Origin of the sequence: Agrobacterium bohemicum, from assembly GCF_001562555.1 — a bacterium.
Lineage (GTDB): Bacteria > Pseudomonadota > Alphaproteobacteria > Rhizobiales > Rhizobiaceae > Agrobacterium > Agrobacterium bohemicum.
The window spans coordinates 1-57,134 of the sequence record NZ_KQ961037.1 but is presented as its reverse complement, the minus strand read 5'-3'; the positions used below and the strand labels follow the sequence as shown (position 1 = coordinate 57,134).

Here is a 57,134-nt window from a genome sequence, read left to right as displayed (position 1 = left end):
TGCCATCGGCATCAGCCCGAAGTTCCGTCTGGGATAATGCGTCACGGGCGCTATCGACCTGCGCCTGCGCAGACTGGACAGTGCCTTGCCCGGTGAGAAGCGTTTCCTGCGCCTGATCCAGGTCAGCTCTCGTTGTGACACCGGTCGTGAACAAACTCTGCTGACGATCATATGCCTGCTGTGCTTGGGTCTGCTGCGCCTGTGCCGATTGGAGAGTGGCCTGCGCCACCTGTAGATCGGCTTCCTGCTCTTGCGCATCGATCCGGGCCAGAGTCTGACCCGCTTTCACATGCTGGCCCACATCAGCAAGGCGTTCGATGATCTGCCCACTCACGCGGAATGATAGGTCGGATTGTATGCGGGCGTTGATTTCGCCTGTGGTCGATACCGCAGCCGCAATGGGGGTAGACCTGACTTGCACCGTTTCAACTTCTCGAGGAGCTTTCTCCTGCGCTTCTTCCTTGGGTGCACAAGCGTAAAGCCCGCTCATGAGTGATGACGCAAAGGCGTATGTCACTAACCGATTCATGTCTTGCCCCTTGAACTTATATAAAACGGTGATAAATTTGACTTACCTGAAAGTCAATGAAATTCTTTAGATTGCGTGTCGGTGGACGAGCGAATAAGGGTCACAAATGGCAAGACTTACGAGAGCAGAACAAAAAGCACTTCGACCTACCCAGATATTAGAGGCAGCGTTTGAGGAATTTGTTCTACACGGCTTCACCGCAGCGCGCGTTGAAGACATCGCAGATCGTGTTGGAGTGACAAAGGGCACGGTCTATGTCTATTTTTCGACCAAGGAAGAACTGTTCGCTGCGATGATTCAGCACGCAGCCTCGCCGCTGGAGCGTTTTCTGAAAGAATGCAAGAATATTCAGGGAAACTGCGTCGAGCGGCTCCGATCGTTGATACTTCTCGCATATAATGAGATGTCCGGTGACAAGCGGTTACGCGAGCTTTTGCGCTTTGTGGTATCAGAGGGAACACGATTTCCGGATGTGGTTGATAAGCACTATAGCGATTTTATCGAACCTCTCATCATCCATACGCAAGACATCCTTGATGAAGGCATCAAGGCCGGAGAGTTTGCAACGGGACCTAGAGCCAGCGCCCGGGTGATTATCGGCCCTATAGTGGCGATGATCGTTGAAATGATCATACATGGCGATCGTCGGGATCTAAATGTCGACACCTATGTCGCTGCACATGTCGATCTCGTTATCTCATCTTTGGTCGGACGTGGCTGAATGAAAGTCAACGGCGCTCTGACATTCAGAAATGACCGTACATGCAGTGAGGCAGGAGCGCCCTGAGCCACGTCGCAGCGTCCAATCAGATTGGACAAATCATCACTGTTATCGACGAGATTGCATTCCACAACCTTCTTGCCCTTATGCTGGTGTCGAAGCCACGCGTGCCCGTGAAGCGGGTGAGGCACATTTATTAGTTTTAAATGGACATTGTGTGCCGCCCAATAGGAATGCAGGCCCGACCGGCGTTGCTAAGACGGATCGACATTCAGGATTCGTACATAACGTAATCGATGATTCATAGGCGACTATGTTTTGGCGTGAGGTCTGAGAGGTGCTCGGTTTGTCTTAACAGTTTCGGGCTTTTTGCTCAGTGGATTTCCGCCTCGATTATGTTGCCACCATCATCGGTGCCAGCGCGTTGAAGCTGGCCTTATCCGGCGTCTGTCGGTCGAGGGATGAATGCGGGCGTTGGGTATTGTGGAAAGCGGGTAAGCCATCCCACGTAGCGCAGCGTTGAAAGATCGGTCATTTTCGGCATGAATCATGCGGAGAATACTATGAGTGACAATGTGAATTATGGTCGTAGCTTTGATGTTTTAACAGCGGCACCCGTACGGACGGTATCGGATGAGCGCTTACGTTTGAGCAGAATTCAAACATTGCGCTGCAAGCGCGTCATGTTCGCTTTGCCACAGTGGATACTGAGGAGCACCGCTCATTGCTGCCGAACCAGGATCGATTCAATCCAAGAGCGCTTGGGTCAGCGGGTGGGTGGGATCGGCGAGCCCATCAATGACGTTAAAATGGTGCCGATCCGGCTCTATCACCACTTCAGTTTCCGCTCCGAGCCCGATCCAGATATTGGCCAGAAGCGCGTTTTGCCGCAGGAATTCGGAGGTTTCCCGCTCCCCTGCCCAGCAAACAAGGCGTGTGTTGGCCAAAGGTTCGAGAAGCGCAGGGCTCTCGCTGGCAGCCTCTGCCGCATCGATGGCAAGCGTTTCGTTGCGCTTCGTCCGGATCATGGGTCGCAGATCATGGATACCAGAGATCGACACGGTTTTTTCAATGCGGTTAGAAATGGCAGGCGCCAAAGGGGTCGTGGCGCTGATCATCCGTGTAACCAGATGCCCGCCAGCCGAATGGCCGATAAGACGGATAGGTCCCTCAACGCGTTCGGCTGCGGCTGAAACGGCTTTGCCGATAGCGCGGGTGATCTCGGCAATCCTTGCCTGCGGCGCTAACGTATAGCTCGGCACGGCAAAAGCGTAGTTATGTCCGAGAGGACCGGCGGACAGATGAGACCAGAAACTCTTGTCAAGGTTCATCCAGAAGCCGCCATGCACGAAAACGACAAGCCCCTGCGGTTTTGCGTTGGGTAGAAACAGATCGAAGCGTTCTCGCTCGGCATCACCATAGGCAAGATCGAGATGGGCGCGGCCTGCTGCGGCCAAATGCTCACGTGCCTGCCGCGCCGGCTCGACCCACACGCCTGGCCAGTTCTCGGACTTCGGTATGTTGGCCCCGTTGTCGTAAACCCAGGTCCAGTCCTTCACTTTGTATCGCATTGCGTTGTCTGCTTCAGGTTTCAAAAATTCCGGTCTCGCTCGCCACGCGACGGTAGGCTGCACCTGCGGTAAAGCCGCCATCGATGACGAAATCCTCGCCGGTAATGAAGCTGGATGCGTCGGAGGCGAGGAAGAGCACGAGTTCGGCAATCTCTTCCGGTTTTCCGCTGCGCTTCATCGGCGTCATCTCGATCATCGGTTTCAAATGCGGGCTGCTGGCGTTGAGGCCGGTGACCACGAGGCCCGGGCAGACGGCATTGACGCGGATGTTTTTCGAAACCAGCTCCATGGCCGCACTGCGGGTCAGGCCGCGCAGGCCCCACTTGCTGGCAGTGTAAGCCGGGTCGTAATGGCCGGAAAAGCCGCTATTGGAAGAAATGTTGATGATGGAGCCGCCACCGCTTTCGGCCATGCGGTCAGTCACGGCCTGTATGCCGAGGAATGCGCCTGTCAGATTGACCTTCAGCACGCGTTCCCATGCTTCGAGACCCGTCGTCGCAACTGTCGAGCGATTGATGATCCCGGCATTGTTGACGAGAATATCGATGCGGCCTTTCCATTCGGTGGCAAGAGCAACAACGCCAGCCCAGCTTGCTGGGTCTGTCACATCAAGATGGACGAAGCGTGCTTCGAACCCGTCATCCTGCAAGGCCTGCGCCAAGGTGCGGCCTTCGTCGGCCAGAACATCGGCGATGATGACGGCAGCACCCTTGGAGGCGAACAGCCGTGCTTCTGCTTCGCCCTGTCCGCGTGCACCGCCGGTCACGATGGCTAGACGGCCTTTGAGATTGCTCATGGTTAGTCCCTCGCTGCTATGGTCGTCTGGCGCTGCTCGCCCAGACCTTCGATTCCGAGCGTCATGACCTGACCCGTCTGAAGGAAGACGGGTGTTGGCTTGATGCCCATGCCGACGCCCGGCGGAGTGCCGGTGGCGATGACATCACCCGGCATCAGCGTCATGAACTGGCTGATATAGCTGACGAGATGGGCGACACCGAAGATCATGGTGGAGGTGTTGCCGGTCTGGCGGCGCTGGCCGTCCACATCGAGCCAAAGCGACAGGTTTTGTGGATCGGCAACCTCATCACGGGTGACCAGCCATGGGCCGATGGGGCCAAACGTATCGTGGCTTTTGCCCTTGGTCCATTGCCCGCCGCGCTCCGACTGGAAGGCGCGCTCGGACACATCATTGACCACGCAATAACCGGCGACATGGGATAGCGCATCGGCTTCGCTGACATATTTGGCGCGTTTGCCGATGACCACGCCAAGCTCGACCTCCCAGTCTGTCTTGGCGGAGGTGCGGGGAATCTCGACATCGTCATTCGGGCCGACAACCGCTGTCGTTGCCTTCATGAACAGGATCGGCTCGGGTGGCGGCTCCTTGCCGGTCTCCTTGGCGTGATCGGCATAGTTCAGGCCGACGCAGATGAACTTGCCGACATTGCCGACGCAGGCACCCACGCGGTCAGCCGATACGAGCGGCAGGCTTGCGGGATCGATGCTGCGGATGCGGTTTAGAGCCTCATCGCCCAGCATTTCGCCTGCAATGTCGGAGACGATGCCGCAAAGATCGCGCAATGTGCCGTCATCAGCCAGAAGTGCTGGCTTTTCAGCGCCGAGTGCGCCTAGTCTCAACAGTTTCATTCTGCTCTCCTGAAGCCAACCAGAACGCTGTCGTCAACGTCGGGCAGGTTGACCACGATGTTGTCGGGCGTGCGCGTCGTCAGCCAGACCAGTTCCTCTGTGGTGGACATGTTGACTTCGATATGCGGCCAGTTGGGCGGCACGAAGATGAAGTCGCCTTCTTCCATGTCAAGAAACTCCTGCCAGTTCTCGCCGAAATAAATGCGGGCCTTGCCCTTCAGCACGTATCCGCCGGTCTCGGCCTCTCCGTGGTGGTGGGGAAAGGAACGATAGCCGGGATCGTTCGAGACCTTGCCGAACCAGATTTTAGTGGCAGGCGTGTGCTGTGGGCTGACGCCGGATATGCGCACGCAACCGCCGGACTGGCCGGTGCCGGTATCTTCCCGTCCCTTGCGGGTAACCACGGGCATGACTTTGCTGGTCATCGAATTCTCCTCCTCTTTGAACTTGAAATCAGTCCGGCACAACGGCAAGCGACTGGATCTCGATCTTGGCGCGATCTTCCATCAGCGCCACGACCTGCACGGCGGCCATGGGCGGAAAGTGACGACCGATGATCTCACGGTAGACGGCACCGATGTCCCGCATGCGGGATTTGTAGGCTTCGCGATCGGTGAAATACCATGTCATCTGGATGAGATGCTCAGGCTTGGCATTGGCCGCTTCCAGCACGCTGACGATGTTCAAAAGTGTCTGGCGAACCTGATCGACAAAATCGTCGGAATGGAATTGGTAATGCGCATCCCAGCCGATCTGGCCGCCGACCTGAACGATGCGGCCACGGGCGCTGATACCGTTCGAATAGCCGATGGGCTTTGCCCAACCATCGGGTTGGATGATTTCATGCATCATGTCTTGGCTCCAGATAACGTGTCAGGCCTGCGCGAATGTCGTCGGGCCAGGGATGAGATTTATGGTCGGTCAGTGAGGTCATCACGATGCGCTGGCGGACCGTCCAGATGATGTCGCCGCGCACGGTGACAATAGTTTCCAGATCGAGCGATGCGCGACCTATGGAGCGCACATGGACGGCGAAATCCAGCACATCGCCGTAGACGGCGGGTTTCTTGAATTCGAGGTTCATGGTCACGGTCGGCAAGCCCAGTTTGCGCTCGAACATGATTTCTTTCCATGTCACGTCGAAGGACGCGAACATGGCTTCGTTGACGTCGACCAGCATGGACAGATAGGCCGGATGGTAGGCGATCCCGGTCAGATCGCAATCGCCAAAACGCATCGGCTTGGAATGGGTAAAGGGCATATGTCTTCTCGCTTCTTTCTCGCTCAACCAACCATGACTTCGCCGCCGGCAACCGCAATGGCCTGCCCGGTGATGGAACCTGCCCCAGGTGAGGCAAGCCAGAGCACGGTATCGGCCACTTCCTGCGGCTGGATGAGGCGGCCTTGCGGGTTCGACTTGGTGAATTCGGCCAAAGCCTCATCACGGCTGCGGCCGGTCTTTTCTATGATGGTTTCCAGCGAGTGCTGGATGATCGGGGTGTCGGTAAAACCGGGGCAGACGGCGTTGACCGTCACACCCTTCTTGGCCAGTTCCAGCGCTAATGCCCGCGTCATGCCGATGACGCCATGCTTGGCGGCGCAGTAGGCAGAGACATAGGCGTAACCCGTCAAGCCCGCCGTGGAGGCGATGTTGATGATGCGGGCACCGGTGCCATGGCTTTTCAGATCGGCAAGCGCTGCCTGTGTTACGTTGAACACGCCGGTGAGATCGACAGAGAGCACATGGCTCCACATGTCGAGAGACGTCTTCTCGAAGGACGCACTCGGCGCTTCCCCAGCATTGTTGACCAGGATGGAAACAGGCCCGAATGTTGTGTGCGCTGTCTCCATGCCCTTGGCAATCGCGTCGGGCTGGGTGACATCGAAACCATCCAGCACCAGACTGTTACCGCCAATGGCAGCGGCCACATCCTCCAGCGGCTGACGACGACGACCGGCGAGTGTGACCTTGGCCCCGGCCTTGGCCAGCGTCATGGCAATGGCCGCGCCGATGCCGCTTCCGGCACCGGTTACCAACGCATGGTGACCTTCAAGGGTTTGCGTTACCATGACGACCTCACTTTGCCGCCGCTGCGCGGTCGAGATTGGCTTCGTATTGTGCTTTGGCAGACATGTACTGCTTTGGCCACGCCACGGATTTCAGGCCAATCTTGGCGGCTTCGTGCAGAGCCCAGGATGGATCGGCAAGATGCGGACGGGCGACCGCACACAGATCGGCACGGCCTGCGGAGATGATGGAGTTGGCGTGGTCCGCCTCCGAGATCGCGCCAACTGCAATGGTTGGAATGCCGATTTCGTTGCGGATCTTGTCCGAGAACGGCGTCTGGAACAGACGGCCATACACAGGCTTTTCTTCCTTGGAAACCTGACCCGACGAGCAGTCGATCAGATCGGCACCTGCATCCTTGAACATCTGCGCATAGATGGCCGCATCCTCGGGCGTGTTTCCGCCCTCAGCCCAATCATGGCAGGACAGGCGAACCGAGATAGGCTTGTTTTCAGGCCATGCTTCACGAACGGCGGCGAACACCTCCAGTGGATAGCGTGTCATGTTTTCGTGGCTGCCACCATATTCGTCCGTCCGCACATTCGTCAGCGGCGACAGGAAGCTGGAAAGCAGATAGCCGTGGGCGCAGTGCAGTTCCAGCCAATCGGCACCGGTTTCAGCCGCGCGCTTTGTGGCAGCTACGAAGTCGGCCTTGACGCGATCCATGTCGGCCCGGTTCATCGCCTTGGGAACGACGCTCTGTTTCAGATAAGGAAGCGGTGAGGCCGAGAACAAGGGCCATGCCCCTTCCTCAAGCGGCTGGTCGATGCCGTCCCAGGCACGTTTTGTCGCACCTTTTCGTCCGGCATGGCCGATCTGGATGCCGACCTTGGCGTTACTGTTGGCATGGGCGAAGTCCACGAACCGCTTCCAGCCCGCAATCTGCTTGTCGTTCCATAGCCCTAGGCAACCCGGTGTGATACGGGCATCGGGTGATACGCAGGTCATCTCGGCGAAAATCAAGCCAGCCCCACCCATGGCGCGCGCGCCCAGATGCACCATGTGGAAATCATCCAGCACACCATCGGTCGCGGAATACATCGCCATGGGCGACACGACGATGCGGTTGGCAAGCGTGGTGCCGCGCAGCGTATAGGGCGTGAACATCGGCGGCAGGCAGCGCTCTTTCTCCTTGACCTCAAGGCCGGATAGCTGGGCAAACCAGTGTTCGTAACCTTCCAGCCAATCCTTGTCGCGCAGCCGCAGATTTTCGTGGCTGATACGCTGCGAGCGGGTCAGCATTGAATACATGAACTGTTCAGGCGGCAGTGTATCGGCATAACGCTGGCCCACCACTTCGAACCACTCCATGGCATTGCGTGCCGCATTCTGGATGCGGGCCACATCGACGCGGCGAATATCCTCATAGACTTTAAGAACATCTGAAATGCTGTCCTTGCCGTGACCAGCCTTGTTGAACTGGTTGGCCAGCTCGATGGCATCATCGATGGCAAGCTTGGTGCCGGAGCCGATGGCGAAATGGGCTGTGTGAGCCGCATCGCCCATCAGCACGACATGGGAATTGCCGTTGAAATGGCTCCACTTGCCGCAGATCAACCGGGTGAAGTTCAGCCAAGCGCTGCCACGCATGTGGCGCGCATTGGTCATCAGTTCCGAACCATCAAGCGTTTCGGCAAACAGGTCCTGGCAGAAATCGATGGATTGCTGCTGATCCATCTCACCCAGGCCATGCGCCTGATAAGCCTCTTCCGTCGTCTCGATGATGAAGGTCGAGGTGTTCTCGTCGAACTTGTAGATATGCGCCTGAAACCAGCCGTGGTCGGTCTTGCGGAAATCGAAGGTGAAGGCATCGAACAGTTTGTTGGTACCGAGCCAGATGTAACGGTTCGGCCGTACCGCCATATCGGGTTCAAAAATCTCTGCATATTTGTTGCGGATTTTAGAGTTCAGTCCGTCCGACACGATCAGAAGATCAGCATCCGGGTATTCCAGATCGCTTTCCACCTCGGTCTCGAACGTCAGTTCGACGCCCAGCGCTTCGCAGCGCGCCTGCAATATATTCAGCAGCTTCTTGCGGCCGATGCCAACAAAGCCGTGGCCTGTCGTGCGCTGACGCGTTCCTTTGAAAAGGACCTCGATATCATCCCAATGGTTGAACGCCTGCTGGATCTCGTCAGCGCTTTCCTTATCCCAAACCTGCATGGAGGCCATGGTCTGGTCGGAAAACACGACGCCCCAACCAAAGGTGTCATAGGGACGATTACGCTCGACCACGGTGACTTGATGCTCGGGATGTAGCTTCTTCATCAACAGGGCGAAGTACAGTCCTGCGGGACCTCCACCAACACAAACGATACGCATGTGACCCTCCACGGTTTTCGACTAATGCGTCGAGGTAGATGATTTATTTGAAGGTTAAAGTATTTGCGTGAGCGAATTTGTCAACCAATAAAACGTCCCCACCCAATTTGTGTGAGTCGACGCACGGGAATGTCTTAGAACCTGGTCCCTTCGATCAATTGACAGCAATCAGGGCGCGTTCCTACAAACGAGCCGGCGCAACTTTGAGCGTCTACGCGGTTTAATTTTCTTGAAAGGAGATTGATGATCGTTGGATCATACGCGGCATCTTGTGGCGTCTAGAAGATTCGTGATGGAGGGACGTGACTGGACACTAAGGCTCGCGCAGCACGCTTCAAGCGCATGATGGAGATATAGGAATGATTGACAGTCCACCGCTCGCGTTCAACAACATAGTGCCAACACCGGAAAGTGGCTTTGCCTGTGGCCGCGTGAAGTCGATGGCAGCCCGATCCGGTTAGAGCTCATCGCGGGCAGCCACCGATGCAACCATGGCCGAAGAGCCGCTGGGCGACCAAAAATCCCGCACAACGATGTCTGGCGACATCGCACACGATACAGAGGCAATTGGCCTTACTACTCGAAGGCGCTGCCGGAAAGATGATTGCTGGCGGACGCCTTCACTGCGCCGATCTCCAACCACAAGGACGAGATCATCGCTTCATCGACATCGGCCATGATATCGCGCAGCCAGCCTTCGTGGGCAGCGGCCATGGCGATGAACAGATCGGTTCCGGCCGGTGTCAGCTTGGCGACAGTCACGCGCCGATCGCCATCCGGCGTAACACGCTGCACAAAACCATCAGTCTCGAGCCGCTCCACCAGGCCGGTGACATTGCCATTGGTGACCATGGTGCGTTTGGAGAGTTCGCCAAGACGCAAACCATCTTTCTCCCGATACAGCTGTGCCATCAGGTCGAATTGCGGCAGCGTGGCGCTGAATTCAGAGCGAAGGCGCCGGCGGATTTCGGTGGTAATCAGCTTGGTGGTGGAAAGCATGCGCAGCCATAGACGGGTTTCCGGCTTGTTGCGACCATGCGGGCCGTGGACGATCATTTCCAGATCGGCGCTTGCGACCGCGTCTGCTTCCATTGCCTATACCCCGAGATATCGATCCTGCAGGTCCGACGTCAGTTCGCCTGGCACCCCAGACCATGCACTGCGGCCATTTTCTATAATGACGCATCGATCCGCAACTGGCAAAAGCTCCGATAACGTCTTGTCCACTACTAGTATAGACAATCCCTCGGCTTTCAGCAGCTTGATTGCCTTCCAGATGTCCTGGCGGATGACAGGTGCCAGTCCTTCGGTCGCCTCGTCGAGAATCAGCAGTCGCGGGTTGGTCATGAGCGCGCGACCGATTGCCAGCATCTGCTGCTCTCCACCGGATAATGATTTGGCCATCTGGGCATGGCGTTCCTGTAGCCGAGGAAAGAGCTCGTTGACACGTTCCAGTGTCCATTTGCCGGGACGGGAAGCAGCGACAAGATTTTCGTAAACCGTCAGGTTCGGGAAACATCGGCGGCCCTCCGGCACGAGGCCAATGCCGAGCTTGGCCACACGATGCGATGGCAGACGGTCAGTCGATTTATTATCGAAAAAGACACGACCAGTCTTGGGCGGCATAAGGTTGCAGATCGACTTGATCGTCGTCGATTTCCCCATACCATTGCGGCCCATTAGAGCGACGACTTCACCCTCGACCATCCGGAACTCGACGCCGAACAGCGCCTGACTGCTGCCGTAATAGGTTGTGATATCCTGAACATCCAGTAGCATCAGGCGTGATCTCCAAGATAGGCAGTGCGCACGGTGGGATCGCGACGGATCTCTTCCACCGTGCCAGTCGCGATGACCCGGCCATAGACCAGCACCGAAATACGGTCAGCGAGTGCGAAGACAGCATCCATGTCATGCTCGACGAGCAGGATCGGGGCTTCTTGTCGCAGCGAATCTAGAAAGCGGGTCAGCGATTTCGAGCCTTCAGGCCCCATACCCGCCATCGGCTCGTCCAGCAGGAAAGCCTTTGAGCCCAGCGCAAGCGCCATGGCGATCTCAAGCTGTCGACGTTCGCCATGGGAGAGTTCCGCAGACGGAATGCGCGCACGTGCCGTTAGTCCGACACGCTCCAGCATAGCCATGGCTGCATCCATCAAAGTCTTGTCTGCCATGACTGGCTTGAAGAAGCGAAAGCTGGAACCCTGCCGGGCCTGCACCGCCAACATGACATTGCGGAGCGCCGAGAACTCCGGAGCAAGTGACGAGACTTGGAAGGTACGCCCGAGCCCAAGACGGGCACGTTCTGCCACACCGAGGCCGCTGATATCCTGACCGGCAAAGCGGATCGAGCCGCTGTCCTGCCTGAGCGTGCCGCAGATCTGGTGGATTAATGTCGATTTTCCCGCGCCATTCGGACCGATCAGCGCGTGAATCTCGCCAGGACGGAGGTCTATCGTGACACTATCGGTCGCTCTCAGCGCGCCGAAACTCTTGACGAGGTTCGAAATTTCGAGGACGGGCTCAACCATGTCTGGCCTTTCCGGCAAGAAGCCCGAGCAGACCCCCACGGGCAAACAGCACGACGCCGAGCAGGATCAGCCCGAGGAAGAACTGCCAGCGTTCTGTGAAGCCGCCCAGCGTATATTCGAGGATAACGTAAAGTGCGGCACCCGCAAGCGGACCGAACAACCGTCCCGTACCGCCGAGAATGATCAGCACGATCAGTTCCCCGGACATATGCCAAGACAACATGGACGGGCTGACGAAGCGGTTGAGATCGGCAAACAATGCGCCTGCCAACCCTGTGATCATTGCGGAGATTGCAAAACCCGTCAGACGGATACGGTATGGATTGATGCCGACTGTTGCGACGCGCACGTCATTCTGCCGCGCGGATTGCAGGGCAGCGCCAAAACGCGAAGCGCGGATCAACGCAAACAGCCCGATCACGACCATAAGTACCACATAACAGATCAGAAAATAATTCAGCGGCCGCATGGTCATGACGCCGGGCAACTGATTGCGAACTGTCATCGACAACCCGTCCTCGCCGCCATAGGCTGGCCAGGAGATCGCGAAATAATACACCATTTGCGCAAACGCGAGCGTGATCATGATGAAATAGACGCCGGATGTGCGCAGGCTGATTGCGCCGATTGCCAGACCGACCAGCCCCGCGACCGCAACCGCCACGATCCAGACGATCCACATCTGGTTGGTGCCCGAAAGGCCGAACAGGAGTGGGTCGCCTGAGAAACTATGGCTTGCGAGGATCCCCGCCGCATAACCACCGATGCCGAAGAAGGCCGCATGGCCGAAAGAGATCAGGCCACCAAGGCCAAGCGCCAGATTGAGACCCGTTGCCGCCAGCGCCAGTATCGCAATACGGGTTGCGAGCGTGATGTAGAAGGGTTGGCCAAACGCATTTGCCGCAAACGGTACGGCGAGCAGCATGGCGGCCAGAATGAGATTGATGAGGTTTTCACGGTTCAAGATCATCATGTTACGCATGCGCCGCCGGAAAGAGGCCGCGTGGCTTCACGGCAAGGATGAACGCCATCACCACGTAGATCAGCATCGACGCGGCTGCGGCGCCGATCATACCCGCCTGAGCAGGTTCTACGAAAAGCGCCATCAGCTTGGGAAGCAGGAAACGGCCCATCGTATCAACCACGCCGACCAGTAGAGCACCCAACAGCGCACCTTTGATTGAGCCGATACCACCGATGACAATAACAACGAAGGCGAGGATCAGGACCGGTTCGCCCATTCCGACTTGCACCGATTGTAGAGCGCCCACCATGGCACCGGCCAGGCCCGCAAGAGCCGCACCAAGAGCGAAAACGACCGTGTAGAGCGTGCGGATATCGACACCAAGCGCACCGATCATCTCACGATCACTCTCTCCGGCGCGGATACGCATGCCAAGACGGGTCCTTGAGATCAGCATATAGAGACCGAAGGCTACAGCCGCACCGGTTGCAATGATCGCAAGGCGATAGAGCGGATATTGCGCGCCCCCGGGGAGGCTGACGGCACCCTGCAGCAGAGGCGGGATATCAAGATAGAGCGGGAAGGAGCCGAATATCCAGCGTGTTCCTTCGGAAAATATCAGGATCAGCGCGAATGTGGCCAGCACCTGATCGAGGTGATCGCTGTCATACAGCCTGCGGATTACGATGAGCTCAATGATTGCGCCCGCGGCCGCAGCGCAGACCAAGCTGGCGATCAGGCCGATCCAGAATGAGCCGGTCCACGCCGCGACAGTGGCGCATGCGAATGCGCCAACCATGTAGAGCGAGCCGTGAGCAAGGTTGATCAGCCCCATGACGCCGAAGATCAGCGTCAGCCCGGCAGCCATGAGAAACAACATGACGCCGAGCTGGAGGCCATTGAGCAACTGCTCGAGAGCAAGTGCGATGGTCATGTACTACCCTTAGATCTTGCAGTCTTTGGCGTAAGCATCGCCATGATCCGTGAAGATTTTCTCGACCGTCTTGTTGGTCAAAACGCCATCGAGTTTCACCACTTCCGTGAGGTAAATGTCCTGGATCGGATGCTGGTTGGTGTTGAACTTGAACTTTCCGCGCGGCGACTGGATGTCTGCCTTCTTGAGTTCGGCACCGAATGCCTTGGCATCCTTGACGCTTGCCTTGGAGGCTGCCGACAGGATGAGTTGGGCCGCATCATAGGCCTGGACGGCATAGATCGACGGAAGACGGTTATATTCCTTCTTGAAATCGGCCACGAACTTCTTGTTAGCCGGGTTGCCCAGATCCTGCACCCATTGCCCGGACGCCTTTGCGCCGAGAGCGGCATCGCCGATTGCCGGCAGGACGTCCTGACTGAAGGAGAAACCCGGCCCCATGACCGGTATCTTGACGCCCGACTGGGCGAACTGCTTCATGAAAGCGATGCCCATGCCGCCCGGCAGGAAGGTGAAGATGCCATCGGCACCGGAAGCGCGCATCTGGGCGATTTCCGCCGCATAGTCTGTCTGGCCGACCTGAGTATAGATTTCGGCTGCCAGTTCGCCCTTGTAATAACGCTTGAAGCCAGTCAGAGCATCCTTGCCGGCCGGATAGTTCGGCGCCAGGATGAACATCTTCTTGTAGCCCTTGTTGGCGTATTCGCCCATGGCCTCATGAAGATTGTCATTTTGATAGGCAGCATTGAAATAAAGCGCATTGCAGTTCTTGCCAGCAAGTGCTGCGGGGGCCGCGTTAGTCGAAACGTAGAACTTGCCTTGCGCAACTGCACCCGGAACGACGGCCATCAGAAGGTTCGACCAGACGATACCGGTCAATACGTCAACATTGTCGCTCTGAATCATCTTGTCGGCAATCTGGACAGCCAGTTCAGGCTTCTGCGCATCGTCCTCTGTGACGACGGTAATCTCCTTATTGCCGGAATTCTTGATCGCCAGCATGAAGCCGTCGCGGGTATCGATTCCGAGGCCGGCACCTCCGCCGGAAAGCGTGGTGATCATGCCGATCTTGAGCGGCTCGGCAATAGCCAGGCCGGATGTGCCGATGCTCAGCGCCATTGTGGCTGCAGCTAGCATTTTCTTCATGTAACGAACTCCCGTTTGTTGTTGTGTCGTTCCCAGATTCCGGCGGCGGACGAGATTTCCACCGAAGGTTTTTTTATCTTCCACATTTGAGTGGAAGTTTCCATTGCACAGGCACGGCAAATTCCAGCCGTTGTGCAGTATGGGTTATGCAGGCAAATTCTGCTTCAGCCTGAAGCGCTGAATCTTGCCGGATTCCGTCTTCGGAAGACTTTCGGTAAAGACAATTGAGCGTGGATATTTGTAAGGGGCGATCACTGCTTTGACGTGATCCTGCAGGGTCTTGACCATCAGTTCGCCACGCTCCGAACCTTTCGTCAGCACCACATGCGCCTCAACGATCGTTCCGCGTGCCTCATCGGATACCCCGATCACGGCGCATTCGAGCACCGCCTCATGTTTAAGCAGCGCTGCTTCCACCTCCGGACCTGCTATGTTGTAGCCAGCCGAGACGATCATGTCATCGGAGCGCGCGGCAAAGTGGAAGTAGCCGTCTTCATCCTGAGTGAAGCTGTCACCGGTCAGGTTCCAGCCGTTGCGGACGTAGTCCTTCTGGCGATCATCGGCGAGATAGCGGCAGCCGATAGGGCCCTTGACCGCCAAGAGCCCCACCTTGCCTCGGGCCACTTCGTTCATATCCTCATCGACAACAATCGCCTCGTAGCCGGTCAGGGGCTTTCCGGTGCAGGAAGGCTTGCTGTCGCCGATGCGGTTGGAGATGAAGATATGTAGCATTTCAGTGGCGCCGATGCCGTCGATGATCGGCTTTCCGGTCTTGCGGACCCATTCCTCGAACACAGGGCCGGGCAATGTTTCGCCGGCAGACACCGCAACGCGCAACGAGGAGAGATCAGCTCCACCATCCATCGCTGCCATCATTGCCCGGTAAGCCGTGGGCGCGGTAAAGCTGATGGTCGCCTTGTAGGTTTCGATGATCTCGATCATCTTCGCCGGGGTTGCGCTTTCTAGCAGCGTAGCCGCTGCACCGAAGCGCAATGGAAAGATCGCCAGCCCTCCAAGGCCGAAGGTAAAAGCAAGCGGCGGAGAACCAACGAAGACGTCGTTGGGCGTCACATCCAATATTTCCTTTGCAAAAGCATCGGCGATGATCAGCAGATCGCGATGGAAATGCATCGTGACTTTTGGAACACCGGTCGATCCGGATGTGAAACCCAGCAGCGCCACATCGTCACGGCCGGTCTTGACCGCCTGATAGCGGACTGATTTTCCGAGCGCCATGCGATCAAGTTCCGCGTCGTGATTGGCCGTACCGTCGAAACCGATCACCAGGGTCGGGTATTTGCTTTCTTTGGCGGCGGTGACCATCTCGTCCATCAGTCGTGTATCGCACAGGCACAGCTGGATTTCGGCTTTTTCGATGGTCTTGATCAGTTCGCCAGCGCGCAGCATCGGCATGGTATTCACCACGATCAGGCCAGCCTTGGTGGCAGCCAGCCAACAGGCAACCATAGCCGGATTGTTGGCAGAGCGGATCAGCACACGATTGCCGGGCTTCAGACCGTAATCATCGGTCAATGCCTGGGCGATCCGGTTGGTCCAGTCGGACAATTCCTTATAGGTGCGGCGCCGACCGTTGCCAATCAAGGCGGTATTGTCTCCAAAGCCACGCTCAACCATACGGTCTGTCAGTTCAACACCAACGTTGAGCCACTCCGGATAATCGAAGCCTTCCAGCTTGATTTCCGGCCATTGGTCAGCCGGCGGCAGATTATCGCGCGCGAATGTATCTTGATGGCCTGTCGGTCCCAGCATTCTTAGTTCCCATTTTTTATCTCGTGGCTTTGTGCCTTTCATGCAGAATTGCACCGCAAAGTTCAGCTTGCAAGAGAGAAATTTGAAGTTTGTAATAATTTTGCAAGAGCCTCTTTTGAGGATGCTTCAAAGCGAGGTCGTCTCGCGGGCAGGTTGTTCGTAGTGGCCTGATAGAAAGCGCAGCTTGAGTGCTATCGCCAAAAGGGTCTCGGTGCTGGGCGACCAATTGTCAGGCGGCGAGCATTGCTCTCACGTGATCGACAAGAACATCGAATGAGTTTTCAAGATTGCTGATCGACATTTCGTAATAGACTAGATGCCATTCAAGAGATCCTAAATGAACGAGCTTTCATCGGCGGCTATCGCTCGCTTGCGGCGTCATTCGGAGTTTCTGGAACTGCCTTAACGCAAATGGTCTGAGGATGACATTAGCTGCGTAGAACAGGCGACTGGCGTGTCCATTTCCCAGTCCTTGAGGGAAAACTATCTCGAAACGGGTGGGTCCGGATTGAAGCAGACTGAGCTTTATTTCACGGCGCACTTCCGTGAAAGCTACGAGGAAGAGGGGGGAACCAGATCATGTTTCAGGGTCCCGAATGGCGCTCAACCTTCACCAAACACTCGTGATTGGCCGAGATAATCTTGTGCGGTTGAATCCTCGATACCTGGTGTTTGAAATCGCGGACGGCAGCAACAGCTTCCTGCTGACGGACGCCGACGGCGCCATCCATTATTAGCCGCTGGCGTTCGATCCCATCAGGCATGGAGACAATGAAGCGAGCGTGGCAACAGAGGCGAACTCGATGTCGGAGTTTATCAGCGACCTTCGGACGCTCGACGAAAGCCTGTAGCGCGTCCATTGAAAGCGGAATCGCGTTGAGGATTCCTTGGCTGCGTCACGTGATGGTGTATCGACGCGATCGGTGGCAACCCGTTTTGGCTTGAGGTAAAAAGTCGGAGTTTTCAGTAAGCCGCATAGAGAGCGAGCCCAGCCTGCCCAGATCGGTCAGGCTGGGCTCGCGACCCGTAGGTCAGAGCACGCTGACGTTCTCAGCCTTCGATTTTCCGGTCTTGCGGTCCTGGCCAACTTCGAAGGTGACCTTGTCACCTTCTCTCAGCGACCCACCTTGTTGCAAAGCAGACACGTGAACGAACACGTCCGTTCCACCATTCTCAGGTGTAATGAAGCCGAATCCCTTGTCATCATTGAAAAATTTAACTGTACCGGTTGGCATAAGAGTTCCTTTTAATGTCATGCAGCCATTTGACCCGCGATAGGCTTTTTACCGCTTGTTTGCCAAACCAGCAACCTCCAACAACACGATAGTTGCATCAAGGTTTTTTGTGGACTGCTGATCGACCACTTGGCCAAGTTGACTGTCCCCTCCAGCGTTTCAATACTCTTCATGACCGCCTCGAAGCCAGGTGGGGTTGCAAAGATCATCATTGCCGACATCCGGTCGTAGTCTACGGTACGTTTCTTGCCTGCTTCTGCGGTTGTCGCCCGTAATGCAAGAAGTTTTGTCCATCTGAACGCGTGATCGAGTGCGGTCTTCTGTCAGGCTTTTGATTGCGGCATTTCGAAAGACCACTTGCAGGTAGAGTGATCTGCGGATCATGTCCAAATATTGACAAGACAAAATCCAGTTTAAATAGCCGAATATCTTGGTGTGCCGTCAGCGACGATTTCCATCTCATGTTTGTTCAGACATATCGTTCGCTCCACCCGTGGCGTCAAAACTCCTCCCAGCTGTCGCCGCTCTTCAATGCCGCGTTGCCATTGAACGCGTGAGCAACTTTGGCTGTCATCTGGCGAGCAGGCGAGGCGACGGGTCGCGAATGAACGTTGGCTGCGGTTGGTAGTCGATGTGTCACGGCTGCAGTCCCGATGTTGAATTGACTTATCAGTTCGAACAGCTGGGCTGCTTCTCTTGAAAGGCTATGGGCCGCAGCACTTGTTTCCTCGACCATCGCAGCATTTTGTTGTGTGCCCTGATCGATTGTGTTCACCGCTGTGTTGATCTCCTTGAGGCCAGTTGCCTGTTCTTTGGAGGCTTCAACAATGGCGCCGACGTTGCCATCTACTCGCACAACCTGGGTTACAATCTGCAGTAGCGCCTTCCCCGTATCACCGACCAATGAGACCCCGCTTTTCACATGCGCGTTCGATGCGTTGATCAGTTCCTTGATCTCTTTTGCAGCCTTGGCCGATCGCTGGGCAAGCTCTCGCACTTCTTGTGCGACGACGGCAAAGCCTTTGCCTGCATCACCTGCGCGAGCAGCTTCGACGCCGGCGTTGAGCGCCAGAAGATTGGTCTGAAAAGCGATCTCATCGATGACGCCGATGATGTTGGCGATCTCGCCTGCCGATTTCTCAATCATGCCCATGGCATCAACCGCTTGGCCAACAATTTTCCCCGAGTGCTCGGCATTTTCTTTGGTTGTGCGAACAAGCTCGCCGGCCTCTTGGGCGCGATGACTGGAGTCCGCCACGGTTGTTGTTATCTCCTCCAGCGCCGCAGCGGTCTCCTCGACGGAAGCGGCCTGTTGTTCAGTACGTTTGGACAGGTCGTTCGAAGCAGACTGAATCTGTTGCGACGAGGCGGCAATGGCGCCCGCGTTCTGGGAGATCGTCTGCAATGTGACCCGAAGCTTGGAAGCTGCCTCGTTGAAGTCCTCTCGCAACTTCTCCAGCGATGGCAGGAAGGGAATCGTAAGGGTCTGCGTTAGGTCGCCTTCCGAGAGAGCCTTGAGGGACCTCGCGAGTTGATCGACGTTGCCTACGCGCGTCGTGACGTCGGTCGCGAACTTGACGACCTTGAACACCTTGTCATTCAAATCGAAGATGGGATTGTACGAAGCTTGGATATACGCCTTTTTGCCACCCTTGCCGATGCGCATAAATTCTTCTGCAATGAACTCGCCACCAGCCAATCTTGTCCAGAAGCGACGATATTCTTCGCTGTTTGTAAAGCTCGGTTCGCAGAACATTGAGTGATGTTTGCCCTGAACCTCTGAGAGTTGATAGCCGAGGGTATTAAGGAAGTTCTCGTTTGCAGTGAGAATGTCGCCCGTTGGTGTGAACTCGATCACAGCCTGAGCACGAGAAATCGCGTCTAGCTTGCCGGCATCTTCGGCACTTTTCAGCTTCTGTTGTGTGATGTCGGTCGCGAATTTTACGACCTTGTAGGGCTTGCCACCGCGAAGTACAGGATTGTACGAGGCCTCGATCCAGACCTCCTTGCCACCTTTTCCAATCCGTTTGTACTGGCGGCGGTCGAACTCTCCACGCGTAAGCTTTGCCCAAAATTCTCTGTAATCGGAAGCCGCGGCCTCAGCAGGATCGACAAATAGACGGTGGTGCTGCCCCGCTATTTCGGACAGCTGATATCCTAGCAAACCACAGAAGTTCTCGTTCGCGGTAATGATCGTACCATCAAGTGTAAACTCGATGGTGGCCTGAGACCTGCTCATCGCTTCGAGAACGGCCTTTGCGTCAGCCCCGGTGCCAAATCCTAGCATGCATTCCTCCAAATTTCTGCTTCAACGGACAAGAGAGGTTGGGACAAGCCACCAGCGCCATCAGTCTTGATAGTACCAATTTTAGGGTAGGGGCGTTGATAGTTAGTAAACAAAACCAAATGACACAGACAATTTGCGTTATGCCCTTTGATGATCACAGGTTGCCGACCGCAAGGCGCCCAAATCTCCACACCTCCTGTTAGCAGCCCAGTGGGTTGCAGCGAAAATCGCCAACGCTTTAATTGTAATTTCCGCAATGGCCACAAAATCTAAGGTTGCCAGTTAACCTTTTGTTAATTGGCAGACCCCAAAACTCAAGTTATCCGGAAACCATGGAATCACGATGCCCGTCAGTCCGATTTCGATTCTCAATCCCAGCGCCCTGGACGCATACACCGATCTGCGGTCTGTCCCCAAGCACAGGCACTTCGGCAGGAATGATATCATCGACCGTCTAAGGTTGGCGGTCCCCTTCGACTACATTTCCATCAGCGGTCTTGATGTGGATCACTACCGGTTCGGACATGGTTTTTCGATCGACACTGACATGCCTCCTGCATTTCTTGAAGCATATGACGCCGACCGCCTTTTTTCAGTCGATCCTTTCATTCTTGTTGCGCAATCATCGACGTCCATCGTGGTTGAAAGAGAGGTCTATGCAGAACACGAGCCGCCGCCGCGGCTAATTTATCTGCAGCGTACGTTCGGGCTTCACAACAGAACCCTGATCCCTGTTATGAGAAATGACGTCATTTACGGTGCAATCTGCCTTGCACGGTCGACGCCGTTTGAGGAGAGTGAATTGAATTTTCTATCGGTCGTTGCGGGATCCATCCACACGGCCGTCACAAAGCCTTTGATGGATCGTTTCGCAGCCGATCAACTTCGTCTCTCAAAAGGCGAGATCGCCTGCCTAGCGCAGGCAAGCCTAGGCCTCACCAGTGAAGCGATCGCCGTGGCGACCGGTTATCAGCCCGATACCGTCAACAGCTACATCAAGTCTGCCGTGAAGAAGCTGGGCGCTATGAACCGCACGCAGGCAATCGCGGAGGCAATCCGTAGACGTCTCATTACCTGATCAGTTTGCCTTGAATCCATGTCCCTTTACAGCAATTTTTGATCGTTTGTGCGCCGCCAGCTATGAGGCGTGATCCTCTGTTTTATTTTTATTTCCGAAAACATGATCCTTTACTTTCATGGCTGGGATGTCGCGCCGAGAATGTGGATCATTTCTAATTATCAGCTTCACGTTTACCTAATATAAGTTCTCGACCCCTATATTAGGGTGTTCGCAGAGATAATTAAAAGAATTGGCATTGAAGCTGATCAGGCTCCGCAAGCGAAGGTGACTAGGCTTCCGCCTCGCTGCCCAAGGGGCATTGGCCGTTCACCCTGTCGACGAGAACAAAGCCTCCTCAACGAGAAATATTTTGCTCGCCCGGTCTGGCAGGTCAGGGCCATCAAGGTACGGGAACTGCATCGAAACGACGAAGCGCATCCGGGCCTCGTGGCGCCTCAATCGAAACGTTCCTATCATCGCTATGACAACGGGAATGATATGTTCCCTGTCTGGACGCAAACCGCATTTTGTGGCGTAGCGCAATCAGGCGTGAAATAGAACAAGTCCATTTCATGCTAATTCACGTAGTAACTAAAATAGGGGATGTAACCTCACAGGAGCTGGTGATGAATTTCTGCAGGCCTTTCCGCGCCGAACTGGTCAATACAAAGGAAATCTGGATTGTGGATGCGGATGGAGCCTTCGTAACCCGATTTCCGCGAACGTCAGACGACATTACGGCCGATTTGAAAAAGGCGGAGATCGTAGCGAAATCCGACAAGGGTGAAGACTTTTGAATACGGCAAGCCATGCGACGGTCCTGTGGGAGCTTAAAATTATAATGTCTGTAATAGTTTGCGTTTGCCGCGTCGCGAGATAAAAATCGAGTGATGGATGATCCATAGTCCGGTCAGGCCAAGGGCAGGGTTCTGGAGGAGTTGTCCCGTTAAAATTCGACGCTAGGCGCATGTAAATGATTGACTCTGCACGAAAGTGTCGAGTCAATCACGCGTTTCTATCCCCTTTCGAGTTTACGATCGATACAGGGTCGCTAACGTTGTTTTTATCCGTTATCGCAAGGCGGAGGTTCGCTTCCGTTCAAGAAATCCCACTGGAACGTATCTCAATTGCAAGCGGGTCCGAATTGTTATCGTATGCCAAGGGCAAACCGGCGAAGCAAAACTGCCGTGCTCAGCTGACTGCTGATCGACCGTTCTGAGGTGCGTCAGCTTTAAAAGGAGACCAGAATGACCAAACGTATCGTTTTCACAGGTGGCACGGGTAAGGCTGGGCGCCATGCCGTTCCAAAGTTGTTGGAAAAGGGCTATTCCGTTCTGAACGTCGATCTGAAGCCCTTGGATCTGCAAGGGGTAAACACGCTGATTGCGGATATCACCGATAGTGGTCAGGTATTCAACGCCCTGACAACGCATTTTGGCTTTGACGGTTTCGAAGAAGGCGCTCCGCCGTCTGCGCCCGATGCCGTCGTGCATTTTGCAGCCATTCCCCGCGTGTTGATTGAGCCTGACAATAAGACCTTCGAAGCGAATGTAGTCGGCACATACAATGTCATCGAAGCAGCTATGAAGCTGGGTGTTCGCAAGGTCATTATCGCCTCGAGCGAGACGACCTACGGTGTCTGTTTTGCAGAGGGGGACAAGGATTTCCACGCATTCCCGTTGGATGAGAACTACGATTCCGACCCGATGGATAGTTATGGCCTATCGAAGCTCGTCAATGAAAAGACGGCGCGCGCTTTTGCCATGCGCTACCAGGCCGACATCTACGCGCTGCGCATAGCCAACGTTATAGAACCACACGAATACTCCAAGTTTCCAGCCTTTCTTGACGATCCAATGTCCCGAAAACGCAATGCATGGAGCTACGTGGACGCGCGCGATCTCGGCAATCTCGTTCACCTCTGCATCGAAAAAGACGGATTGGGATTTCAGGTTTTCAACGCTGTGAATGACACGATCACTGCTGATCTTTCGACCGCCGAATTTCTCGCCAAATACTGCCCTGATACGCCGATCTTGCGGGAAATGGGCAAAGATGAAGCACCGCTTTCCAATCGAAAGGCCCGCGATGTTCTAGGCTTCAAGGAAGAGCATCCATGGAAACAGTATGTCGCAAGATAGCGCATAATCCTTATGCCAACACCAGATGAATGAGACATAGATGGCAGGCTTGGGACCCGAATGTGCCATTATCTCTTTATGTCTTCCAGGCAATCGATGACCACGAAAACATGTGCTGAACGCTTTCAGGCCTGCGGCTCCCGTTCGAGCTGTCCATTCTCGCGTTCTCGGTGACGCAGGCGCGTGTGGCTGTCGGCTGAAATCTTGGGGCTGTCACCTTACGACATTCGACCACTGACAAACGTTAGATGTGACGGCGACCGAGAGTAGACAGCATCGATAACGTCTTTGACTTCGATTAGGCTTTCATCGATGCGGTTCTTGCCGCCTAGCGGGGTGCGGCAAAGGACTACGCGAAGGATGTCCGGTCGAGGACATCTCCGGCGGTGGATCATACGTTGAAGCGCAGGCCGTAAAAGGGCCTGCGCTTCTCTAAACCGTCGTCTAATAAAGTTGGGGTCAAAATATGATCGTTAGACGCCAGCTTTACGCTGCTGCGGCCCGCAGTCCGACGCTCGTTGAACGTCGGGTCACGAACTGCCCCACCATTTGGGCCAGGATTTCAGTTTCATGCACAAGGGTTTGAGATGCGGCGGTTGTCTCCTCGACCATTGCTGCATTCTGCTGAGTGACCTTGTCCATCTCGTCGCCGGCCGTGGAAACCTCCCGCAGACTTACGGCCTGTTCTCTGGCCGCCATCGCAATCTTGTCTATGATAACACTGATGCCGCCGACCTGCTCACAGATGTCCTTGAGTGATGTGCCCGTTTCGTCAACGAGCTTGACGCCTGCTGTCACCTGAGCTGTCGATGTTGAAATCAACCCCTTGATTTCGCGAGCAGCACTTGCAGATCTTTGGGCAAGCTCGCGCACTTCTTGTGCAACGACGGCAAAGCCCTTGCCGGCTTCCCCGGCACGAGCCGCCTCGACACCTGCATTGAGCGCAAGCAAATTCGTCTGGAATGCGATTTCGTCGATGACACCGATGATGTTGCCGATCTTTGTCGATGAATCCTGAATTTCGCTCATCGCGCTGATGGCGCGTTCCACCACCGCTCCGCCGCTTTCCGCGTTTGTCTTGGCGAGCGCGACGGTCTTTTGCGCGTGGCCTGCACCATCGGCAGTACTATTGATCCCGTTGGCCACCTCGCCCAAGGCGGCAACTGTTTCTTCGAGAGAGGCAGCCTGCTGTTCCGTCCGGCGAGCAAGATCGTTGGATGCACTTGATATTTCAGACAACCCCGACCTGATCGTTCCAACGCTGAGTATGACAGCGCCGATCGCTTCTTCCAATGTGGAAACGGCACTATTGAAGTGATCTCTGATACGCTCGTATCGGGAATCGACAGCTCCGATGCGCGCCGTCAGATCACCCTTCGACAGGGCGTCCAGACCGCCGGAAATCTGCCGGAAGGCATACTCCATCGCTTGCGATTCCGTCAAACGCTCGGCTTCACGTTCAAGCCGCAGATTTTCCGCTTGCTGCCTTTCGCGACCTGTCTCGGCCTCGGCGTGGATTCGGGCACGGTCGTTTTCCTGAAACACCTGCAGCGCACCGATCATCTCACCGATTTCGTTGTCGGTTTTCGCCAGCTTCAGATGTGTATCGGGTTCCCCCTTTGCCAGACGCGCCATTGCCTGCGCAACCTGCATCATAGGCCGCGCAACGGAGCGGACCATAAAGAGTGCAATGGCCATAGCCATGACAAGGCTGAACGAACCGGCGCCCCACATCCAGGACCTGCCCTGACTACCCTGGAGTTCCGATTCCGATGCAATTTCGCCTGCGATCTCAACAATGCCGTCGGTGACGCTCTGCGATGTCGACACGACCAGCGACGCCTGCTGATCGAACGACGCCAAATTCGTCTTCATCGAGTCGAAAGTCTGGCCCAGTTGGGAAAGACTGGCAGTCATGTCATTGCCGGTAGTCTTCGCCAGCATTCCACCGAAGACTTCTGCCTTCTTCAGGCCTGCTGTCACTATAGCGGCAGCTTCATCAGAGGGTTGGAGGCGATATCGTTCGACTTGAACCAGAATTTCTTTCAAGACATTGCTGAAGTTGCGTGCAGTGCCGGAAACGATACGCGCCTTAGATCGAGCTTTATCTTTTTCGCTTTTGGAGGCCAGTTCCGTTTCCGCGGATCTACGTAGCACCTCGTCTAGCTTCTGAGAGGCGGTTGAAATCTTAGCGAACAGCGCGAAGTCCTGTGTTGAGGAAAAAGCTGAGCCGTTATCTTTCAAAATGGCGGACTGAATCTCCGCGAAGGTTTTCTCCAAGCTGCTGACGATCGGCTGGATGTCAGGTGTTCCTCCCAGTTTGACAACTTCAGTCAAGCCGGCCTGGGCACGAGCCATCGGTTCTGTTATCTGATCGGCTGATATCTGCCCGCCCTGCACGGAGACTTTCACAAGCGCTAACTCGAGTGCATTGATCCCTTCGCTGAAATTGCCAGCATTCTGCATAAGGACACGGATGGTGTTTAGACTAATCAGCGCATTGTTCGAATTGGTCTCGGCCTGGTTGGCGATATCTTGTGCACTCTTTTCAGTCTGATCAGCCAAGGAAACCATGCTTCCAGTGGCATCACGCAGAGCGATGGCTGTTTTCTGGACAGCATCCTGAGAGGCTCCAAGAGCTCTGACCGCATTTGACATTATAGATATGCCATCTGAGAGCTGCGTGCTTTCTTCTTTTGACAGCGCCAAAGAAGTGAGTGTCGCTTGCGCTGTCTCTAGGGCACTGGCTGCTTGATCAATCCGCTCGGGCTCCTTGCTGACAAGATACTGGATAATGGCACCTTCAGCCTTGTTGGCTCCGATCAGTACCTTTGAAGTATCCACCGTTTGAGACACGGCGCCTGTCAGGTTACCAATACCACGGATCCCGACAACTGCGACCAGCACGACCGATATGAGCAATAAAGCCATCCCGCTCGATGTTCTGAAACCTATGGATTTCACCTTCTGGGATAATTTCATGTTCCAGCCTCTTCCCCGCAGCATAGCGCCGCCCACGCATTCAGCGAACGCTAAGGGAAATGAATAAAAAACTGCTTAAATCCAACAAAGATCGTCTAAAATCAAAGGCGCTGAAAGGTTGAAGCTGTTTGCGCCGAATATCGCTCAAGCATGACGGGATCGTAATTGGCGCGAAATTGAACTGCACCGGGTTTGCCGGAGGTTGTTTGGTCCAAGTTACGCTGCCATAGCTGTTTGCTCCAGCATGCATCATATCGTTCGTCGGCTTCGGCTGGCGGGATATTCCCGCTGGACTCCAGAAAACGCCGGTGATTGAACCGTCCACCCAGTCGGGCGTCGTTGATGATACAGGCCACGCGTAAGGAAGGCGCAGGTTCGGACCTGCGCCTTCCTCTTTTTAGCGGTTATTTTTTGCCCGCCAGACTTCATATCGCTGCTGATACTCGTCCTTGGTGCCAGGATAGAGGCCTATGACGGCCTCGCCGGCCTTTACCTGTTCGAGCACGAAGTCCTCATAGCTTTCCATGCCTGCGCATTCATCGACAAGTTCATCTGCCAAGTGGGCAGGGATGACCATTACACCGTCCCGGTCGCCAACAAGAACGTCTCCGGGAAACACGGCTACATCCCCGCAGGAAATTGGCACGTTGATGTCCAAGGCTTCGTGCAACGTCAGATTGGTCGGTGCCGATGGCTTGGAATAATAGGCTGGCATGTCGAGCGCGCCGATGCCTTCCGCATCGCGAAATCCACCATCGGTAACGACGCCTGCGGCACCGCGCAGCGCAAGGCGAGTGATGAGAATAGAACCAGCGGTCGCTGCGCGCGCATCCTTGCGGCTATCCATGACCAGAACATGGCCCGCCGGGCAGGTTTCGATTGCGACACGTTGCGGGTGGTCGGGATTGCGGAACACGGTGATCGGGTTACGATCCTCACGCGCCGGAATGTAGCGCAAGGTGAATGCCTGGCCCACCATGGTTTCCGCTTTTGGAGCCACCGGTCCCACACCCTGAATGAACTGGTTGCGCAGTCCTCGCTTGAACAAGGCGGTGGCAATCGAAGCCGTCGAGATCTTTTTGTATTTTGCGCGCGTGGCGTCGCTCAGAACATAGTCTGTCATGGTTGGTCCTTCCTCAATAAATATCCGGTTCGCCGGCGGGTCTGCCGAAGTCCGTTTCCAGAAAATCAAAATCGCAGCCCTGATCTGCTTGCGTCACGTGGCGGGAGAACATCCACCCATAGCCGCGTTGATACCGTGGCTCAGGCGCTACCCATTCCGACTTGCGACGCGCAAGCTCGTCGGCATCCACCAGCATGTCGAGGCTGCGGCTGGGTAAATCGAGACGAATGATGTCACCCGTCTTTAGGAGTGCCAGCGGGCCGCCGACATAACTTTCCGGTGAAATATGCAATACGCAGGCACCGTAGGACGTGCCGGACATTCTGGCGTCAGAAATGCGAAGCATATCGCGGTAGCCCTGTTTGATGAGCGCTTTGGGTATGGGCAACATGCCCCATTCCGGAAAACCCGGCCCACCCAGTGGGCCAGCATTGCGCAGCACGAGAACATGGTCAGGTGTCACATCGAGATTTTCGTCATCGATGGCCTTTTTCATTTCAGGATAGCTGTCGAATACCAGTGCCGGACCTTGATGGACATGGAATTTCGGATCGCATGCCGCCGGTTTGATGACGGCACCGTTGGGACACAGATTGCCGCGCACCACCGCCAGTGAGCCTTCATGATAGACCGGGTTGGACAGTGGGCGGATAACATCTTCATTGTAAACCTGCGCGCCTTCCAGGTTCTCTCCCATGGTCTTGCCCGTCACGGTCATGGCAGACAGCTCAAGCCGGTCTTCGATCTGCTTCATCAAGGCTCGTAACCCCCCGGCGTAGAAGAAATCCTCCATCAAATAATCTTTTCCCGACGGGCGGACATTGGCGATAAGAGGGGTGATACGGCCAAGCGCATCGAGATCGTCCAGTGTCAGCTTGACGCCAGCGCGGCGCGCCATAGCAATAAGATGGACGACAGCATTGGTCGAACAGCCGGTCGCCATGGCGACGATAGCGGCATTGCGACAGGCGGCATCCGTGATGATCTGATCCGGTGTCAAATCCTCCCAGACCATTTCGACGATTCGGCGGCCGCAGGATGCTGACATCCGCTGGTGGTTGGCATCCACGGCCGGGATTGATGACGCGCCGGGCAAAGTCAGGCCCATCGCGTCGGCAATGGCGGTCATCGTGCTGGCCGTACCCATCGTCATGCATGTACCGGCAGAGCGGGCAATGCCGCCCTGTACGCCCAGCCATTCCTCGTCTGTTATATTGCCAGCGCGGCGTTCATCCCAGTATTTCCAGGCATCCGAGCCGGAGCCGAGAGTTTTTCCGGCATAATTGCCCCGCAACATGGGTCCGGCAGGCAGGTAAATCATCGGTATTCCTGCCGAGATCGCTCCCATGACGAGGCCGGGCGTCGTCTTGTCGCAACCGCCCATCAACACCACGCCATCCAGCGGATGGGAGCGGATCATCTCTTCCGTCTCCATCGCCAGCATGTTGCGGTAGAGCATCGATGTGGGCTTGGTGAAGCTCTCGTCGACGGATAGCGACGGCATCTGGACCGGGAAACCACCGGCCTGACTGACGCCCCGCTTCACGTCCTGAACGCGCTCCTTGAAATGGGAGTGGCAGGTGTTGAGTTCGGACCATGTATCGAGAATGCCGATGATCGGCTTGTCCCGAAAATCCTCCTCGCCGTAGCCGAGCTGCATCATGCGCGAGCGGTGTCCGAAACTGCGGAGATCGTCGGGGGCGAACCAGCGAGCACTGCGCAGCGTCTCAGGTGTTTTTGTGTGTGTCATGGCAGGGGCTTTCCAGAGAATGGGAATAGAGCAACAAGCGGACTACTCTTTCATTCCCCATTTTTGAATGGTGTGACGCTCATGGTTTGAAAACGAGATTTTCGACGATCAGGCCGATGATGATGACGGTCAAAAGCCCCGCAAAGACGGCGGGAATATCGAGCAGGTTGCGATTTTCGAAGATGAACCGGCAAAGGCCGCCTTGTCCCGATAAAACGCCGAAGACGAGTTCGACCGCAATCAGTGTCCGCCAGGCAAATGCCACCGATTTTCAGGCCCGTCAGAATGGATTGAAAAGTAGCCGGGACGAGGATACGCAAAACGTAGGATATGCCTGTGAGACCATGATTGGCCCCCGCCATGCGCAATGTTTTCGATACCCGGAGGAAACCGGAATGGGTGTTGAGCGTAAGCACGGTCAGCCGCGCGGCCAGCAATGCGCCGATGACGTATCCCGTGAACAGGATTTGCAGCGTCGTCCATATCCGGGAGGGCAGGGTCCCATCGACAAAGTGGTCGACAAGCATCACCAGCGTTTCACTCGGTGTCGGAAAGAGCAGCGGATTGTCCAGATAGAAGGCATAGGCCTGCCAGATGATCGCCAGCACTAGTATTAAAGCGATTTTGCGCACTGCGCCGATGCCCCACAGCGTCACCGGCGCACTCAATCTCTGTTCGACCGACTTGATGTCGTCATATTGCCTGATCTCGGCGACATCCGCCGCAAGGATGATGTTTGTCGACAGCATATTTCTATTCCTCGTGACCGGGTCGGAGGAAAGCAGCAAGTTGTGGATATCGTGTTCCAACGTTGCTGCGCTTCCGTCCTCGTGGCTCACCTTGTCGATGACAACATCTGCTTTCTGGCTGCATTGAAGCACTAAAACATCAGTGCATCAACCTGAAATATGTGATGTAGTGAGATTCGATCTGTAAAGTGAGTACAAACGCATGAGTGGTGTGATCAGAGGCAAGCAACTGGATCGGTCGAGACAGGTGGCTTTGCAGGTACACGAAATTCTTCGAGACAGGATTCTCAAACTGGAACTGGTGCCGGGAACGATCCTGTCGCGTGCGTCCTTGCAGATGGAGTTTGGGATCAGCCAGACCCCCGTTCGAGATGCGTTGATGCGGCTGCAGGAAGAGGGTCTGGTGGATGTCTATCCACAATATGCAACGCTTGTCGCCAAGATCGACGTCGATCATGCGAGGCAGGCACAGTTCCTGCGGTTATCGATCGAACTGGAGGCTGTCCGCCGACTGACCGAGGGCGCTCCGAGAGAGACGGCGTTGGAGCTCACAGAAATTCTGACCCGACAAAAGGCTGCGGAATCCCCCGACACCTATGATGTCTTCGACAGTATCGACCGGGAATTCCACAAGAAGCTTTACGAGAAGACCGGAGTTCTCCAGCTCTGGACGAATGTGCGCCGCCAGAGTGTCAATCTTGATCGGTTACGGCGGCTCAACCTGCCTATGCCAGGAAAAATGCAGACCGTGCTCATTGAACACGCGGCGATTGTCGAGGCTATCGCGTCAGGCAGGGCCGAAGATGCGACTGCTGCGTTGCGGACGCATCTCTCCGGCACGCTCTCAGCCGTAGATGCTATCCACGCTAAGTTCCCAACCTTTATGTTCAATTCGTCAGCAGGTTGAACTCTTGGCGAGCTTCCGGTCCGCGCGATCGCTCTTTATAAAGGGCGAAGGCGATGCCACATCCATCGCGTTCCGTGTCAACCGCGACGTAAAAACCAACAGGCCCACATCACATCCGACGCGGGCCTATTGAATTTTCAGATGGAAGTGTGCGCTTACTTTGCGCGGATCGTCTTCAGCTCTGCCAAGATGCCATCAACGATATCAGCGCCGATCTGCTCCTTGTGCTTCTCGTACACGACCATGGACTTCTCTCGGATACGGACTTGTTCTTCAGCTGACAGCTGGTTCACTTCAAGGCCTGCTTCCTTAATCTTTTCCAGCGACTTCTTGTTCAGCTCCGCGATAACCTGGCGTTCGACATCACGGCCGACGATTGCGCATTCACGCAGGGCAGCCTGCTCCTCCGGGGTATAGGTATTGAAGATTGGCTTGGAGAAGAGGAATAGGAACGGTGTGTAGGCGTGATTGGTTTCGGTGATATACTTCTGCACTTCAAAGAATTTCGAGGTGTCGATGGTCACGTAGGGATTTTCCTGCGCATCAATCGCCTTGGTTTCAAGCGCCGAGTAAACTTCACCGAACGCCATCGGGGTAGCGTTTGCCCCTAGATTCTGGAAAGTGTCGAGGAAAATGTTGTTCTGCATGACCCTGACCTTTAGGCCGGAAAAGTCTTCCCACTTCGTCACTGGTCGCTGTGAATTGGAGAGGTTACGGAAGCCGTTTTCCCAGTAGGCCAGGTTGATCAGACCGGCGGCATCGAGCTTCTCGTTCATGTTGTCGCCGAACTTGCCGTCGAGAACCTTATACGCCTCGTCGGGACTGGCGAAAAGGAATGGCAGATCGAAAACGCCGAGTGCTGGAATGATGCCGACCAAGGGTGAGGACGAGGTAACGACAGCTTCTTGGACGCCGGATCGCAGTGCCTGGGTTGCTTGAAGGTCGCCGCCGAGCGCGCCGCCCCAGAAGGCCGTGAGCTTGAGCTTGCCGCCGGACTTCTCATCCAGGCATTGTTGCATGGCCTTTATGCCGTTGCCGACCGGGTGATCAGAGTTTATCCCGTTGGAAACGCGAATGGTTCGGCTATTGAACTCGGCAAAGGCCGGAACCGAGCCCGAGATTGCCATGGCGATGGCGGTCGTCGCAAAAAGTAGCTTCTTCATGATGTATTCCTCCCAGTTTGAGCATTAATTGGCACGGTTTGTGGCGAGAAAGTCAGTACAACCATCTGGCCGGGACGATCACGAGATCGGGAAACAGAACGAGCAGGAAAAGCACGAGCGTTTCCGCGATCAGGAACGGCAGAACGCCGACCGTGACCTTGCCCAGCGGAATTCTCCCAACTCCGCTGACAACGTTTAGAACGACGCCCACGGGCGGCGTGATAAGGCCGATACAGTTGTTCATGATGAACATGACGCCGAAATAGACGGGGTCGATGCCCGCCTGCTTGACGATTGGCATCAGCACCGGCGTCAGAATGAGGATCGTCGGCGTCAAATCCAGAGCTGTACCGACGACCAGGACCAGAACCATGATCGCGAACATAAGCAGGATCGGACGGTCGATCAGCGGCTCGATGTAACCTGCGATTTCGGCGGGTATGTTCGCCGCCGTGATCAGCCACGCAGAGACAAGCGCAGCGCAAACAAGGAACATGATGACCGAGGTCGTTTTGGCCGCGCGCAGTATGACACCTGGCAAGTCGCGGGGCTTGAGTTCGCGATAGATAAACATGCCGACGAAGAGTGCATAGATCGCCGCAATGACCGCCGCCTCAGTGGGGGTGACAACGCCTGCCTTGATGCCGCCGAGAATAATCACGGGCATGCCGAGCGCCCACAATGCGCGGCCTGTGGCTTGTAAACGTTCCTTGCCGGATGTCTTCGGCAGTGCCTCAACCTTGTCCTTGCGTACAACGATTAGCCAGGTAACGACGAGAGAAACACCCATCAGAATGCCGGGAAAGATACCGGCCATGAAGAGTTGGGTGATCGAGACATTGGCAGCAACGCCGAAAACGATGAAGGCCATGGATGGAGGAATGACGGGTGCGATGATGCCACCTGCGGCGATCAGGCCGCCCGAGCGGGGAACGTTGTAGCCTGCCTTGGCCATCATCGGGATGAGGATGGCGGCAAGGGCCGCCGTGTCAGCCGCAGCCGAACCGGAAATTGACGCCATTATGAGGGCGGCAACAATGGCGACGATTCCGAGGCCACCGCGGATATGGCCGACGAGCGCGATTGCAAATTCAATGATACGCTTCGACAGTCCACCGGAATTCATCAGTTCGCCAGCAAGGATGAAAAACGGAATTGCGAGCAATGTGAATGTGTCGGCACCCGCGATCATGTTTTGCGCGATGATCTGGCTGTTGAACATTCCCATGTACCACATGAGGATGACGCCGCAGAACATCAGGGAAAAAGCGACCGGTACGCCGATGGCCATGGCGCCGAGCAAGGAGCCGATGAAGACGAGGAGTGTCATCAGGTGCGCTCCGCCATCTGTTCGATTGACAGATTTTCACCTGTGAAGGCCGCAATTTCGTCTTCGGTGACACCGCCGGTCAGGAGGCGGAAGAGGCGTTCAAGCGAAATCAGCACGCACCCAGCGCCTGTGAAAAATCCAATGCCATAGACCCAGGCCATCGAAAGCCCGGTCACGGGTGCGACCATGCTGGAATTGATCGGAAGCTGGACCCAGGTGCCCCAGAAAAAAATGGCGGAGCACAGGATAATGACCATGTTGGTGAGAATCATGCAGGCGATGCGACCCTTACGCCCTAGCATGGCCACTAAAGATTCCACGCCGAGATGGGAATGTTCACGAAATGCCACCACCGCCCCGATGAAGGTGAGCCAGACGAAAAAGTAGCGCGACATCTCGTCTGATACGTTTATGCCCTGGTTGAAGCCATAACGCAGCACGACATTTCCGAACACCATCAGCGCCATGCCTGCCAGAAGAAGGATCAGCAGGATTTCAAGGAACTTGTAAAATAGATCGTTTAGCTTTTGCATTTTCTCCTCCCCCGACGTCTGTTACAGACGCCCAAGCCGCACTTGTTCCTGACCCGAGCGAGCATGGTGCCATCCGGGTATGGTGATTGCGATCGAGTTACACGAGTTCAGGTATTCCGATGAACGACTGATCGGTTGTATAGTGCTGATACCGGTCATCTTGACTTCGTCACCACGTTTCAGCTGAAGGCTGAGTGTGGTGTATCGTGCAGCCATAAGCGTAAAGCCACCACTCGAAATGTGGTTCGGCACGAGGTCAACGACAGAGACTTTCACCGAATATGACAAGAAAACCCTCCGATTTCTAGCAAGGAGAGCCTCCACTCTCCCAATGTTGTCGGATGTCCGACAACATGATATTGTCTTAGTGCGCCTTTCTGCATCTGTCTAGACGATGGTGGAACTTATCCAAAAAGTGAACGCTCATATATGTTTCAAGGCCCCAAATCCAGATTCAGTCGGCTGGCAGCGCCCTCCAGATGATCAGTCATTGCAGTCTTGGCCTTGTCAGGATCGCCACTCGCAATTGAATCCCTGATCGCCACATGTTCGGCGATTGTTATCTCCACGATCTTTTCAAGCACTGCCGATGCTCGCGCGGCATTGATGGCGATATGCGTTTTCTCGGCAATGAAGCTGATGAACTGAAGAAAATATTCGTTATGGGTTGCTGCAGCGACCGCCTTGTGAAAGGCCAGATCGGCGACGATGCCCTGCTCTGTCCACTTTTCCGCGCCGGTCATCTGTGCCAGGGCCACGTCGAGTTTGGCGATGTCCTCGGGTTTGTGATGAAGTGCGGCCAACCGCGCAGCCTCTATTTCCAAAGCGAACCGGACGTGGAACAGATTGCGGAAGTTTTCACGGTCGTTGAGTTGGCTTGTTCCGATGCGGATTGACTGCCGATGCTGGATCTCCGTTGCGAAGGCACCCACTCCTTGCCGCGACTCTACCAGTCCCTCGTTGCGAAGGTGAGCGATCGCCTCGCGTACAACCGAGCGGCTGACGCCAAATGTTTGCGCCAAGCTATGTTCCGTTGGCAGCTTCTGGCCGGGAAGGATACGGCGTTCGTCAATCTCACGACCGATATCGGCAGCGATGCGCGTCGGTAGGTGCTCACTTCGTTTGATATGGGTGAAATCTGACATGGCAGGTCCCTCTGTTAATCCGGCTCGTCGATAACCGCGCCAAGGTTGATCTGGCAATGGGTATTGAAAAGCAAGTCCGGGTCTATCGCCCGCTTGATCGCGATCAGCAGGCGTCGCTTGGTATCCGATAAGCGTTCCTCGAAGTCTTTGCGTTTCAAGCGACCAATACCGTGTTCAGCGCTGATGCTGCCCTGATATCTGTCGACGACGGCATTGACGACAGTCTTGGCCTTATGGATACGATCATGCCGCTCTTCCGGTGTTGCGCCATTTGGCGGCATTACATTCAGATGCACGTTGCCATCTCCGACATGGCCATATGAAACACTGATACAATCAGGCAGCGCCTGTTTGACAGCGGCTTCGGCATCCGCCACGAACGAGGCGAGCTGTGACAGCGAGACAGAAATATCGGTGCGCATATGGGTGCCGCGCTTGGCTTGGCCCTCATTCATACCTTCACGGATGAGCCAGAGGTTGCGGGCTTGCGAGCTGGATGACGCGATGGTTCCATCGACAACAAGTCCACTCTCCATGACGCCTTCCAGAAAGCGCTGCATCAGGTCGTCGATATCGACCAGACCAGAGCCCGAAATCTCGATCAGGACATAGGCTGGGTAATCGGCACGAAGCGGGATGGGAAGGTCTGGAATTGCCTCCTTCGCCAGCGTGAATGCGAGCGGCGGCAAGAATTCGAAGGCCGACATCAGGTCGCAGCAATCCCGTCGCGCGCGGCGATACAGCGTGATTGCATCTTTCAGCGAATTGAGGGCCAAAAGAGCGGTGGCGGCATGGTCAGGGTATGGCGCAAGTTTGACGGATACAGCTGTGATAATGCCGAGCGTCCCTTCGGCACCGATGAACAATTGCTTGAGATCAACGCCTCTATTGTCCTTGCGCAGAGTTGACAGCCCATCAAAAACGCTGCCGTCCGGCAAGACGACTTCCAGACCAAGCACCAGTTCACGGGTCATGCCGTACCGGAGCACGTTGACGCCGCCGGCATTGGTAGAGACGTTTCCACCAATGTGGCAACTGCCTTGCGCGCCGAGTGCTAGCGGGAAAAACATGCCCTTTTCGGCGATCGCGTCCTTTAACTGTGCCAGAATGCAGCCTGCTTCGACAACGGCGGAAAAATCGTCGGAGTCGATATTGCGGATGCGGGACATCCGCTCAAGGCTGAGAACGATCTGGCTTTCCGGCTCGTCTGGAGTGCCGCCCAGCACCAGCCCGGTGTTGCCGCCCTGCGGCACGATAGAGAGGCCCAGCGTGCGGCAGATTCTGATCGCGGCCTGCACGTCTGCTGTCGACCTTGGCCGAATGACGGCGACCGCGCCACTGGTAACATCGCCATGCCAGTCCGTGCAGTAACGCGCCATATCGTCTGCTTCGGTCAGGACAAGGTCATCACCTAGAGCGGCGCTCAGCGCGTCGCGCTTGTCAGCAATCGATGCTTTTGTCTCTGTCACGCGCTTCTCTCCTGCCGCTAGAACCGGTCAGAACTGTGCTGGCAGTCCCCGGGCCGTATTCGATTTCTAACAGAGCTTGCCGTTAGCTTTTTGCCGATGACAAACTCTTCTGTTTTCAAATCGACTATACAAGGTTATCAGACAACCTTACAAGGTGAGTTGCTCTAGGCTATCGAAGATTGAATGGGAGGAAAGACATGCATGTTCTGATCATCGGAGCGGCTGGTATGGTTGGCCGCAAGCTCACTCAGCGCCTCGTGTTGGAGGGAGAACTGAATGGCACACCAATAAGCGCGCTGACGCTGGTTGATGTAGTCAAGCCTGATGCCCCGGCCGAATTTTTCGGTCGTATCGTTACCCGCGAATGCGATTTCAGTGCCCCTGGCGAAGCAGATGCTCTGATTGGCTCTCGGCCGGACGTTATTTTCCATCTGGCGGCCATCGTTTCCGGTGAAGCAGAGCTCGACTTCGATAAGGGTTACGGGATCAATCTCGACGGAACGCGCTACCTTTTCGATGCGATCCGTGTCGCAAACCAGAACGAAGGTTACTTCCCGCGCGTCGTTTTCACGTCATCGATTGCCGTCGTCGGCGCACCTCTGCCATTTCCGATTCCAGACGACTACCATCTCACGCCCTTGACCAGCTACGGCACCCAGAAGGCGATGAGCGAACTCTTGCTTGCCGATTACAGTCGCCGCGGCTTCTTCGACGGCATCGGCATTCGTCTGCCAACCGTGTGTATCCGCCCGGGCAAGCCAAATAAGGCGGCTTCGGGCTTCTTCTCCAGCATTCTTCGCGAGCCACTCGTCGGCCAGGAGGCGGCTCTGCCTGTGCCAGATGACGTTCGTCATTGGCATACTTCGCCGCGATCTGCTGTTGGTTTTCTGTTGCACGCTACAGGACTTGACCTGTCGAAGCTTGGCTGGCGCCGTAGCCTTGCCATGCCGGGCGTGAGCGCGACCGTCGGCGAGCAGATAGAAGCTTTGAGACGGGTGGCTGGCGAGGATGCGGTCAAGCTCATCCGACGAGAACCAGATGAAATGATCATGAAAATGGTCGCAGGCTGGGCTGCAGGCTTCGAAGCCAAACGCGCTACCGAACTGGGGTTTACTTCGGAGAAGAATTTCGAGGAAATCATCCAGGTTCATATTCAGGATGAACTGGATGCCAAGACCACCTGACCTTGTTCAACAATAGATACTAACTCTGGGTCGATAGGTTACAGCTTACAGGCACAAGAGTAACAATTCTCCATGTTACGATATCGTCAGCGCCCGCAAGCTTTCAGATGGGTATGGTCACTTCACCTGAATGATTATCAAAGCGAAGCTGGCAATCTCCAAATGTGCAGCGAGCGTGCGAACAGGAATCCTGTGGCAATCGCTTGTTGAGCAGTTCCCGAAAGCCATGATGCCGATCTCTTCGATTGTCGCGCCATCCCTGATTGACCTGTGTTCACAGGTGGGCAACAGCGCCGTGCTCATCAAACAATCTGGTCAGACCATTTTGCTGACGAATGATGTTGACCAAGGATCGCAAGCCCGGGTGGCCGTGGCGGCGACTGTCGTAATACACATGGAATGGTTCACCCGGAGAGGCATGGTCAGCCAGAACAACCTTTAAGGTATCATTGCTGATCTCATCCGCGATCCGGGCTTCCAACAGATATGCCAATCCAAGGCCGGCCTTTGCCACCGCTATGGTGGTTGCCGTGTCATTGATGGTGATCGAGCCTGGCACTCGGAGCCTTATATTCTCGGCACCGTCGGACAATTCCCATCTGAATGCCGAATTATCGCCAAGAAGCAGTTGGATGCAGGTGTGCTGGGCCAGTTCTGCAATCGTGTTCGGAGTGCCGCGTTCTCGCAGGTAAGTCGGTGACGCCGCGACCACCCAACGCTGCGGGCCGGTCAGGGCCAACGCCACCATGTCTTCCGGTACGGTATGGCCGTAGCGGAATCCTGCGTCGTATCCCTCAGCAACAATGTCGATCGGGCGGTCCTCCACGACAACTGTTATCCTGACATCCGGGCACTGTAGTGCGAACTCAGGCAGCGCAGGCGCGATCAGGAGATGGGCTGCATCGGCGAATGCGTTGATACGGAGCTCGCCAAACCGGGCGGCTCCGGGTGCTCTGAGCGAGTGCAGCGCCGCGCCAATAACATCAAACCCTTCGATAAGGCGAGATGAGAGTTCCACGCCAAGGTCCGTCGGTGCCACGGCCCGGCTTGTACGGTTCAATAATTTTGCGCCGAGACGTGTTTCGAGGCGTCGCATTGCGTGGCTGGCTGCCGATGGCGTCATGCCAAGCTCAATGGCCGCCGATTTAAAGCTCTGTCTCCTCACGATGGTCGTGAAAAGTCTCAAATCCGCTAAATCGATGCGCTCAAAAAAATCCATGACGTTTATTTTCATCGTTAGAATGAATGTTGTTCATCATAAAACATGCAACTTTGAGCCTGGCAATTGCTATCACAAGTCATGAGAGCTTTGAGGAGGATGTAAGATGTTCAATGGCTTTGTGTTCAACGACCTCAAGGGCAAGCGTGTCCTCGTAACAGGAGGCTCGACGGGAATTGGTGCTGCAGTCGTCGTAGCATTGGCCGCGCAAGGTGCTCGCGTCGCCATCCATTTTAATGAAAGCCGCGAGGCCGCTGCCGCGCTCCAGATTCAGTATTCCGAAAATACGGTCCTTGTTCAGGGAGACCTTGGTGCTCCAGGTATCGGCACAGAGGTCGTTGACGAGGCATCACGTCTTCTCGGAGGTCTCGATGGCATCATCAACAATGCGGGCGGAATGTTGGGGAGAGTTCCGACCACGGAAGCCACTGCCGAGCATTTCGACCGCGTTCTGGACCTGAATGCGAAGTCGCTCTGGGAGGCAAGCGTCGCAGCTCATCGCCATCTCGTTGCATCCGGGGGTGGGTTCATCATCAACACGACGTCGATCGCGGCCAGAAATGGCGGCGGCGGCGGAGCCGTTCTCTACGCGGCGGCCAAAGCCTTCGTCAGCAGTCTGACCCGCGGGCAGGCCAAGGAATTCGTCAATGACGGAATCCGCGTGAATGCTGTCGCGCCCGGACTGATCCAGACACCATTTCATGACCGGTATACGTCGGCGGAAATCATGGCCGCCCAGCGAATGACCATCCCCATGGGACGGGAAGGGACGCCGGAGGAGTGCGTCGGCGCGTTCCTCTTCCTCGCCTCGGAGGCTATGTCCGGATATATTACCGGCCAGGTCATAGAGGTCAACGGCGGACAATTGATGCCATAAGGAGATGAACATGAAGTATAGAGAATTTGGCAGGACGGGACGTTCTGTCTCGGAAATAGGATTCGGTGCCTGGGCGATTGGCGGCTCATGGGGTGATGTATCAGAGGCGGATGCTCGGGCGGCGCTTAACGCTGCCTTGGATGCAGGCACGACATTTATCGACACCGCCGATATTTATGGTGACGGGCGATCCGAGCGGATCATTGCTGATGTGTTAAAGGCACGTGGTGGCGAACGGCCGTTCGTTGCCACCAAGACAGGGCGTCGCCTGTCGCCGCATGCATCAGAGGGCTACAACAAAGATAACTTGACCTCGTTTGTCGATAGGTCTCTTGAGAACCTCGCAACGGATTGCTTGGACCTTGTTCAGCTCCATTGCCCGCCAACGGAGGTGTACTATCGCCCAGATGTTTTCGAAGCCTTGGAATCGCTTATCAAGGTGGGGAAGATCCGAAACTACGGCGTTTCCGTCGAGAAGGTCGAAGAAGGCCTGAAGGCGATCGAATATCCGGGCGTCGCGTCCATCCAGATTATCTACAACATATTCAGGCAGCGTCCGGCCGATCTGTTCTTCCGCGAGGCCAAGCGCAGGGGCGTGGCGGTCATCGTTCGCGTTCCTCTTGCATCTGGTCTGTTGACCGGCAAGATGAATGCCCAGACGACCTTCGCCGCTGATGATCATAGGGCATTTAATCGCAATGGGGAGGCGTTCGACAAGGGTGAGACATTCTCCGGCGTCCCTTACGACGTGGCGCTACAAGTTGTCGAGGATATCCGCAGGCTTGTTCCGGGGGATGTGACAATGGCCCAGTTTGCCTTGCGCTGGATTCTTATGAACGAGGCTGTCAGCACTGTCATACCAGGCGCAAAGAATGCTGATCAGGCCAATGCCAATGCTTTAGGGAGCAGTATTGGGGAAATCTCGCCATCCACCATGGAGGAACTCAAAGCTATCTACGAAAACCGCATTGCTCCTCACGTCCATCAGCTTTGGTGAGCGCTCCAACCAAATATAGGAACTGATCATAAAGCGTTATCAGACAATGCCAGAGCGTTCAGACCGCTCGACTCTGAAAACGTCACGCTTCAAATGTAGTCGTTGACTCTACCCATGAGACCTGCGGGGATTTGCCGGTCTCATGGGGTGTGAGCGAAAGTTTTCAGCGATCCTGGAAGGCTCTTGAGATACACATCGACCGATCTCTCCATGGCAAAGACGTGCCAAGCCACTGCCTTGATCTCCTTATCTGACAATACGTCATCATCCTTTTCGACCATCTGAAAAAGTCTTTCAGTTGCAATGAATTGATGCGCTGCTCTCGCCTTTGCTGTTCTTCGCACGGCGGTTTTTCAGGGTCTGTATATTCCATTAGGTCAAGTCGTCTTTGAATGACCGCGGTACGCACCTCTGGAATACGAAGGGATCGGCTTCACGCCTAAAATAGTTAGCCATCGCAGCGCCCTTTTTTGGGAGCAGTCTGGGGTGATCCCGCACACTGGCGAGATGCTATAATGAATTGATCTGAAAGAAAAAGCGTTGGCTGGGGAGCCTGGATTCTCACATGATTTCAATGGCTTATTGGGTAAGCCCTGAAATTCCCTCTGTTTTCCCATCGCGAGCGACCGTGGATGCCAACTTTGTGCCCTGGCTTTGGGCATCAGTCAACTAGACGACCTATCGGAAATAATTTCCGCTTTCGGATCTCAGGTGAGGCCGCTGTTCAGCGCGTATTAGCCCGACCTGCGATACGTCGGACTTCGCCAGCCGCTGACTTCAAGATGCCCTGAGACAGGGTCTCATCTTTCATAAGACGTGAAAGCATGACCGCACCCACCATAAGGGACAGGATCGCCATGGCCTTGTTGCTGGTTTCCGCGTTCTCTCCTCCACCTACCAAGTTTTCCAGCACATCGAAATGGGCGCGAATTCCGTCCTCGAATGGATGCTTGACCTCTGCACTTTGGCGCGCTGCGTTAGATCCAAAGGACAACCTTCTGAAGGAGCGGACGTTCTCCTTGCGGCCCCAAACCGTCATTCGTCACAGACTGTTTGAAGCATTCAACCAGCGGGTTCTCGGAAATAATTTCCGCTTTCCCGAAGAAGGATATATTGCCGGGGATGGCTGCCCTCCGCCAAATGCGGTCGTTGGCCGCATGCACCTTGATGATGTCTTCGATCCGTGTTGGCTGCTCGGCGCGGTGGGCGGCTTGGCATGGTGTGTCTGGCGTGCAATGTTCGCACGCAAAGCCAGTTCAGACGAAGGATGGGTTTCATGCGCCTCGACAAGCTTTCGCCTAAAGATAAGCCCTACGAAATTGATGGTTTACCTACGCTCTACGGCGGCAAGGGGGCTTGGGTCACAGCGCTACCAATGCCTTTGACTTCAACGTTTCAACACTCGCTTGTCGCTCTACCCCATCCCGGACGTGGCAACGCAGAGTTCGCTGAGCCGGGAGAAGTGCCGGTCATCTTGGAGAACGACGACGGTACGGGTGACGTGCCCAATTCGAACATGATCGCAGCAGCGCGATGGCTGATCGATAACGACGCAGAAGTGGAACAGGCGAACATCGCTACTATTCGATCCTCGCTTGATGAGCTTATCAACATTCAGAAGGGGATTGACGGCGTGACCGACGAGGCTTTTAATGAGACGTGGGAAGAAGCACCGTTGCGCCCGAGAGTCCGCCTTCTCCACATCGCGCTACCAGACGTGGTAGAAAAGCCTTCTTATTTTGGTGTCGAGCTTGCCTGCAATTGGGATACGGAGAACGACTATGGTATAATGTTCCACGGCACGGATGTCGTGAAGTGGCGCGCTGGAGACGTGCCAAACCTGCCTTGGATTGCCCTTCGCCATGCCGAAGGGCGGAGTTAGCTTTGAACGTACAGCACGCAACTTGTTTCCATTGCGGTTGACCCTGTCCTGAGCCCTTCAAAGCGGATGGGCTGAAAAACAACCCAGCTCAAGGCGTTGTTGCGAAATTTGGGATTACGGCGACAGCGCGTCCGCTTTGCGCCATTATCGGTCATCGCATAAATTCAAGGAACACCTATTCTAGGGTATATGGCTTACGTCCTCCGAGCAGAAATGCTTAATACCAGGAATGACAGAACCTACGCCCGAACAGATCGAAAAACTTGCTATCGCCTTTGAGCGCTTCACCCGTCGTTTCAAGGTCGCTGAGGCAGCGGCAGTCATGCAAAACTCGCTCAACCCCCTCGACATTCAGGCGCTTCTTTTTATCGATGAGCATCCCGCGTGTAACCTGGGGGATGTTGCCCGGCACCTTCAGGTCGCTCTGACGACCATGTCGTCTTCGGCCGACCGGCTGGTCCGTCGGGACATGATTGAACGGCAGCGGCCAGAGGCGAACCGCAGGTCGGTGGCTCTGACGATCACGAACGAGGGGCAGCAAGCCGTTGCAGGCTATATCGATGGATATCGAGCCTCCTGCAAAGCGATGCTGCAGGCCCTCGAATCCGTAGACCAAACCGAATTTCTGAGGCTTACCCAACAAATTGCAAAATACGAAGGTTGAATATTACGAATTTCGTAGTATGTCTCTGACATCGAAATGATCAGGGACGTCATCATGACCCACACATCGCCCATTACGCTCGTTACGGGAGCAAACAAGGGTATTGGCCTCGCCATTGCGCGGCAGCTTGGCGCAGCCGGACACACAGTCTGGCTGGGATGCCGAGACATGTCACGGGGCGAGATGGCAGCTTGCGAACTGCGAGGAAACGGCGTTGACGCCCGTGCAGTGCAACTCGATGTCACGGACGATGAGAGCGTTTCCAACGCCGCCAAAATCGTCAAGAGTGCAGTGGGGCATCTCGACGTATTGGTCAACAACGCCGGGCTCATGTTTGGTCCGCCTCCCTCGCTTGCCGAGGAGTCAATTGACGAGATGCAGCGGATGTTCAACACCAACGTATTCGGGGTGATGCGCGTCACTCAAGCCTTTTTGCCGTTGTTGCGCAAATCGAAGGCGGCACGGATCGTAATGATGAGCAGCGGCCTAAGTTCGTTGACGGATGCCTTGGACATGCGGAGCGAAACATGGACGGTCGGTTTCGGCGGATACTGCGCCTCCAAGACTGCGCTGAATATGTTGACCATCAAGCTTGCCAAGGAGCTGGATCGGGAAGGGATCAAAGTGAACGCGGTAGACCCCGGCCTCACATCGAGCGATATGACAGGCAACGGAGTTGGTCATTCGCCTGAAGAAGGCGCTCGCCCTGGAGTCGCTCTTGCAACGACCCACGCATATGGACCGACAGCAGGGTTCTACGCTTGCGCTCCATCAGGCGAACTTGTGCAAAAGAGTTGGTGATACGCATTCAGCGATTATGGGATGCGTGCCCACCGGTTCCGCATCTTAATGTCTCCTCCGGATCGCACGCTGGCTTCCGCATGCGCCAACACCGAACTTCCTCGAAGGGTGTCTGGTCGCCTCACGATCCCAACGGTGGCGGTTCAAGCGGCATTCGATCTTGCGGCAGCCGCCACGCGCATTCGAAGATATCGCACACATATTTCCAGACAGGAAGACGCCAGCGGCGGCTCAAACGACAGCAGCTTTTACGATCACACGATCCTTCTGGCGTTCAGTCGCCGACAGGCGCAGGGCGCGTTGCGTTCGCAACGGTTCCGTATTCTCGATAGTGCGGGCCAACATCAAATCTTCTCGGTGAGCCCAATCCCACAGGCATACCAGCCGCTTGTCTGTGGCGATCCGCTGAAGAGCGTCCAAAGCGAGGCGGTCTAAAGCTCGAATTCCCTCATGCAGCAATGGTTCGTCGGTGGCATCGTCAGTACATAGTAGTCACCTTCTTCGACGAGATGTCCGTGGATCGTGAGTCCGACCAGAACGCCCCGCGCTCGGGTAGAATTCGCTCGTGCCAGCCAGGCAAACAGCTCAAAGGGGTTGATCCTAAGCATTAGGAGCGCTTTGACGATGCGTACGGACACAAGGTCCTCCATGTCCATGCTCGACTTGCGCATCACACGCTCGAATGGCACGGGATTGCCGCCGTTGAACCACTTCATCGCGACGCTACAGAACAAGTTGCGCAGTGCATCCTGTTCCTCTTTCGGCCAGCGCCAGAGCCCAAGTCGCATAGCGCCTTCCATGGGAAAGTAGTCATGGTCAAAGTTCAGGAATGTTAGTTCCAGCCCACGGGGCAGGCAATGCAGGAATGTGTCGCGGCCGCCGGAGCAGTTCGGATGTTCGAAGTAGATTTGCCCGAAGCTTTCCAGGGTGGCGCGACGCGGATCGCCCGCACTTCGTGTTCGTGCCTCTTCATCTACCGTGAAGCACTGGCGGCACCACTCCCATCGCGGACGATAACGGGAGAAAGCCGCGTGGAGCTGAGAGAGACAGCTATCGACATCGGGAGGATGGAGGTCGAAGCGATGCAGGATTTGCTCGGCGTGATGGTCTGATTGGCGACGAGTAATCTTCATCGAGAGGCGTCCCTAAGGCAAACGGTTTAAGCCATGAAGCGTTGAAACATAGATTTGTCTTCTGGCAACCCGCATTGTCCATATTCTGCAGATGATCGCTCAAAAGTAGGGTGACCGCCAGCCGCGTCGTCGCACACGAGTTAAACGCTTCCCACAATGTCGCTCTGGCCAAAAGCAACCATCACAGTGTGAGTAAGTGCGCGCAAAGGAGATTCAAAGCCCTATCGGAGTGTCAACTATAATGGCGAAAGTTCGGATTCTATCAAGACGACGCAATCAGGAAAAATTCTCCAGCACGGCCAGGAACGTATGTCTATCGCCCTGTCCCTCAGTCAATCGTACGCGGCCCTCGATGTCTGCGAGATGATGATCCATCAGCTGTTGCGCCTTGGCCAAATCCTTTGCTTTCAGGGCTTTGACGATCAAGCGGTGGTGATCGGCACCGCAATCGTCCTTGCGCTCTTCCTCGTAGAGAGACATGACAAGGGAAAGGCGGGCAACGATTTTGGAGAGCATCTCCGTCATGACGGCGTTGCAGCCGAGTTCTGCCAGAACGACATGGAACTTGCCGGATAGGACCGTTTTCGACTTTTCGTCGCCATGATGATGGATATGTTCTTCTTCGTCGGTCAGCTTTTCAAGGGCGTCCAGTTGCTCGATGGTGGCGCGGTCCATGACGAGTTCGAGAATGACATGCTCGAGTTTGCGCCGTGCCTCGAACAGGGCTTTTGCTTCCTCGATCCCAGGTTCGGCGACAAAGGTGCCGCGGTTTTTCTTGCGCTCCAGAAGATGGTCGCTCTCCAGCACGCCAAGCGCACCGCGCACGACGGTGCGGCTGACCCCGAAGTGGTCCGCAATCGCGTCCTCGAGAATCTTGACGCCAGGCTTGAGCGCGCCCTCACCAATCGCAGTGGCCAGCGTGACGCGGATGCGCTCGGTGACGTCGTCATTGCCGTTTTCGGCTGTGTCCGCCGAACTGCTGGCCTTCGATGCGACCTTGGCGCTTTGACGTCGCGTCGTATGTTTCATTGTCGTCTCCAGATCGGATCAAGCGATATGATTATTTCCATGATAATATTCCTGCGTATATGCGCTTGATCCTAAAATCCAGTTCGTCCCATGGTTTTTAAAGTTGATGACACACGTCGTCGATAGAATGTGCGAGTCTTAGGCCGCCTGCTGCTTTCTGGATGGCGTCGAAAGTGAAATTCCACTGTCTCGGCAAACCTCTTCGATATGGCGTGCGGAATCCTTGATGAAGGTCACCGCTTCGTTGAAGCCATAAGACTGGTGTTCATAGGTCGGATAGCCGTACTGGCTCGCCTCATAGGTCTCCCAGTTCGGGATTTCCCCGGCTGCCACACGTTTTTCAAATCCGTCCACCAATCCGAGATAGGCTTCCAGTTCCTCCAGCGTCAGGTCGGGATGGCCTGCACGCCAGATGGGGTCGTTGATCTCGATGCATTGGCGGGGATTGGCCTTGCGTGGCTTGTCCTCGACAGAGGCCGCAACCTCAAGGGAGAGGTTCAGGTCGGGATTCGCTTTGGCAAGAATGGGGATGATCGTGGCGAAATCGACGATGCCGCGACCAACCGGGCGGGTCTGGAAATCGAGGCCACCCGTGGCGCGACCAACATAGGCATCCTTGATGTGGGTCTGGCGCACATAGGGGGCGACGCGTTTTGCAGCAAAAACCGGGTGCTCGGCGCGTTGCAGGCCGTTTGCCGTGTCGAACACGACACCCATGCAATCCTCGCCAACCTTTTCGATCAGCCGGAGAATTTCAAACGACGTGATCTCGTCATGGGTTTCCATGTTGAGATGGACGCCGTTTGCGCGCGCGACAGGTGCCAGCTTCAGCAACACCTTTTCGATACCCAGCAACTGCTCGTCCCAGGTCACATCGGTGCGGAAGCGGTCATTGGCCAGCCGTCCGCGATATTCCGATTTGAAGTTGCCGGGCGACACCCAGAGTTCGCGGCAGCCGATGGCCGCACTTGCCTCGATCATGCGGGTGAAGCCCAAGATGACATCGCCGCCGCCGATTGCCCGAAATTCGGTAGCCTCTGCGCTGCAATAGGGGTTGATCTTACCGACGCCCGCTTCGAGGTAAAGGCCAAGCTCATCAGCTTTTGCCCTGATATCGGCCAGTTCGCCCTTGTCCAGCGTCTCGCTCATATCGAGGACCGTGCTGAAAAAGATGCCGCCGAGACCGAGTTCCTTGACGTGTTCGAGGCTCTTGAGTGGTCCGCGTTTTTTCGCTTCGGGCAGTTTCTGTCCGTCGATGCCTAGTCTCATGATCTGCTCCTTGATGTTTCCAGATCGGATTTGCTGCAATGGCATTTCCGTTTGATTGATGGTTGAATCGGCGGCGCGTCAGGTGCGTCGCCGGGTATCTTTCTGCGCACTGGCATCTCGACCTTTTGGCGCGAGGCGCTTTTCCAGAAAATGCTGGCCGATGGATGCGATTGACGTGATGAGGAGGTACCAGAGCGAAGCAACGCACAGCAGTTCGATGACAAGGAAGTTGCGCGCGTAGATAGCCTGCGCCTGGGTCAGCAGGTCCTGCATGCCGATGACGGAAACGATGGCGCTGGCCTTCAACATGCCGATGGCCTGGTTTCCGGTCGAGGGGACGATCAGACGGATCGCCTGCGGCAAGACGACAGTTCGTAGCGTCTGGAGGGGCTGCAAGCCCAATGAAGAGGCCGCCTCACGCTGGCCACGGTCGACGGCGGTCAATCCGCCGCGAATGATCTCGCTCATATTGGCAGCTTCGTGCAGGCCTAGTGCCAGAAACCCTGCAAGGGCAGGGGTGACGAGGTCGTTGATCGATATGGAATAGGTGCCGATGCCCACCATCGGAATAAACAGCGCGATGTTGAACCAGAAGAATATCTGGACGATCAGCGGCACGCCACGAAACCACCAGACGAAGGCGACAGCCATCGCTTTCAAAACGATGTTCTGGCTTGTGGCCATGATGGCGACGATGCAGCCAAACGCGGTGCCGAACACCATGGCACCGGCCGTCAGTTGCAGGGTCAGAACGACGCCGTCGAGGATGACAGGATCGACCATATAGCGGGGAATTTCGCCCCATTGAACAGTCTGGTTTCGTGCGACTGTGAGGATGACGAGTGCCAGCGCGAGGATCGCGCTGGTACCTGTTGTGATCTGCCCCCACCGCATCGGCTTGCCGAGCGGAGGTGCGATGGCCATGCTGACGGGTTGAGTGAATAGGGACATGGCTCAATTCACCGGCATGCTGGCGGCGTCGTTGAACTTCACGATCTTCACGGCAAGCGGACCAAGGCCCCATTTCTCCATGATGGCCTTGTAGGCACCGCTATCGACCATGTGCTGAAGCGAGGCGATCACCGTATCTCGTAAATCCGGATTGTCCTTCGATACCAGCATGCCAAGATAGCCGACGGCGAGGCGGACGTCTGGAAGTGCCTGCAGGCCGACGCCCTTGCCAGTCTGGTTTTCGGTCGTATAGACGCTCGTGGCATAACCGTTGACGGTTGCATCGGCGCGACCGGTGCGCACGGCCTGCAACACATCCGGCATTTTCGGGATGGACATGATGTTCATCGGTGTCGTGCATTTCGCCGATGCTGTCTCCACCAGGCGTGCCTGGAACGTGCCGACTGGTACGGCAACCTTCTTTCCGCAGAGGTCTTCCATGCTCTTGATGCCGAGCGGATTGCCCTTGATAGTCATGATTGTCGTGGCGTCAAACATGTAGTCGATGACGTCGACCTGCTTTTCCAGCTCCACATCATCGTTGATGCCGGAGATGGTCATGTCGAAACGCTTGGACAACACGGCTGGCACGATGGCCGCACCTGCGCCGACATTGGTCATCTGAACGTCGATACCTAGAATGACGCCGAGTGCTGCGGCAATATCGGCATCGATCCCGATCAGCTTGCCATCCTCTGATTGAAAGCTGATCGGCGGCGTTAGGTCTGTTGCGACCTTGAGAACTTTCTTGTCCTTGATTGTAGAGGGCAAGCGGTCCGCCAGTTTCTGGTCGAATGCGATCCCCGGCAGTTTGGCGACATCAGCGTTGGGCACCATCTTGATGGCGGGGCCTTCTGCGGCATGGACCGATGTGGCCAGCAGCGCGAACGCGATACCGGTAAGGCCGTTTTTGAGACTTTTCGTGAAGCTTCGCATGCGATCCCCTTTTTGATTTTTATCGGAGTGAATTCACAGGGACAGCGAAGCAATCGGCATGCCAGCTTGATCGACGAATGTTTGGCGCACTGTTTTTAAAGAGTTATTTCTGAATCCGTTAGTTTCAAGATTTTTCGCACATATTTTCGCATGAAAATTCGGAACTTTGATTGTTAAAAATCAGCCATTGTAGCGCTCGATGTCGTGGATTTAAGGCGTGGCTGCCTACATCATTGAATTTGATACGCATTCCGCCATGTGCTCAAATTGTGAGAGGCATGATCTTTTGTGTGTTTTCGATCAATCAACGGCAGATTTTGTACTTTGACGTTGAAATACTGCTTATTGAATAAGCTAAATCTACGGAAAGTGCACATTTTTTAAATTCGAAAATAATTTTGGTTTTATATTATTATAAATATTCGCAATAAATAAAATCATAAATAAATGTTGTTTATCAGTATTTTGAACGGATTTATATGTTGAAAATTTCAAACTGGCACGCAGCTTGCAAATCCCTTGGTATGACAAACACAGAAACCCACATCGCTGATCGATCCCATCTTCGTCTCGTAACAACGAGTACAGGCAAGGTTGACGGCGGGGGGCAACCTAAAGGGATATCAATGGAAGAGGGCTCGAAGGCAGGCGATGGTAAGCAGCTCAGCGTTCGTGGCCTGACCCATAGCTATGGCGGACAGAATGCGATCAGCGATATCTCGTTCGAGGTTGCTGCTGGCGAGATCGTAGCGCTTCTGGGGCCGAGTGGCTGTGGTAAGTCCACGGTGCTGCGGGCAATCGCGGGTTTGATCCAGCCGAAGAGCGGCGTGATCCAGCTTGGTGGCCAGGACCTCGCCCATGTTTCGGCACGTTCTCGCGGCATTGGCATGGTGTTCCAGAATTACGCCCTGTTTCCGCATCTGACGGTCGCTGAGAACATTGCTTATCCCTTGGCCTGCCAGCGGATGCCGAAGACGCAACGCAGGGAACGGGTGGACGAGATGCTCTCGCTCGTGCAGTTGAAGGGTTATGGCAACCGCTTGCCGCGTGAACTGTCCGGCGGCCAGCAGCAGCGCGTGGCGGTTGCCCGTGCCATTGCCGGACGGCCCTCGCTTCTCCTGCTCGACGAACCCTTCGGTGCGCTCGACCGGGCGCTTCGCTTCGATCTGCAGGTCGAACTCCTGCATCTCCAGAAAACACTGGGCATCACGACGCTGATCGTCACCCATGACCAGGAGGAGGCGCAAAGCCTTGCCGGGCGTCTGGTACTGATGAACAAGGGCAATGTCGAGCAGATCGACACGCCTATGGTCGTCTACGACCGGCCGAAGACGCTGTTCGTCAACACCTTCATCGGTCAGGCCAATTTGCTGCGTGGCACGGTGCAGGGTTTAGATGCAGAGGCAACGACCATTGCGCTGACGAACGGCAAGACAATCGTGCTGCCGCGTCGGCTGAACTTCACCGTTGGCTCCAACGTCACCATCACCTTCCGCCCCGAAGATGTTCGTCTTTCCACGAACCCAAGCGACTTTGCGCTGCCAACGCGGTTGACGGTGTCCGTTCCTCTTGGGCCGACGCTCGTCCATGATCTTCTTCTTGAGGACGGCACCGGCCTGCGCGCATCGCAGGTGCGTGGACCGGCCACATTCATTCCCGAGCCGGGAGCACAGCTCTTTGCCGAGATTGACACCACCATGTGTCACGCCTTTCCGAGCGAACCGGAAGCATTCAGTGAATGAACAACAACAATAGAGGTGAACAGATGCAGGACTTTAACATTACACGACGTCATTTTGGATTGCTGGCTGCCGGTGCCGCAGTAGCCGTCGCCGCCCCTTTCGCAGCCCGTGCTGCCGGTGGCACCGCAGTCGCTGCGACCTTTCCGGGCAATTGGGAAGACGGCTATCGCACGGTACTGACGCCGCTCGTCAAGGAGGCCGGTTTCGATTTGACGGTTGCGCCAGCCATGGCGCAGGATCAGCTTGCCAAGGTCATGGCAAGTCCCGGTAACCCGCCTTACGACACGCTGCTGATGTCGCCCGGCCAGATGGCCGTCGCCATCGAGAATGACCTGATCCAGAAAATCGATCCTTCCAAGCTCAAGAACTGGAGCATGCTGGACCCTGCGTTTCAGGGCGAGTATGGCCCGACCGTGACGGTCGAAGTCAATGGCATCGCCTATAACCCGGATCTGGTTCCTGCGCCTAAGGGCTATCGCGACCTGTTCGAAAACCCGGCCTATAGGGGCCTGGTGTCCTGGACCGGTTTCGCCTCCAACACCGGCGTGATGGCTTATACCGAACTCGCCAAGATATTCGGCAAAGGCCCTGATGACATGGAGGCCGTGTTCAAGCTGTTCAAGGACAATCCAGAGCAGATCAAGGGCGTCGTCGCCAGTACGAACCACCAGATGACCTTGTTCCAGCAGGGCGAAATCGCGGTCTTCATGTGCTCGACAGGTAACGTCGCCCGTCTCAAGTCCATGGGCCTCAAGGCCGAATTCGTCCAGCCGGAAACCGGGTCTCCAGCCGCTCCCGTCAACATCCATCTGACCAAGGGCGCGAAGAACCCGGATGCAGCCTATGCCTATATGGATGCCGCCATCTCCAAGGCAGCGCAGGACAAGCTGAAAATGCCGCCGACGGAGATGTTCCCGACCAATAAGGAAGTGGAACTGACGCCCGGCATCGAGGCCTATGTGAAGCGCGAACAGCTTGCGTCTCTGGTCTATCCGGACTGGGCTGCAATCAACAAGAACCGTGCGGAATGGATCCGCCAGTTCGACGCTCTCGTTGCCGGTTGAGGGTTAGACAATGAAAGCGAGCGGTTTCCCATACGTTATCCCGATGCTTTTGCTGTCGGTGGCGTTTTTTGCGACGCCGCTCGCCGTTCTCGTCGGGTTCAGTTTCATAGGTCCTGACGGCGTGTCGCTGCACAATTACGCACGCTTTCTGGGCGATGCGTTCAATTACCGGGTGCTGGTCAACACCGCCACACTCGGTCTCCAGACCATAGCCAGCACGACCTTGCTCGGCATCCCGATAGCACTTCTCTACTGGCACAGCGGCAAGACTGCGCGGCAGGTGATCATCTTCTTGACGCTCATCCCCATGCTCACCAGCAACGTGGTGCGAACCTTTGCGTGGATCGTTATTCTTGGACGACAGGGACCGATCAGCGCGGCCTTCGTGGCGCTTGGGCTTGCGGAGCGACCGTTTACGCTGCTCTCCACCGAACTGGGTCTCGTCATGGCCATGTGCCAGATCGACTTGCCCCTGATCATCCTGCCGCTGATTGCAATCCTGTCGCGCACACCGGTGCAGTTCACCGAGGCTGCGCAGGTGTCTGGTGCAGGGCCATGGCGTATCTTCGTCACGGTTCTCCTGCCAATGATGCTGCCCGGTTTGCTGGCGGGCTGGATCCTCGTCTTTGCCAGCACCAGTGCTTCTTTCGTCACCCAAGCTGTCATCGGCGGTGCGCGCAATGTCTATGTGCCGCAACTGATCTACCGCGAGGTCGGTACGCTGTTCGATTGGTCCATGGCCTCTGCCATCGCCGTCGTCCTGCTTCTGTCGACCGGCATTCTCCTCGTTGCCATGACCATGATTTCCCGTCACCGGAGGCTTGTCGGCCATGCATAATCATCGTGAAAATCCGGTCCCGACCTTCCTCTACAAGGCGTTCGTTTTTGGCTTAGGCAGCCTCAGCCTGATCTATCTCGTGGCACCGATTGTCATTGCGATCACCATGTCGTTCACGTCTGGCCAGACGCTCAAATACCCACCGGAGGGGTTCTCGCTACGCTGGTATGAAGCGCTGATCGATCCTGTCCGTTCAGGTACCGAACATATCGCAGCCGGCAATTCGCTGAAAATCGCGGGCCTCGCAGTGCTGGGATCGTTGCTGTTTGCCGTGCCTGCCACCATCGGCATGGCACGGATGAGACGCCGCACGGTCAATGCGTTAGAGCCGTTTCTGCTCGCACCGCTCGTTCTGCCAAGCCTTGTTTATGGTCTGGCAGCGCTGATCGTGGCGAACTTCGTCGGCTTCCAGCCGTCGCTCTGGCTTACCGTTATCGGCCATGTTGTCGTGTTCGGACCGCTGATGTACAGGGCCGCATCCGTCGTCGCGCAGGGCATCAATCCGTCGCTGGCAGAAGCCTCCACCGTCATGGGCGCGACCTGGTACACGACGTTGAGGCGCGTGATCCTGCCGCTGCTAACGCCCGGCATTCTGGCCGGTGCCTTTCTCGTTTTCATCCAGTCGCTCGACAACGTCTCTGTGTCGCTCTTCCTGGCTGATGCGCAGACGACCGTGCTGCCGCTTCGCATGTTCGCACTGATCGAAGAATCGCTCGATGTCCGCGTCGTGGCAATGTCGGGAATTCTGATCGGACTCACACTCATCGTGATGCTGGTAGCGAGGCGCGTATTGGCGCCGGCACGGCAAGCTGACCAATAAAAATACTCTGGAAGGAATACCAATGAATAGACACGCCACCAAGGCAGGCGACTACCGCATCGGATCGCTGCTGGCCGATTTCCAGCCGGATTTCGACTTTGTCGCACCGCTGCCTTTGCCCGTCGATGAGTTTGAAGACCGCCTACGCCGCATCCGTCGCCAGGCTGTCGAAGCTGGCCATGATGCGCTGATCGTCCACACCGGTGGCGTCGGCTGGTTCCATACCTCGAACGCCTATCTGCGCTACATCTGCGACTGGATGCGCGAGGGCGTGCTGATCATCCCGACGGATTCCGACAAGCCGATGGTGCTCCTGTCCTTCTTCACCCAATCCGTGCTTCTGCCGCCGGGTGGCGAGCCTGTGCTGGTGGAAGACATCTGGCAGATCGGCCCGATAGGTCGCGAATATGCGGACCGTCCGGGCGACAGCGTGATCAAGACCGCTGAGAAATGCGCAGAACTGCTGGCTGGCATGGGCTTGGCGAAGGCGCAGATCGGCCGCATCGGTGATCGCACATCACTCACCTTATGGGCGGCACTCGATGAACTGATGCCGAAGACCAAATTTGTATCTGACAATGCCATTCTCGACCGGATGCAAAAGGTGCGCTCGCCGCGCGAGATCGAAATGTTCCGGGCTGCTGCCCAGCTCGTCAGCATCGCCACGCAAGCGGCCTATCATGTTGCCAAGCCCGGTGTGATCGACCATGAAATTTATGCCGCCTTCACGCAGGCGCAGCTTTCCTCTGGTGGTGAGACGGGTGATGGTTACCAGATCGGCATCAACGAGTTCGGCACCCATTGCGGTAAGCCTTATGGGCATGTCGTGCGTCCGGGCGATCTCATCAATCTCTACGTCTCCAACATTACCTATCGCGGTTACACCGCTCAGACAGCCCGCATGATCGCGGTTGGCGATATCACCAAGCGGCAGGAGGACGTGCTGGCGGCCTGCACCGAGGGCGTCAAACGCGCCGAAAAGCTGATCCGTCCCGGCGCCCTGATGCGTGACGTCAACAACGCGGCCTTCGAGCCGATGATCGAGCGCGGCATGCTTTCCTCACCGGAAGCCCGCACTATGCCTTACAACTGGGCTCCGATGGACGATGGCAGCGCGCGGCTGATCCCACGCCAATATGTGAAGAATATCGACTGGGAAGCGCAGGGCCGTACCCTGATGCACGTTTACCCGGCAACCCATGGCCCACATAACCCCAATCTCGGCCACTCGGTCGGTATGGCTGGTGGGCAGAACAGTTTCAACATCTCGTCTCACAACTATGACCGGATGGAAGAGGGCATGGTGTTCGTGCTGCACACGCAATGGCTTGAGCCGCTGTCGGCAGGCTGTAATGTCGGTGACATGTATGTCGTCACCAAGGACGGGTTTGAGAACCTGTCACGCCACACACCGCTTGAAACCCACCGCATTTCTGCCGAGGCCTGATATGACCGATCACACCCATTTTGACTTCGCCAAACTTAGCGAGCGCGAACGCTACAAAATCCTCATCGGAACCGTCATTCCGCGTCCGATTGCGCTGGTGACGACAGTGAGCAAGGACGGGACACCCAATGCCGGCCCGTTCAGCTTCTTCAATGTGCTGACCCATGATCCAGCCATCGTCGCCATCGGCGTCGAGAACTATTCGGACATGCGCTTCAAGGACACCGCCCGCAATATTCGTGAGACAGGAGAATTCACCGTCCACATTTGCGACAATGCGCTGGTTGACCAGATGGAAATCTGCGCCATCAAGTTCGGTCCCGAAGTGGACGAGATGGAGGAGGCGGGCCTTGCGACCGTCCCCGGCCAGATGGTCTGCAGCCCTCGTATTCTGGCGGCTCCGGCGGCTCTGGAATGCCGCCGCCACACGACCCTTCAGGTCGGCCCGGCCCGCGAAATCATCCTCGGCGAAGTCGTCGGCGTCTTCGTTCGCAGCGATGCTGTCAACACGTCCAACCTTCATATCGACCAGCAGCTTATGGACGCCGTCGGACGCATGGGCGGGCACACCTATACGAGGACGCGTGATCAGTTCGACATCAAGACGCTGACCCCGCAGGAATGGGAAAGACGGAAGGCGGGTGAAAAGTTGGCAGCAGAATGAGCAGCAATCCGTATTTCTCGCAGATTGGCGGCCTTCCGCCGCAGACCCAGATCCTCTCCAGCAAGGCCGTCTTCAACACAGCCTATGCGGTGATCCTGAAGACGGTGATGAGCGACATCGTCACCAGCGTCCTGCCGCATTGGGAGGAACCAGGGCCTGGATTATCGCGCGGCCGCTGAGCGGCTTCGCCGAAACCTTCGCACAGCACATCATGGAGGTCACGCCCGGTGGCGGTAGCGTCAGGCCGGAGCCGGATGCAAGGGCATCGGTGGCGATCTTCGTCGTTGAGGGCGAGGGCACGATTACCTATGACGGGAACGACTATCCAATACGTGCCGGATCGTTTGTCTATTTGCCTGCTGCAGCGAAATGGGCTTTCAGCAACGAGAGCGCTGCGCCGATCCGGTTTCCCTGGGTCCGCAAGGTGTTCAAGGTCGTGGACGGCCTGGAACTGCCGCCAGCCATCTTCATCCATAAAGACGATTGCATAAAGCACGCCATGCCCGATATACTGCGGCTGAGATCGCCCAAGTTATTGAGAAGACACCACTTTTCCCTGCGGGAGATGGTCGCCAATTTGGATAAAAATCGGTCAAAAATGGCTTGCCTAGGAGACCTAGATTCCCACCTGATTTCAAAGGCTTAGAAGAGAAGTCCCTGAAATTCCCTCTGTTTTCCATCGCGAGCGACCGTGGATGCCAGCCGTGGTATTTGACGGATGGTTCCGGACGGCGGCTTAGTTTCGAAAGCTTAGCACTTACATCTAGTCCTCGCGCTTAATTTTTGTGATCTCTACAGATGGAAAAGTTGGATCAGCAAAGCTCTTCCGAAAAGCAGGGCCAAGACTGCCTACTGCGTCGCGGCCGACCTCTAGGAAATGTGGCGCATTTTCCAAGATGGACCTGATCAGAGAGTCGATCTCGAGTATGCGCAGCCTTGCTTCTGGATTTTTTTTAAGGTCAACGGTCGAAGAAACCAAACCACCGTCTATTGAATCCACATTCATAACCGAGCGCAACTCCCGTCTGGCGTCGCTGAATGTGTCCCACGCTTGGCACATCGAGTCTCTGTACATTTCGAGTTGGACGATCTTCTCGTGAACCGAGAATTCCTTTATTGAGAAAAGAAGTGCCAAGTCCTCTGATACAAATTGCCTAGTGGCGTGTTTTGAGGCCTGGGGGGTCTACGGTCCATATAGGTGCTCCGCTTTCGATATCCAGGCGTTTCGACTCCATCTCCCGTTCAATGTGGCCAACTATATTGGCCATGTCCGAATACATTTGAGACGCAGTCTGTAGGAGATTGTAGGCCCTAGCTTTGTTGTTTTTTGATTGTTCGGCCTTGTTGAAATAAATTGTCCCCGCAATCGATATAGCCCCACCTACTACGGCACCCATCAGGGTTGCGATAAAGGTGACAGCGTCGGAGACGGGTGTTGTAATGCTTATCGGGTTCAAGTGAAGTGCTGAACTGCACCCCATTTCGACCGGACAGTCGGCATAAGCAGAAAGGCTCAAGCACAGGCTTGAGGACAGGCTTATGT

The 57,134-nt window shown here is 55.8% G+C and carries 54 protein-coding genes and 2 pseudogenes (1 of these 56 running past the window's edge); 20 read left to right on the top strand and 36 right to left on the bottom strand.

Annotated features, from left to right (window positions below; all coding sequences use genetic code 11):
- Positions 1-529, bottom strand: partial view of an efflux RND transporter periplasmic adaptor subunit gene (locus ATO67_RS20700; RefSeq protein WP_067653512.1) — the start only. 545 nt of this gene lie to the left of the window's left edge; the window shows 529 of its 1,074 coding nt (coding positions 1-529); the start codon lies at positions 527-529; its stop codon lies off the left edge, out of view.
- Positions 530-635: 106 nt separating this feature from the next.
- Between ATO67_RS20700 and ATO67_RS20695 the strand changes: the two genes are divergently transcribed.
- A complete protein-coding gene (locus ATO67_RS20695; protein WP_067653510.1) occupies positions 636-1,250 on the top strand; it encodes a TetR/AcrR family transcriptional regulator in 615 nt (204 codons plus the stop codon).
- Between the two features lie 746 nt (positions 1,251-1,996).
- Here the strand turns inward: ATO67_RS20695 and ATO67_RS20690 are convergent.
- From ATO67_RS20690 to ATO67_RS20620, 15 genes are all read right to left on the bottom strand, one after another.
- The gene (locus tag ATO67_RS20690) at positions 1,997-2,821 is read right to left on the bottom strand and encodes an alpha/beta hydrolase (RefSeq protein ID WP_067653509.1); all 825 of its coding nucleotides are present in this window, start codon (positions 2,819-2,821) and stop codon (positions 1,997-1,999) included.
- 13 nt (positions 2,822-2,834) lie between these two features.
- On the bottom strand, positions 2,835-3,617 hold the full coding sequence (locus tag ATO67_RS20685) for an SDR family NAD(P)-dependent oxidoreductase (protein WP_067653507.1): 783 nt from the start codon (positions 3,615-3,617) through the stop codon (positions 2,835-2,837).
- A 2-nt stretch (positions 3,618-3,619) separates the two neighbouring features.
- Complete coding sequence (locus ATO67_RS20680) at positions 3,620-4,468, bottom strand: fumarylacetoacetate hydrolase family protein (RefSeq protein ID WP_067653505.1); 849 nt, start codon at positions 4,466-4,468, stop codon at positions 3,620-3,622.
- Positions 4,465-4,893 carry a cupin domain-containing protein gene (locus tag ATO67_RS20675; RefSeq protein WP_067653503.1) on the bottom strand — a complete coding sequence of 143 codons (429 nt, stop codon included), beginning with the start codon at positions 4,891-4,893 and terminating at the stop codon, positions 4,465-4,467. Before ATO67_RS20675 ends, ATO67_RS20680 begins: the two co-directional genes overlap by 4 nt.
- Positions 4,894-4,921: 28 nt before the next feature.
- The gene (locus tag ATO67_RS20670) at positions 4,922-5,317 is read right to left on the bottom strand and encodes a RidA family protein (RefSeq protein WP_067653640.1); all 396 of its coding nucleotides are present in this window, start codon (positions 5,315-5,317) and stop codon (positions 4,922-4,924) included.
- Positions 5,310-5,729, bottom strand: a complete 420-nt coding sequence (locus tag ATO67_RS20665; RefSeq protein WP_067653501.1) for an acyl-CoA thioesterase — start codon at positions 5,727-5,729, stop codon at positions 5,310-5,312. Before ATO67_RS20665 ends, ATO67_RS20670 begins: the two co-directional genes overlap by 8 nt.
- A 23-nt stretch (positions 5,730-5,752) precedes the next feature.
- Positions 5,753-6,538 (bottom strand): SDR family NAD(P)-dependent oxidoreductase, encoded by a 786-nt coding sequence (locus tag ATO67_RS20660; protein WP_067653499.1) that lies wholly within the window; start codon positions 6,536-6,538, stop codon positions 5,753-5,755.
- Positions 6,539-6,545: 7 nt separating this feature from the next.
- Positions 6,546-8,858 (bottom strand): bifunctional salicylyl-CoA 5-hydroxylase/oxidoreductase, encoded by a 2,313-nt coding sequence (locus ATO67_RS20655; protein ID WP_067653497.1) that lies wholly within the window; start codon positions 8,856-8,858, stop codon positions 6,546-6,548.
- A gap of 576 nt (positions 8,859-9,434) precedes the next feature.
- Positions 9,435-9,950 carry a MarR family winged helix-turn-helix transcriptional regulator gene (locus ATO67_RS20650; RefSeq protein ID WP_067653495.1) on the bottom strand — a complete coding sequence of 172 codons (516 nt, stop codon included), beginning with the start codon at positions 9,948-9,950 and terminating at the stop codon, positions 9,435-9,437.
- A gap of 3 nt (positions 9,951-9,953) precedes the next feature.
- Positions 9,954-10,640 (bottom strand): ABC transporter ATP-binding protein, encoded by a 687-nt coding sequence (locus ATO67_RS20645; protein WP_210176170.1) that lies wholly within the window; start codon positions 10,638-10,640, stop codon positions 9,954-9,956.
- Positions 10,637-11,386: an ABC transporter ATP-binding protein gene (locus ATO67_RS20640; protein ID WP_067653491.1), complete on the bottom strand. Its 750-nt coding sequence runs from the start codon at positions 11,384-11,386 to the stop codon at positions 10,637-10,639. Before ATO67_RS20640 ends, ATO67_RS20645 begins: the two co-directional genes overlap by 4 nt.
- On the bottom strand, positions 11,379-12,368 hold the full coding sequence (locus ATO67_RS20635; protein WP_067653489.1) for a branched-chain amino acid ABC transporter permease: 990 nt from the start codon (positions 12,366-12,368) through the stop codon (positions 11,379-11,381). Before ATO67_RS20635 ends, ATO67_RS20640 begins: the two co-directional genes overlap by 8 nt.
- Complete coding sequence (locus ATO67_RS20630; RefSeq protein ID WP_067653487.1) at positions 12,361-13,284, bottom strand: branched-chain amino acid ABC transporter permease; 924 nt, start codon at positions 13,282-13,284, stop codon at positions 12,361-12,363. The genes ATO67_RS20635 and ATO67_RS20630 overlap by 8 nt, the downstream gene beginning before the upstream one ends.
- 9 nt (positions 13,285-13,293) lie before the next feature.
- Positions 13,294-14,430, bottom strand: a complete 1,137-nt coding sequence (locus tag ATO67_RS20625; RefSeq protein ID WP_067653639.1) for an ABC transporter substrate-binding protein — start codon at positions 14,428-14,430, stop codon at positions 13,294-13,296.
- A 144-nt stretch (positions 14,431-14,574) separates the two neighbouring features.
- The gene (locus ATO67_RS20620) at positions 14,575-16,200 is read right to left on the bottom strand and encodes an AMP-binding protein (protein WP_067653485.1); all 1,626 of its coding nucleotides are present in this window, start codon (positions 16,198-16,200) and stop codon (positions 14,575-14,577) included.
- 596 nt (positions 16,201-16,796) lie between these two features.
- Here ATO67_RS20620 and ATO67_RS23205 point away from each other — a divergent pair.
- On the top strand, positions 16,797-16,937 hold the full coding sequence (locus tag ATO67_RS23205) for a hypothetical protein (RefSeq protein WP_157940883.1): 141 nt from the start codon (positions 16,797-16,799) through the stop codon (positions 16,935-16,937).
- Positions 16,938-17,231: 294 nt separating this feature from the next.
- Here the strand turns inward: ATO67_RS23205 and ATO67_RS20615 are convergent, their stop codons facing one another.
- Entirely contained in the window at positions 17,232-17,435 is a 204-nt protein-coding gene (locus ATO67_RS20615; protein ID WP_067653483.1) for a cold-shock protein, read from the bottom strand.
- A 499-nt stretch (positions 17,436-17,934) separates the two neighbouring features.
- Positions 17,935-19,722, bottom strand: a complete 1,788-nt coding sequence (locus tag ATO67_RS20605; protein ID WP_067653479.1) for a methyl-accepting chemotaxis protein — start codon at positions 19,720-19,722, stop codon at positions 17,935-17,937.
- 343 nt (positions 19,723-20,065) lie between these two features.
- Between ATO67_RS20605 and ATO67_RS20600 the strand changes: the two genes are divergently transcribed.
- The 3 genes from ATO67_RS20600 (at position 20,066) to ATO67_RS20595 (ending at position 22,923) form a co-directional block, all read left to right on the top strand.
- Positions 20,066-20,800 carry a helix-turn-helix transcriptional regulator gene (locus tag ATO67_RS20600; protein WP_067653477.1) on the top strand — a complete coding sequence of 245 codons (735 nt, stop codon included), beginning with the start codon at positions 20,066-20,068 and terminating at the stop codon, positions 20,798-20,800.
- Positions 20,801-21,408: 608 nt separating this feature from the next.
- The gene (locus tag ATO67_RS23200; RefSeq protein WP_157940884.1) at positions 21,409-21,579 is read left to right on the top strand and encodes a hypothetical protein; all 171 of its coding nucleotides are present in this window, start codon (positions 21,409-21,411) and stop codon (positions 21,577-21,579) included.
- A 450-nt stretch (positions 21,580-22,029) separates the two neighbouring features.
- The gene (locus ATO67_RS20595) at positions 22,030-22,923 is read left to right on the top strand and encodes an NAD-dependent epimerase/dehydratase family protein (protein ID WP_067653475.1); all 894 of its coding nucleotides are present in this window, start codon (positions 22,030-22,032) and stop codon (positions 22,921-22,923) included.
- 486 nt (positions 22,924-23,409) lie between these two features.
- Here ATO67_RS20595 and ATO67_RS20590 read toward each other — a convergent pair whose 3' ends face one another.
- The 4 genes and pseudogenes from ATO67_RS20590 to ATO67_RS20570 all read right to left on the bottom strand — a co-directional run bounded on the left by ATO67_RS20590 (position 23,410) and on the right by ATO67_RS20570 (position 29,527).
- A complete protein-coding gene (locus ATO67_RS20590; RefSeq protein ID WP_245304054.1) occupies positions 23,410-25,905 on the bottom strand; it encodes a methyl-accepting chemotaxis protein in 2,496 nt (831 codons plus the stop codon).
- Positions 25,906-26,302: 397 nt separating this feature from the next.
- Entirely contained in the window at positions 26,303-27,028 is a 726-nt protein-coding gene (locus ATO67_RS20580; protein ID WP_067653469.1) for a ribonuclease activity regulator RraA, read from the bottom strand.
- Positions 27,029-27,041: 13 nt separating this feature from the next.
- Positions 27,042-28,778 (bottom strand): L-arabinonate dehydratase, encoded by a 1,737-nt coding sequence (araD, locus tag ATO67_RS20575; protein ID WP_067653467.1) that lies wholly within the window; start codon positions 28,776-28,778, stop codon positions 27,042-27,044.
- Positions 28,779-28,820: 42 nt separating this feature from the next.
- Positions 28,821-29,527, bottom strand: a pseudogene (locus tag ATO67_RS20570) (ABC transporter permease).
- Between the two features lie 202 nt (positions 29,528-29,729).
- On the opposite strand from ATO67_RS20570, the gene ATO67_RS20565 reads away from it, so the two are divergent.
- Positions 29,730-30,434, top strand: coding sequence for a GntR family transcriptional regulator (locus tag ATO67_RS20565; protein ID WP_067653465.1), 705 nt, complete (start codon positions 29,730-29,732; stop codon positions 30,432-30,434).
- A gap of 155 nt (positions 30,435-30,589) precedes the next feature.
- On the opposite strand, the gene ATO67_RS20560 is transcribed toward ATO67_RS20565, so the two are convergent.
- From ATO67_RS20560 to ATO67_RS20540, 6 genes are all read right to left on the bottom strand, one after another.
- Positions 30,590-31,597 carry a TRAP transporter substrate-binding protein gene (locus ATO67_RS20560; RefSeq protein ID WP_067653463.1) on the bottom strand — a complete coding sequence of 336 codons (1,008 nt, stop codon included), beginning with the start codon at positions 31,595-31,597 and terminating at the stop codon, positions 30,590-30,592.
- 52 nt (positions 31,598-31,649) lie between these two features.
- Positions 31,650-32,927, bottom strand: coding sequence for a TRAP transporter large permease (locus ATO67_RS20555; RefSeq protein WP_067653461.1), 1,278 nt, complete (start codon positions 32,925-32,927; stop codon positions 31,650-31,652).
- A complete protein-coding gene (locus ATO67_RS20550; protein WP_067653459.1) occupies positions 32,927-33,460 on the bottom strand; it encodes a TRAP transporter small permease in 534 nt (177 codons plus the stop codon). The genes ATO67_RS20555 and ATO67_RS20550 overlap by 1 nt, the downstream gene beginning before the upstream one ends.
- A gap of 21 nt (positions 33,461-33,481) precedes the next feature.
- Complete coding sequence (locus ATO67_RS23195) at positions 33,482-33,748, bottom strand: hypothetical protein (protein WP_157940885.1); 267 nt, start codon at positions 33,746-33,748, stop codon at positions 33,482-33,484.
- A 146-nt stretch (positions 33,749-33,894) separates the two neighbouring features.
- Positions 33,895-34,605, bottom strand: a complete 711-nt coding sequence (locus ATO67_RS20545; RefSeq protein ID WP_067653457.1) for a FadR/GntR family transcriptional regulator — start codon at positions 34,603-34,605, stop codon at positions 33,895-33,897.
- A 14-nt stretch (positions 34,606-34,619) separates the two neighbouring features.
- Complete coding sequence (locus tag ATO67_RS20540; RefSeq protein WP_067653455.1) at positions 34,620-36,074, bottom strand: FAD-binding oxidoreductase; 1,455 nt, start codon at positions 36,072-36,074, stop codon at positions 34,620-34,622.
- Positions 36,075-36,271: 197 nt separating this feature from the next.
- Between ATO67_RS20540 and denD the strand changes: the two genes are divergently transcribed.
- Positions 36,272-37,258: a D-erythronate dehydrogenase gene (gene denD, locus ATO67_RS20535; protein ID WP_067653454.1), complete on the top strand. Its 987-nt coding sequence runs from the start codon at positions 36,272-36,274 to the stop codon at positions 37,256-37,258.
- Positions 37,259-37,532: 274 nt separating this feature from the next.
- On the opposite strand, the gene ATO67_RS20525 is transcribed toward denD, so the two are convergent.
- The gene (locus tag ATO67_RS20525) at positions 37,533-38,477 is read right to left on the bottom strand and encodes a LysR family transcriptional regulator (RefSeq protein WP_067653450.1); all 945 of its coding nucleotides are present in this window, start codon (positions 38,475-38,477) and stop codon (positions 37,533-37,535) included.
- A gap of 106 nt (positions 38,478-38,583) precedes the next feature.
- On the opposite strand from ATO67_RS20525, the gene ATO67_RS20520 reads away from it, so the two are divergent.
- A complete protein-coding gene (locus ATO67_RS20520; RefSeq protein ID WP_067653448.1) occupies positions 38,584-39,354 on the top strand; it encodes an SDR family NAD(P)-dependent oxidoreductase in 771 nt (256 codons plus the stop codon).
- A 10-nt stretch (positions 39,355-39,364) separates the two neighbouring features.
- The gene (locus tag ATO67_RS20515) at positions 39,365-40,351 is read left to right on the top strand and encodes an aldo/keto reductase (RefSeq protein WP_067653446.1); all 987 of its coding nucleotides are present in this window, start codon (positions 39,365-39,367) and stop codon (positions 40,349-40,351) included.
- Positions 40,352-41,075: 724 nt separating this feature from the next.
- On the opposite strand, the gene ATO67_RS20510 is transcribed toward ATO67_RS20515, so the two are convergent.
- On the bottom strand, positions 41,076-41,390 hold the full coding sequence (locus tag ATO67_RS20510) for a hypothetical protein (protein ID WP_067653444.1): 315 nt from the start codon (positions 41,388-41,390) through the stop codon (positions 41,076-41,078).
- Between the two features lie 237 nt (positions 41,391-41,627).
- Between ATO67_RS20510 and ATO67_RS20505 the strand changes: the two genes are divergently transcribed.
- From ATO67_RS20505 to ATO67_RS20490, 4 genes are all read left to right on the top strand, one after another.
- Positions 41,628-42,233: a DUF6985 domain-containing protein gene (locus tag ATO67_RS20505; protein ID WP_157940886.1), complete on the top strand. Its 606-nt coding sequence runs from the start codon at positions 41,628-41,630 to the stop codon at positions 42,231-42,233.
- 229 nt (positions 42,234-42,462) lie between these two features.
- Entirely contained in the window at positions 42,463-42,897 is a 435-nt protein-coding gene (locus tag ATO67_RS20500) for a MarR family winged helix-turn-helix transcriptional regulator (RefSeq protein WP_067653440.1), read from the top strand.
- Between the two features lie 54 nt (positions 42,898-42,951).
- Positions 42,952-43,698 carry an SDR family oxidoreductase gene (locus tag ATO67_RS20495; RefSeq protein WP_103086803.1) on the top strand — a complete coding sequence of 249 codons (747 nt, stop codon included), beginning with the start codon at positions 42,952-42,954 and terminating at the stop codon, positions 43,696-43,698.
- A gap of 135 nt (positions 43,699-43,833) precedes the next feature.
- On the top strand, positions 43,834-44,133 hold the full coding sequence (locus ATO67_RS20490) for a hypothetical protein (protein ID WP_157940887.1): 300 nt from the start codon (positions 43,834-43,836) through the stop codon (positions 44,131-44,133).
- On the opposite strand, the gene ATO67_RS23190 is transcribed toward ATO67_RS20490, so the two are convergent.
- From ATO67_RS23190 to ATO67_RS20460, 5 genes are all read right to left on the bottom strand, one after another.
- Entirely contained in the window at positions 44,130-44,831 is a 702-nt protein-coding gene (locus ATO67_RS23190; protein ID WP_157940888.1) for a hypothetical protein, read from the bottom strand. The two genes, ATO67_RS20490 and ATO67_RS23190, sit on opposite strands and share 4 nt — an antisense overlap.
- Before the next feature lie 276 nt (positions 44,832-45,107).
- Complete coding sequence (locus ATO67_RS20475; protein ID WP_067653429.1) at positions 45,108-45,860, bottom strand: GntR family transcriptional regulator; 753 nt, start codon at positions 45,858-45,860, stop codon at positions 45,108-45,110.
- Positions 45,861-45,998: 138 nt separating this feature from the next.
- Complete coding sequence (locus ATO67_RS20470) at positions 45,999-47,129, bottom strand: sugar phosphate isomerase/epimerase family protein (protein WP_067653637.1); 1,131 nt, start codon at positions 47,127-47,129, stop codon at positions 45,999-46,001.
- A 78-nt stretch (positions 47,130-47,207) separates the two neighbouring features.
- Entirely contained in the window at positions 47,208-48,080 is an 873-nt protein-coding gene (locus ATO67_RS20465) for an amino acid ABC transporter permease (RefSeq protein WP_067653427.1), read from the bottom strand.
- Between the two features lie 3 nt (positions 48,081-48,083).
- Positions 48,084-49,016: an ABC transporter substrate-binding protein gene (locus ATO67_RS20460; protein ID WP_067653425.1), complete on the bottom strand. Its 933-nt coding sequence runs from the start codon at positions 49,014-49,016 to the stop codon at positions 48,084-48,086.
- A gap of 626 nt (positions 49,017-49,642) precedes the next feature.
- Here ATO67_RS20460 and ATO67_RS20455 point away from each other — a divergent pair.
- From ATO67_RS20455 to ATO67_RS20420, 7 genes and pseudogenes are all read left to right on the top strand, one after another.
- Entirely contained in the window at positions 49,643-50,758 is a 1,116-nt protein-coding gene (locus tag ATO67_RS20455) for an ABC transporter ATP-binding protein (protein WP_067653423.1), read from the top strand.
- 23 nt (positions 50,759-50,781) lie between these two features.
- Complete coding sequence (locus tag ATO67_RS20450) at positions 50,782-51,822, top strand: extracellular solute-binding protein (protein ID WP_067653635.1); 1,041 nt, start codon at positions 50,782-50,784, stop codon at positions 51,820-51,822.
- A 10-nt stretch (positions 51,823-51,832) separates the two neighbouring features.
- The gene (locus tag ATO67_RS20445) at positions 51,833-52,660 is read left to right on the top strand and encodes an ABC transporter permease (protein WP_067653421.1); all 828 of its coding nucleotides are present in this window, start codon (positions 51,833-51,835) and stop codon (positions 52,658-52,660) included.
- A complete protein-coding gene (locus ATO67_RS20440) occupies positions 52,653-53,480 on the top strand; it encodes an ABC transporter permease (RefSeq protein WP_067653419.1) in 828 nt (275 codons plus the stop codon). Before ATO67_RS20445 ends, ATO67_RS20440 begins: the two co-directional genes overlap by 8 nt.
- Before the next feature lie 22 nt (positions 53,481-53,502).
- Complete coding sequence (locus tag ATO67_RS20435) at positions 53,503-54,927, top strand: M24 family metallopeptidase (RefSeq protein ID WP_067653417.1); 1,425 nt, start codon at positions 53,503-53,505, stop codon at positions 54,925-54,927.
- 1 nt (position 54,928) lies between these two features.
- Positions 54,929-55,591: a flavin reductase family protein gene (locus ATO67_RS20430; protein ID WP_067653415.1), complete on the top strand. Its 663-nt coding sequence runs from the start codon at positions 54,929-54,931 to the stop codon at positions 55,589-55,591.
- Positions 55,588-56,099: pseudogene (locus tag ATO67_RS20420) on the top strand (cupin domain-containing protein); the annotation flags it as partial. The gene ATO67_RS20430 and the pseudogene ATO67_RS20420, both read left to right, overlap by 4 nt.
- Positions 56,100-56,745: 646 nt before the next feature.
- Here the strand turns inward: ATO67_RS20420 and ATO67_RS23395 are convergent.
- The coding region (locus ATO67_RS23395; protein WP_210176167.1) for a hypothetical protein at positions 56,746-57,134 on the bottom strand (389 nt) is incomplete at its 5' end.

What these genes read in the sequence shown, in the direction of transcription:
- araD (WP_067653467.1), bottom strand. Translation starts at nt 28,778, where the DNA reads ATGACACACACAAAAACACCTGAGACGCTGCGCAGTGCTCGCTGGTTC.
- ATO67_RS20670 (WP_067653640.1), bottom strand. Translation starts at nt 5,317, where the DNA reads ATGCATGAAATCATCCAACCCGATGGTTGGGCAAAGCCCATCGGCTAT.
- ATO67_RS20500 (WP_067653440.1), top strand. Translation starts at nt 42,463, where the DNA reads ATGACAGAACCTACGCCCGAACAGATCGAAAAACTTGCTATCGCCTTT.
- ATO67_RS20580 (WP_067653469.1), bottom strand. Translation starts at nt 27,028, where the DNA reads ATGACAGACTATGTTCTGAGCGACGCCACGCGCGCAAAATACAAAAAG.
- ATO67_RS20515 (WP_067653446.1), top strand. Translation starts at nt 39,365, where the DNA reads ATGAAGTATAGAGAATTTGGCAGGACGGGACGTTCTGTCTCGGAAATA.
- ATO67_RS20595 (WP_067653475.1), top strand. Translation starts at nt 22,030, where the DNA reads ATGACCAAACGTATCGTTTTCACAGGTGGCACGGGTAAGGCTGGGCGC.
- ATO67_RS20680 (WP_067653505.1), bottom strand. Translation starts at nt 4,468, where the DNA reads ATGAAACTGTTGAGACTAGGCGCACTCGGCGCTGAAAAGCCAGCACTT.
- ATO67_RS20640 (WP_067653491.1), bottom strand. Translation starts at nt 11,386, where the DNA reads ATGGTTGAGCCCGTCCTCGAAATTTCGAACCTCGTCAAGAGTTTCGGC.
- ATO67_RS20615 (WP_067653483.1), bottom strand. Translation starts at nt 17,435, where the DNA reads ATGCCAACCGGTACAGTTAAATTTTTCAATGATGACAAGGGATTCGGC.
- ATO67_RS20470 (WP_067653637.1), bottom strand. Translation starts at nt 47,129, where the DNA reads ATGAGACTAGGCATCGACGGACAGAAACTGCCCGAAGCGAAAAAACGC.
- ATO67_RS20605 (WP_067653479.1), bottom strand. Translation starts at nt 19,722, where the DNA reads ATGCTAGGATTTGGCACCGGGGCTGACGCAAAGGCCGTTCTCGAAGCG.
- ATO67_RS20465 (WP_067653427.1), bottom strand. Translation starts at nt 48,080, where the DNA reads ATGTCCCTATTCACTCAACCCGTCAGCATGGCCATCGCACCTCCGCTC.
- ATO67_RS20565 (WP_067653465.1), top strand. Translation starts at nt 29,730, where the DNA reads ATGAGTGGTGTGATCAGAGGCAAGCAACTGGATCGGTCGAGACAGGTG.
- ATO67_RS20555 (WP_067653461.1), bottom strand. Translation starts at nt 32,927, where the DNA reads ATGACACTCCTCGTCTTCATCGGCTCCTTGCTCGGCGCCATGGCCATC.
- ATO67_RS20690 (WP_067653509.1), bottom strand. Translation starts at nt 2,821, where the DNA reads ATGCGATACAAAGTGAAGGACTGGACCTGGGTTTACGACAACGGGGCC.
- ATO67_RS20650 (WP_067653495.1), bottom strand. Translation starts at nt 9,950, where the DNA reads ATGGAAGCAGACGCGGTCGCAAGCGCCGATCTGGAAATGATCGTCCAC.
- ATO67_RS20445 (WP_067653421.1), top strand. Translation starts at nt 51,833, where the DNA reads ATGAAAGCGAGCGGTTTCCCATACGTTATCCCGATGCTTTTGCTGTCG.
- ATO67_RS20510 (WP_067653444.1), bottom strand. Translation starts at nt 41,390, where the DNA reads ATGACGGTTTGGGGCCGCAAGGAGAACGTCCGCTCCTTCAGAAGGTTG.
- ATO67_RS20430 (WP_067653415.1), top strand. Translation starts at nt 54,929, where the DNA reads ATGACCGATCACACCCATTTTGACTTCGCCAAACTTAGCGAGCGCGAA.
- ATO67_RS20460 (WP_067653425.1), bottom strand. Translation starts at nt 49,016, where the DNA reads ATGCGAAGCTTCACGAAAAGTCTCAAAAACGGCCTTACCGGTATCGCG.
- ATO67_RS23190 (WP_157940888.1), bottom strand. Translation starts at nt 44,831, where the DNA reads ATGAAGATTACTCGTCGCCAATCAGACCATCACGCCGAGCAAATCCTG.
- ATO67_RS20455 (WP_067653423.1), top strand. Translation starts at nt 49,643, where the DNA reads ATGGAAGAGGGCTCGAAGGCAGGCGATGGTAAGCAGCTCAGCGTTCGT.
- ATO67_RS20545 (WP_067653457.1), bottom strand. Translation starts at nt 34,605, where the DNA reads ATGTCAGATTTCACCCATATCAAACGAAGTGAGCACCTACCGACGCGC.
- ATO67_RS20695 (WP_067653510.1), top strand. Translation starts at nt 636, where the DNA reads ATGGCAAGACTTACGAGAGCAGAACAAAAAGCACTTCGACCTACCCAG.
- ATO67_RS20520 (WP_067653448.1), top strand. Translation starts at nt 38,584, where the DNA reads ATGTTCAATGGCTTTGTGTTCAACGACCTCAAGGGCAAGCGTGTCCTC.
- denD (WP_067653454.1), top strand. Translation starts at nt 36,272, where the DNA reads ATGCATGTTCTGATCATCGGAGCGGCTGGTATGGTTGGCCGCAAGCTC.
- ATO67_RS20685 (WP_067653507.1), bottom strand. Translation starts at nt 3,617, where the DNA reads ATGAGCAATCTCAAAGGCCGTCTAGCCATCGTGACCGGCGGTGCACGC.
- ATO67_RS20675 (WP_067653503.1), bottom strand. Translation starts at nt 4,893, where the DNA reads ATGACCAGCAAAGTCATGCCCGTGGTTACCCGCAAGGGACGGGAAGAT.
- ATO67_RS20590 (WP_245304054.1), bottom strand. Translation starts at nt 25,905, where the DNA reads ATGAAATTATCCCAGAAGGTGAAATCCATAGGTTTCAGAACATCGAGC.
- ATO67_RS20450 (WP_067653635.1), top strand. Translation starts at nt 50,782, where the DNA reads ATGCAGGACTTTAACATTACACGACGTCATTTTGGATTGCTGGCTGCC.
- ATO67_RS20435 (WP_067653417.1), top strand. Translation starts at nt 53,503, where the DNA reads ATGAATAGACACGCCACCAAGGCAGGCGACTACCGCATCGGATCGCTG.
- ATO67_RS20505 (WP_157940886.1), top strand. Translation starts at nt 41,628, where the DNA reads ATGCGCCTCGACAAGCTTTCGCCTAAAGATAAGCCCTACGAAATTGAT.
- ATO67_RS20625 (WP_067653639.1), bottom strand. Translation starts at nt 14,430, where the DNA reads ATGAAGAAAATGCTAGCTGCAGCCACAATGGCGCTGAGCATCGGCACA.
- ATO67_RS23200 (WP_157940884.1), top strand. Translation starts at nt 21,409, where the DNA reads ATGAATTTCTGCAGGCCTTTCCGCGCCGAACTGGTCAATACAAAGGAA.
- ATO67_RS20600 (WP_067653477.1), top strand. Translation starts at nt 20,066, where the DNA reads ATGCCCGTCAGTCCGATTTCGATTCTCAATCCCAGCGCCCTGGACGCA.
- ATO67_RS20495 (WP_103086803.1), top strand. Translation starts at nt 42,952, where the DNA reads ATGACCCACACATCGCCCATTACGCTCGTTACGGGAGCAAACAAGGGT.
- ATO67_RS23205 (WP_157940883.1), top strand. Translation starts at nt 16,797, where the DNA reads ATGGCGCTCAACCTTCACCAAACACTCGTGATTGGCCGAGATAATCTT.
- ATO67_RS20560 (WP_067653463.1), bottom strand. Translation starts at nt 31,597, where the DNA reads ATGAAGAAGCTACTTTTTGCGACGACCGCCATCGCCATGGCAATCTCG.
- ATO67_RS20440 (WP_067653419.1), top strand. Translation starts at nt 52,653, where the DNA reads ATGCATAATCATCGTGAAAATCCGGTCCCGACCTTCCTCTACAAGGCG.
- ATO67_RS20665 (WP_067653501.1), bottom strand. Translation starts at nt 5,729, where the DNA reads ATGCCCTTTACCCATTCCAAGCCGATGCGTTTTGGCGATTGCGATCTG.
- ATO67_RS20660 (WP_067653499.1), bottom strand. Translation starts at nt 6,538, where the DNA reads ATGGTAACGCAAACCCTTGAAGGTCACCATGCGTTGGTAACCGGTGCC.
- ATO67_RS20620 (WP_067653485.1), bottom strand. Translation starts at nt 16,200, where the DNA reads ATGCTGGGACCGACAGGCCATCAAGATACATTCGCGCGCGATAATCTG.
- ATO67_RS20525 (WP_067653450.1), bottom strand. Translation starts at nt 38,477, where the DNA reads ATGGATTTTTTTGAGCGCATCGATTTAGCGGATTTGAGACTTTTCACG.
- ATO67_RS20655 (WP_067653497.1), bottom strand. Translation starts at nt 8,858, where the DNA reads ATGCGTATCGTTTGTGTTGGTGGAGGTCCCGCAGGACTGTACTTCGCC.
- ATO67_RS20475 (WP_067653429.1), bottom strand. Translation starts at nt 45,860, where the DNA reads ATGAAACATACGACGCGACGTCAAAGCGCCAAGGTCGCATCGAAGGCC.
- ATO67_RS20550 (WP_067653459.1), bottom strand. Translation starts at nt 33,460, where the DNA reads ATGCAAAAGCTAAACGATCTATTTTACAAGTTCCTTGAAATCCTGCTG.
- ATO67_RS20630 (WP_067653487.1), bottom strand. Translation starts at nt 13,284, where the DNA reads ATGACCATCGCACTTGCTCTCGAGCAGTTGCTCAATGGCCTCCAGCTC.
- ATO67_RS20635 (WP_067653489.1), bottom strand. Translation starts at nt 12,368, where the DNA reads ATGCGTAACATGATGATCTTGAACCGTGAAAACCTCATCAATCTCATT.